Raw genomic sequence first — 57,671 nt, forward strand, 5'->3', positions numbered from 1 at the left:
TTCACCTTGGACATCGGGCCAATCTGGAAAGATTGGGAAGGCGATGGCGGAAACACCTATGTCATCGGAGACGACCCAGAGATGCACCGGGCAAAACGGGACGTTAAGATAATATGGGACGACGTGCAGGACTACTGGAGAGCCACGGGAGCTTCAGGAGATGTGCTATACGATTATGCCGCCAAGAAGTCCGACTCTATGGGTTGGGTTTTCAACCCGATCATGGCCGGACATCGTGTGGCTGATTTTCCTCACCAATACCCTGGGAGTTTAAGCGTCCTCGGTACTGCGCCCTCCACTCATAGGTGGATTCTCGAAGTTTTAATCCGTCACAAGACGCTTCCATTCGGGGCTTATTATGAAGATCTCCTGGTATCGTAGTCATCTCAGGCAGCCCACACCTAAATATACGTAACCGCACGACCAGCCCCCTCTAAGCACTAAGCCTTGTAAGCGTCTGGCGAAGTCACCTATCTGAAAGATGTTCTGACTCGTCTGTGTCGACGCAGCGGGCGAGTGAGATTATGCAGTTGCTTCGGCACAAGTGGGCGTGCGTTTAACTAAGCAAGGCGTGTTCGCCGGACGCCTGCTAAGCCTTAGACTCCAACGCAAATCAACCCCACTAACATACCTCCTGAACAAGTCTTAACAGTCCGAGATGATTTGCTAAGACTTGAACTCAATGACACACAATGATAAGCATCTTTACTTCGATGAGCCCGCCGTGGTTTTTTTAGGACATTCCACCTACGCGATGTGGGGTTTGTTGCGATTGAACCTTCATATACTACTTACGGTTCCGTTTACTTTAGGTGATGGCAAATCGGATATTATAGGGTGTGGCCTTAAGCATCAGCGCGCTGCTAATTAGGAAAAGCAAAGGTTGTTTAACCGTGCTGATTGCAAATACATCGCGCTAGGCAACGCTTGCGCTGAGCGAAACCCTGATAGGCTCGCCCCTCCTGCCAGGGGTTTCAGCATATAGGCTAATATTTGGCGGGAACGGAAAAAAGGCTTGGGCGAAAACCTCAAGCCTTTAATCCAGCACGGTTTTTGCGCAAAACTAGATCTGTTAATCGAACGAAGTGACTCGGTTGAGATTATCCAACGCCTCAAGGTATTCGTTCAGCATCCTTTCAATTTCAGACTTGACCGTTGTGTGCCCCTTCATATCACCAACAACCTGGCCTACTGAATGAGTCCAATAGTCGAGCTTATGAGCACGCTCGGCCGCCTTAAACGGGTAGCCGCAGAGAATGGACTGCATTGGCCAGTCAAGCGGTTTCAATGCACCAGGCTTACTCCACGCTTGCACGTACTCAGTATTCAGCATGCGTCCCTGCTTGCCTGTCATCGCTTTGCTTAGTCGAGCGTCAGTTGATTCGGCTTGGAATAACTTTTCCCGCATCTCTAGCGACAGATCACTTTCAGCAGTACCAAGCCACAAAGAACCAAGCCAAAAGCCTTGGCAACCCGTTGCGAGAGCTGCGAGCATCTGTGAGCCTCGGCTTATTCCACCGGCTGCCAGTACCGGCAAACCCCCAGCGGCTTCAACGACCTGAGGCCACAGAACCATAGAAGAGATATCGCCTACGCTGCCTCCTGCTTCAGTACCTTGAGCAATAAAGATGTCTACCCCAGCATTCTTTTGCTTGATGGTGTGCTTTGCACTACCAACAAGCGCACCGACCTGGATTCCTCGCGCATGCGCGTCTTTAACTACCCACTCGGGAGTCACCCCCAGCGCGCCAACAATCAAATTCACATTCTTACTCAGTGAAATATCTAGCTGCTCGCGGCTTTTCTTATTGGTCATTGCCATCTTGTGGGCATACTCGACCATGTAATTTTCGTAGTACTCCGGACTCAAATCAGCTACACCGGAATCGTTCAGCATCTTGCGAACGAAGGCTATATGCTCTGAAGGAATCATCTTCAGGTATTCTTCTGGTGTTTTTTCAGGCCCGCCCCCGCTGCCGGCACTGGTGTCAGGGAACACCAGGTCAACACCGAAAGGTTTTCCACCAACCTCTCGGGTAATCCAGTCGATCGACATTTCCAGCTCTTCAGGTGTCATCCAAGCGGCGCCCAGAACCCCAAGGCCTCCGGATTTGGTGACGGCAGCGACCACATCGCGACAATGCGAAAACGCAAAGATAGGAAGCTCGATCCCAAGCTGTTTTGCCAATTCTGTTTTCATGTTTCACCTGCCTTTTGATGTATCGACCTCAGCTAGACCAGCGAGGGCTAATCGCCAAACCCACGAATTTATTCCCGTGGGCCATTTTTTAGACCGCTCGGTATGAAAATATCATTACGAGTATACATTTGCAAAGGGAGATCTGCGTCTGAAAATGGTGAGAAAACTCATGACATCACCCGCGCATCACCTAGGATTCAAATTTTTCTGCGGCGAAATCCTATAAGAATGTGAAATAACCACGTTGTCCTAGAGATAAAATAATGAAACGTATCGGTAAACTGACACCCCAGGATTGATTACTGGGCGTCATGAAACCGCCTAATAACTTTTCACCTTATTGACCAACTCGCACACAATAACGGATGATCAGCAGTCCTAGAAACCAAAGAAAGTTTGCAGCAGACAAGTAATATAAAACTGTATAGTCCACCTCACTCCTTCTTAGGGTCGGTAAACCTCTACGATGAGCGGCAAAAGCTCTCAAAGCTCTGAAACTGATAAGGACATAAATTTTCATCTCCTTATCATGCTGAAAATCAGCTCCAACCCCAAAAATTCGAACACACTACCCCATTAAGCTTAAACCCAAGGGAAGTACTCTGGATAAATACTGTTGCCTGTTGCAGGATCAAAGCTTGATTGAGTTTTAGTTTTTTGAGCTCCCACCTCAAGTTTAGATTTATTGCTCACTTTTGCGGAAAGAGTCCTCCCAAGACGCCGAAAGAAGGACAAACCTAACTGTAATTTCATTTTATTCATTTCACATCTCAAGAAAAGGCAACCTACCAACCCTTCCGACGGTGATAGGCGCCAGAAGACAACCTGAAAGACGACATTTAAGCGACCAACGAAAATGCAATCTCCCTCCTTTGAGCCGTCAAACGACAAACCCTAGAGTAGGTATCTAAGACCTAGTACCAACGCTTTTACTTTTTACAATACCTAGTTCGAGCAAAACGCCTCAAGTAGACAATGCAACTCTAGGCGCCAATTTTTTTCCGGAGCAATGTCAACGCGCATTGAGCCAGGCGAACGTCTAAAACTAGGATGTAACTACGTATTGTAGTTACCTGGTAACCATTTACGTAACTCTTGCCAATTAGCAGGAAGATTTTTGAAACGATCCAAACCTAGGCCTTCGATTGGAATTGAAGATCGCCCTTCAAGCACTAGGTCAGCAGCGGCTCGACCTACAGCGGCAGCCATACCAAATCCATGCCCAGAAGTTACTACTAATACCAATCCTTCGGGGGACGTCAGCCGCTCCAGAATTGTCATCTGATCGGGCGTCACATCAACAACTCCCGCCCAACTCCGGAGCACAGCAGTGTTGCTCAAAGAAGGAAACAATTCACTAACGCGCTTCACCATGTTTCGCAAAAGTGGTGTGTTCGGTTTTGCAGGTTCTCTATCAATATCCACCCCTACCCATTCGTATGGCCCACCATTAAAATGAATATTTCCGCGTTTGGTCTGGCGAACAGACATACCATGACCAACCAAAGCAATATCAAATAACGGAGGTAACGGCGCAGTAACTGCGGCCTCCAGCCTTACAGCTGCTACTGGCACATTTACGCCGATCATTTGACCAATGAGAGCTGATTGAGGCCCTGCGCTGCTTACCACATGATCGGCGTAAATAATGCCATCTGGAGTTCGAACGCCCTTGACCTTACCGCTCTCCACGACAATACCAAGTGCTGGCGTCTGCTCTAGAACAACGCCTCCCCTATCCATAAACGCCCACCCAAATGCCTGAGAAGTGCGCTGTGGGTTAGCGTGACCAGAGTGTTTGGTATAGAGACCGCCAATTACTGAAGGTGAAAGCGAAGGAATCAACCTTCGACATTCGGCACTATCCAATATCTCGCAAGACAAATTAGTTCTGCGAAAGCTTTCGCGAAGCTCGAGGGTTTCCTTCCAATCTTGCTCGGTTATCGACACCCAGATACGACCTTTGGGTGTCCACTCGGTGGGATAACCCAATTCCTCGTCTAGAGTCGACCACATTTTCTCTGCGGCCATCGCTAGCGGATTCTCCTCAGGCTGGTCTGCTCTGAGGGACAGATAACCTGTGGCACGTGAGGAGGCCTCGTTAGCCATCCGACCTTTCTCAACAATTACGACTTTCATGCCTGCTTTAGCGAGCCAATAACCAGTCGACAAGCCTGAGATCCCGGCACCGATAATTACTACATCTGCATTTTGCATCGGGAATTACCTCAACGTTCAGGCTCGCCGTGGGGAGCGATGTCCTCTACAGGGTTTAGCCAATAAGGCCATCGATCACTCATGGATGCAGGTTCATCGTGTGCAGTCATGACAGCGATTGAAAGTGGTCGAACAGGAATTCGATAACTGCCCGGGAGCACCGCAGACAGCGGTAGATTGGAGAATCCTGCGAGCAACATACTCGAGTGCTCCCGACAACGCCGCCCCTGGCAATGCCCCATTCCTACGCGTGTCATACGCTTATGCATATCCTGGTTCGCCGAGCCCTTAACAATTAACTTGCCCAGCGCGTCATCGGGACTGCCTTTTTCAACTTTTAGATACCGGGGAGCATTTACTGAAAGCAGTTGCCTACGTGTAACCTCCTCGCACTGACAGGTGATCACATCAAGACCTGCCGCCTCAACAAGGCTATCTAGCCATAGGGTTGGCGGATAACCTGAGGTAGATGACGTGGTAACTGTTGGGATTGATATTTGAAAATCAGGAGCGATTCCTTGAAGGCTCAAAATCGACGCCACTGCGGAGTATGCCTGCGACATTGCGACTTCGGGGTGAAGCAATGCAGCCTCATCAATTCCCGACGCATCACCGATGACGTAGACACCATCAACGGAAGTCGCTTGCTCTTGCGTCAATTCGGGCACCCAACCACCAAGGTTGTTATCAAACTTGGTGGAGCAACGTGCAACTGCGGCCAACTCAATATTAGGCACTGCACCGTAGGCCATACAGATCGTGTCGCAGGCCAGATCTACCCTTTGCTTATCCCCGCCGATCCCTGCGAGACGAATGCCAGAAACCTGGGTTTTTCCGATAGCCTCAACGACCGTAGTATTGAGGAAAAACTTTACGGCGTGCTCCCTCAGCGAGGACTCGAGAGCTGAGTCTCCTTGGATAGTATCGGAGGGTTCAACGATACCAACGATGTTGACGCCCGCTTCAATTGCTTGCAATGCAAACTGAAGAGCAATATTTCCTGACCCCAAGACAACTAGCTCATTACCACCGAGCGCCTGGTATTTGCCGAGCAGAGTAGTCGCTGCTTTAACACCCAGGACGCCTGGCAGTTCCCAATTTGGGAACGACAACACAAGGTCACGAGCTCCGGTAGCCAGGACAAGGTAATCGAAACCCAACATCCATGATTTTTCAGCATCCGCGAGTCCAACTTGCTTAGAGGACAGATTTTGCGTGTTCTCACCTGGTACAAAAACACCCCAGACGCAGGTGTTCGTGATGACATCTACGCCTGCCTCCAAGCAATCCATCAGCAAATCGTTAGAACCAAGTACACGATCAGCAATGGTAGCTTCGTCAGAAAGCACCGATACCAATCGAGCACCGTAGAAATAAGGAGCATCCAGGCTCATCGAGGCCGTATTCTGCGGATGCTCGTCTACAAGCGTTACGCGCAGACCATTTCTGGCGGCAGCCAACGCCGCGGTACATCCCGCGACACCGGCGCCCACTACAACCACTTGTTCTTGTTGAATGGTCATATTGGAATCACTTGGCTTTGAGTTCGTTAACACGGGCTACAAATGCCGGTAGCACCTGTTTCAGATCACCGACTACCCCGTACTTGGCGATAGAGAAAATGCTCGCCTCAGCGTCCTCGTTGATGGCCACGATATTCTTGACCCTACCGAGTCCCGCCAAGTGGTGGATAGCTCCAGAAATCCCAGCCGCGACATAAAGATCAGCGCTGACTTTCAATCCACTGAAACCGACCTGACGCGTGGATGGCACCCAGCCCATATCAACTGCCGCACGGCTTGCGCCTACAGCAGCTCCCAAGCTAGTGGCGGCATCTTCAATGTAATGCCAATTATCTGCACTGCCTACTCCAATTCCGCCCGCGACCACTACTCGAGCGCTCTTCAGAGCAGGCCCCGTTCCTGAGTCCTCGGTAACGACCTCGAGCACCTCCACACGACGAAGTACTGGATTGAACTGCACAGCCTCGACCGAAACCGCAGCGCCCGTATCAGCTGCCGGTTGGCTGCCGGGACTCAACGTAATCATGCTCAATTTGCGGTTGAGCTGATAGCGAGCTACGAATGCCCCGCCGCAGTTAATTTTTACTGCCACGAGATGACCGTTTTCACGTTGAATACCGGTGCAGCCCGTGACAAGAGCCGCGTCGAGTTTCGCCGCCAGTCGCGGAACCCATTCGCTGGTATCTGCTGATTGCGCAAATATCACAAGTTCAGGTTGCACAATGCCGATAATAGAGGCAGCAGCAGCGACAAACGAATCACCGTTGTAGTCAGCCAGGTCTGGATGATCTGTGACATAAAGTGAGGTCATCCCCTTAGGACTGAACGCTTCAATCACATTACCAAGCTGGTTACCTAAAACTGCGCCATTCACTAGCCCGCCATCATGGACGAGCTGATTCGCAAGCGATGAAAGTTCAAAAGTAGTGGTTTGGAGCTGGCCACTCTGCACATCGCCAAAAACCAAGATATTTCCCATCAGATTAGCCCCTCTTGAACCATCAACTCAGCCAGTGCTCGGCCATCACTCTCTGCAGAACCGGTCGAAATCAGATTGGTCTGTACCTCAGCCTGAGGTTTGACTGAAAGGCCCAGGAGCGTTGTACTCGGAAGGTAATTCACCACCCCCAGCTCTTCAGCAGTCCAGGTAGGAATCGTTGCCTTTTTAGACATCATCACGCCCTTGAGCGCGGGCGAACGAGGTTTGTTAATCTCGTTTGAAACGCCCAGCAAGGCGGGCAAAGAAACCTTCAGCCGCTGTAGTGAATCTTCGCCCAACCGATCTACAAGCGCTGCACCTGAGCCATCAATTGCCACAGCTTTGATAGAATTTACAGCTGGAAAATTGAGCCTTTCTGCGAGCATGAGATGAGTCTGCCCAGCATCTGTATCCGATGACGCTTTACCACACAGAATCAGATCTACTGGCTCCAAGCGCCCAATGGCAGCTGCTAACAGTTCAGAAATCAGAGCACCATCGCACTCAAGGGCTGATGGGCCTTGAATCAAAACCGCTGCGTCAGCACCAATAGCAAGCGCGCGGCGTAGCTGATTGATGGCCTGATCGTCCCCTACGCTCAGCACGGTTACTTTAGCTCCGAACTTTTCTTTGAGACGAATGGCCTCCTCCACGGCGTTAGCGTCATACCCATTAAGAACTGGACTACCCGAACGCACTTCGACAGATTTACCATCGACTCCAACCTGGAGTAAGGCTGGAGGTGTGTTAGGGTCGTATACCTGCTTCACAGTTACCACGATATGCATGTGACGCTCCTCTTTCGCCGGTTTTCTTGTAACGCGGCTGACTACTGTTGATCACCGACAAGGGGCCAGATCACTGTACGTTTAGCCGCCTTGAATCAGCACGCCCCTCTGTAGTTGAGTAACTCAGAGACGGCTCTACCCACATCGGGCCCATCGCATTAAGCAAAAACACAACCAGCGACCTATTGGTACACAAAAAAGACTGACCGGTCTATCTTTTTTTCAGTCATTCTTAAGATTGCAGCTGCGGCGCACATAAGCCACTGAAAATTAACGTTAAGTTTTGAGCGGAACTCATGCATGACCTCACGTCATGACTCCCAAAAAAGGAATCATGATTCGAATCTGCATGCAGGAGTCAGAAATGAGTTTGTTCGACGAATGATGGGATCGACGGTTCGACAGACTAAAATTGCTTGCAGAAGCAAAGACCGCATGGATTTACATCAGCTTAGATTGACGTAATTCCAAGTGTCGATTGCCCGATCCCTCTTTGTCGATTACTTCAATAAGTCAGAATACATATCAGCACGTCGGTCGCGCAGTTGTCTAACCTCAGCTCGTTCGCGAGAGAGACGCAAGGTAGAAAGATCCAGGTTGACATCAAGCAATCCTTCAATTTCGTTTTCTTTTACAGCGTAAGTACCGTCTTTAATTTTGAATTTATTATCGATCGGGCACGCAACAAACGCACGACCTGAACATTTAGCGGGATAGTCATAAGGGATACCCAAATCCCCAACCAAGGTTGAGATACAAACAAACATCTGGTTTTCTAACGCACGAGCATGTCCGCTGTGCCACTCACGCCAAGTGCCCAGCTCATCCGTTAAGGTTGGAACAAACAATACTTCCACTCCTTGACTGGCGTAATGCCGTGTCAATTCTGGATACTGTAAGTCATAGCAGATAACCATACCGCAACGTACGCCATCGATTTCGAAGACATTAAGCTCTGCGCCGCCCTCAGTTTGAATCGCGCGCTCGCCCCTTGTCATATGAACTTTATGTTGACGTATATGAGTCCCATCAGGATTGAACACAAAGCCACTGTTATATCCTTTGCCCTCTTCCTCATGCCAAAAGCTACCGCCAATAATATAAAGCTCGTATTTTTTAGCGAGCAAACTCATGAGCTCTACATGGCGCGGTAAAAGTGGAGTTAACACTCGACGATAAAACTCCGCAACCTTAGAGTTATCGACGCGTTCTGCTTCGCTGTCCGTCCAAAGCAGGCCCATTGGCAAGAATTCAGGGAACAGAACAGCTCGACTATCAGCCGCCTTAGCCTTAGCAACAAATGACTCCACATGCTCAGCATATTCGTCGAAATCGCTATAGCGGCGAATTTCGAACACTGCAACAGAGACTTTCAAATTATCGACCACGAGCTACTCCAGATCACAATTCTTAACTTGTGCGAAGCCGCTAAGCTGCAGCAGTCCATAGCGCACTGATTTAATATTTTTACCCAAACCGCGCGACATCTTAAATTTGCTTACGTTAACTTTATAATTAATATCGCGCGGTATTGGTTTACACCGCTCGGCTATGCATCATTACTTTCCACTCACCCTCTTGCACGACCTCGCCACGCTGGTTAACAAGTGATACGTAAAAATTAACAATCCCAACAGCAGGCTTCTTGGTAGGACGTAAAGAGTCAACCTTCTGGTGAACATGAATGGTGTCACCAATCAAAATCGGCCCGCGCAGATCCCAAGTCATCCCGAGAAACGCAATTGCTGTACCTTCTTTAATACCGAGTCGGCTTTCAAGACCGGTCGCAATCGCAAACCCAGCAGGGCCGTGCAGAATTCGTCCACCAAAAGGCGTGGTCTTAGCAAACTCTTCATCAGTGTGGACAGGGTTGTGATCACCTGTAAGAGCAGCAAACATAACAATGTCTGTCTCAGTGATCGTTCGACGTGGAGAATTCCACTCTTGACCGACATAGAACTGCTCATAATAAAGTGCATTTTGACCGATGCCAGTCAATTGAGGTTGATTTTTTACTTCTTCGATGCTGCTCATAGGCTAGCTCCTTTACTTTTTGGGTTTGCTCGAAGGGTTGTGGCGACGTGACCCATCGTACTGAACACAACATTCTGATGCTTTTGCATGTACTTTATCAGTTGCTCCAACATCTTAATGCGCGGCCCACGCCCAATGATTTCCGGGTGGCACGTAAGTGTGAAAACGCCGGATTCCGAATGTGCACAGTCGAACTCCGCACTCCACGCTTTGTAAACGTCCTCAGGCAATCGCAACCCCTGATAAAGTGGACGAGGGGTGAATTGGAAATACGGATAATCATCTAATTCCCAAGCCACTGGAAACTCAAGAATTGTACTTTCGTAGCCAGGAGTGAAGCGCTCCTCAGTTACTACGTCACCGACTCGCGCATAATAGGTCTTGTAGTCATAAGCCATTAAACTACTGTCGTAAATCAAGCCATGCTCTTCTAGGACTTTGATTGTGTCTTGACTCAGATCCCAGGCTGGTGAACGGTAGCCAACTGGACGTATTCCAGTTATTTCAGTTAGCGCTTCTATACTTGCTGCTAACGATTGACGCTCCTCCTCTAGTGCAAGTCCGACTGGCGACTCATGCACCAGTCCATGACAAGCCACCTCATGGCCCTGCTCAACAATCAGCCGAGTCAGGTCGGGAAAGCTCCGCGCGGTGTGTGCTGGCACAAAAAAGGTCGCGACCACCTCACAACGCTGCAATACCTCAAGTACCCGAGGCAGACCTACGTTGGCTGCAAATTCTCCTCGAGAAAATGGGGTTGGCGACGTCTGCTTGAACGTACTCAACCAAATGGACAGCGCATCGAAGTCAAACGTCAGACATACCGTGGTCATAAACCCTACCTATTAACGTGACATCACCCAGTCATGACCCAGCGATCCTTGACTTAGGTGATCTAGCTACCCACGGCACCGATTAGAACGACCGGACTGCCACTCATACCTGCCGTATGGTTTTTTAGACTGCCGGGTCAGTATGATTGAATAATCAGTCGTGTCAATACGGTCGCGAGCAAAATAGTGTGGCTTCATCTGAAGCGCTTGAAGCCCCACAGGCAAGCGCCTGCAGGCCGAAATAGCTTGCAGCTGTTGGATACGTAACATAGGATTTAGACTCAGCGGTTGTTTTTTGATACCCGCTGATCTTTTATTCTGGCTGGACTGCAGTCATCCGAGGAGAATCCAATGATCGAAGCCGTAAACGTGGGCGAAAGCTGGCCGGGAGTTTCATTAGCGACCATTGCCACCGGTACTAAGACACTATTTCTCACTGGGCATTGCCCGACTGACGCAGCAGGCAACGTCGTCGACGGCGACTTTGAGCATCAGGTGAGAGTGACTTTTGAGAACATCCAGCTGACCCTCAAAGCCGCCGGCGTAGGGTTCGAATCCGTCGCTAAATTCAATGTATTCCTAACAGAGGTGAACCCTGAAATTCTGGCGACCTTCAAAAGGGTTCGTAACAGCTTCGTAAACCTGGAGACGCCTCCAGCATTTACTGTCATTGGTGTTGGCGAGCTGTGGGATCCATCCATCAAGGTCGAAATCGATGGCATTGCCATCATTGATAACAAATAGCTCTGACCTGCAGATTTCTTGCAAGGAAACCTCCGCGGTCGCCGAGTTAGCGTGCAGCGGGGGTTTTCACTTTCTGCGTGCATTGCAAGAAACGCGTCAGGGAATTAATTTTTGACTTTCAGGTACAAAAAAAAGACAATCAATTAGGTTTAGGATCCTGCGCGCTGCTGAAACATAGCATCGAGGGCTCTAAATAGACCGTTCAACAGGTGTCAGGATGGAATTTACATTCAAAGGCGTAGTTTACCCGGCTCAGACCGACGCAATGGGTCATATGACCGTGCAGTTTTATATAGCTGCATTCGACCAGGCTTTTTGGCACCTCGTTGCATCTCTCGGCTATAACCCTGGATGGCGTGATGAACGTCAAGAGGGGTGGGCTGACGTTCGCCACGAAATTGATTACCGTGCGGAATTGAAAGTTGGTGATTTGTTCACCGTCGAAAGCACGGTCAATCGGGTCGGGAGTTCGTCGTTAACGACGCGTCATGTTCTTCGCAATTTCAATAATGAAATTTGTTCAGAAATCATGATGATTAGCGTTTACTACGACCTCCTTAACAGAGTATCCAAACCGATCCCTGGCACCATAAAAAGCGCGGCAAGCGCATTAGTTTCAGCACCTTCCCCCTTATGACTGCTCATTGGTGAAATCCATGAATATCGATTTACGCGACCAACTCAAGCAACGCAAGCAAGCGTATGTACAGGATGAAATCTTGTCCGCTGCTGCGCGATTGTTTGGAGAAAGAGGATTTCGTGCTATCACAATCAATGATATCGCCGCTAGCCTCGGTTACACAAAGTCGGTTGTTTATTACTATTTCACCAACAAAAATGAAATTCTCTGGCAGATCTTCCTGCGGATGTGTGATAGATACATCATTACCGTGAATGAAGTCTTGCAGCAACAAGACTTGTTGCCCCAAGAGAAGCTCAAGCAGATTCTCTACCGTCATTGCTTGAATGTAATGACTCAGAAAGACTGGACAGCAATTTTCTTCCGTGAAGAGAGTGAATTACTCCCTGAACAGTTGGATCATATGCGCAAACATAAACGCGAATATGACTCTCTGATCGAAGAAGTTTTTGAAGATGGTGTAAAAGCCGGTGTATTTAAATCGATACCGTCGCATATTGCTGTCGGTGGATTTCTCGGCATGTGCAATTGGCTTCACACCTGGTATAGCGATAAAGGGCCACTGACAGCGGAAGAAATCGCTACTTATTATTCAGATATGTTAGCTGATGGTTACTTGAAGTAAATTTCAGACAGACCAAGGCGGGTAACCTGCAATTCCCCGCCTACTTAATTGCCATCCTCAAGACAATTCCACAAGTCATTTTAGATAACAGCTCTAAGTGCTCGTGCGCTCACTAGAAAGGTTTTAGATAAAGCCCGTCAGCAAATGACAGCGCTCAATCGTCCTCCCTTTAAGCATAGGACAGATATACAGTAACGATAATGTATAAAAAAGTATCGACATAAGCTATGCCACCATCACTCTCAATCTAAGAAAGTAATAGCCTCATTCAAAGTAGCTCAACTTGTTCGCCCAGCGTTTGCTAAATGCCCGCTATCCGGCCAACCAAATGCAATTCCGCAGACGATGTGGAGTTCATCAGGTAAAGGCATTTCCTTTCAAAATACATCAGCCCGTTGAGCAGTCGATGCTTGGGCTACAGCATCAACCCCAAGAGCTTGAGCTGCTAAAAGAAATGAGGTGAGATATCCGCCACAACTAAAAGCGCGCGAGGGCCTAGAGAAGAGTGGGTAGTGATAAGCGCCAAATGCGGAGCATTAAAGAACTTAAATTCTCCATTGCCTGCTTGGCGCCCCCTTCCCTATCGCCTTTCTGAATGCCAAGTGTGCTGTATAGAGTCGACCCACAAGAACGTGGACGCTCCTGAAAGACTCCCGTATAGACAGGTATAGGCCGTATATCCGCTACAACTCCAGCACCACCGGACGCCCTTCTGAACATCTCCGTATGTATGTGCTCGAGCCGCTCGACGCTGATGATGTAGACTTGCCACGGCTGTATATTGCAATCGGACACTGTACGCTAAGCCGCTTCAAAAATTCGTATGACTAAATTTTTAGGCAGCGGCTCAGGCCTATAAGCACGGCATGAATAGCGCCCTGAGATCAAATTCTCCAGCACACTCATATCATCGCCAGGCCTATATTTCATACTCGAACTCGAAACCCTTGCGTCAGTGTCTAACGTAAACCGTGCAACTACTATTTCGCTGTCCAGCCACCATCGACTACAAAATTCTGGCCCACGCAATAGTCCGCTTTATCCGACAGCAAAAAAAGAATCATGTCAGCGATATCAGCGGATTTGCCTTTACGCTGCATAGGAACGGTACGTTGTAGCCACTCAGGATCTACACCCACGCCACGCATCTTAGGCGCATGTTCGCCCAAAATTCGTGTGGAGTTCGCTCGCATTTCCGTTTGAATGGAGCCAGGGCATACAGTATTGATGCGGATGCCGTCTTTAGCGTAATCACAAGCCATTTGCTTGGACAAACCAATAACAGCGTGTTTCGAGGCCGTGTACGATGCTCCATCAGCGCCACCTACCAAGCCACCTACAGACGCAACGTTCACAATGTTCCCCTTCCCTACGGTCAGGAAATGGCGAATAGCAGCACGGCAAGCATAAAAAGTACCGCGTAGATTAATGTCAATAATCGCTTCCCACAGCTCGTCGCTTGTCTCTACCGCGCCCGCGAATCCATCGAAAATCGCCGCGTTGCAGATCAAACCATCCAACTTACCGTATTTGCGAATTGTGCCAGCGATCAGTTCCTCCACCTGCGCCAAGTTCCGAACATCAGTCTGGACAAAATCAACGTTCCCAACTCCTTTTGCATTGATCGAGTTGGCGGCTTCGGTACCCTTGTCTTCTAAAATTCCGCCTAAAACAACGTTCACGCCGGCGGCTGCAAGGTGCTCAACAGTTGCAAGACCGATACCGGTTTCACCACCTGTAATGATAATTACTTGACCATTTAGATTGAACATCTTTATCTCCTAAAAATTTAGAGTTGGGCAAGCTCATCTGAATCTGAACAACCCATAGGTAGCGGGGTTTCATCTTTGCATTCAAACACCCTATGCCTCTGCTGAGGTAGGCACGGGAGCAATCAGTGGTACGAAACTCTCATGCTGGAGCAGGGTCGTTTTTGGCGCTAGGTCTCTTCGAATTTGGAATCGAAAGAGTCATGTACTGACAATTTTTAACCCATTGCTTTATGTAAGCGACCATAAGCATGTAAGCCTAACCTCTCGGTAAATTCACATACCCGCGGGTATTAATACGTACCGCAAGGTCAGTATGACGAAGCGGCTGGGTTTGTCAATAACTGTTTCCTACCTGTAACCGCTGAGCCTTTACGGGCAGAGATTGGGGGCCGCTCTGATAGACAACCCAGAAATCGCTATGCACGTAGACCCCAAATGACCTGCAATGGGTTCGTCGAAACAGAAATTTTCAAACAGTTATGCCTCTCAACCTAGAGAAGCGCACCTCTTTCTGTAAGACGTCACATACGCCCACAAATCAGATTCAATCCGGTCGCTAATAGGGCTCTCTCACACGAAGGATGGGCTCAGTTACTGAGCGGCAGCTCAAGGCTTCGTACCATTCACAAATACCCCTCACACGCCCGTTTCAATAGCTAACGTCTTCAGTTGCTCAGCTTGTGGGTCGATGTATCTTAAAGCCGGATAGCCTAATCCCGGCTCGCGCTCCCGTTTAGATCTCATTTGGGCGACCAACGACTCGGCAGCCTGGTCTAAGGTCTCAGCGTTTTTTGCAGTTGCAAACGTTTCTCTCAGGAAGCGACCAGCTTGATCGGGAGCAAGAGAATATTCTCCTGCCGCCAACACCGACGTCGCCAAGCCTGCCACCATTGAAGGGTTGCTGGATACACAGAATCTCTGTCGCAACAGTGCCAGGCTTCTTTAATGCGTAATCAAGCACCGAGCACAAGACACCGTTCACCATCCGAGCCTCACCGGTCGTAGGCAAACAGCCTCGGATAAGTAGAAAGGTGGCGGAGGCAAAATCGAGCTTGCCTGTAATGTCACCTAGGTCATAGCCACGAATGTACACAGCATTGTCTTTGATATGGCTAACAGCACTGCTCCAATACGGCTTGTTTGTATCGTTCATCCAGTCGTACTCGGAATTGGTATAAAGCCCCTAATTTTCCTAGGGACAGCCCCAAGCTATGCGACAGGTCTTTTGCCTGGCTAGCACGACAGCACCAAGAAAACCGCCGGTGAATCGGGTTCCATCAGTTGGTTGCCTTTACCCAAAAAGCTGATAGTATACCTCATGGTCGTTTTTCGTACCCGATGGTCAGTTTTCGACTTTCGGCACCCAAGGCGGCCAGATCGACCGTGCCCTCCGCATAAAATGAGCACATAGCCGGGTGCATACGACGAGTTCTGTGAGCTTTCGCTTAGATGTAACCTGCCTTTTACCTACAAAAATTGATACCACCCAACCTCATAGGATTGATCCGGTATGCAGGACACAACTTTTACTTCGACTACTCTCTACAGTGCACTGGCAGACATTGCCCTGCTTACCCCTTCAGCACCCGCAATCGTCTATGAGGGACAGACCATCCAATATAGCGAGTTAATCGAGCGTATTGACGTGGTAGCCGACTATCTGAACAGTCTGGGATTGCGAGGCGGACATGCCATAGCTGCGTTCGGTCAAAACAGCCCAGACTTTGCTATTCACTACTACGCAGCGGCAAAGCTTGGCGTAGTTTTTGTACCCCTGAATTTCAATCTGACACCTGCAGAAATTGCCTACATTTTGAATCACTGTGAGGCCAAGTTTCTTTTTCTGGACGATGACGCCACGGCGCTGATGATTAACAGTTCTGAAACCGCAATGTTCAGGAGCCAGTTCAGGCCTCTTCGCATGCCGGTACGCTCAGAATGGGGGGTCAATCTGATTGCTCCTTCTGTGCCTGAGGCTGATCATGATCTGATCATTGCATACACCTCTGGCACCACGGGCACCCCAAAAGCAGTGGTCATGGATCACAATGCACAACTGGGCGCAGCAAAAGCACTTAAAGAGTTTTGGGGGCTGAATAGTAAAGATTGTACGGTAGTAGCCGCTCCCTTAGGGTTCTTACTGGGGTTGTCAACCGCCACGACCGTTGGTTTGTTAAATGGTATGAAGGTTGTACTCCACCGACGCTTTCACCCGGCAGAAGTGCTTGACTCAATGGTTGAACATAAGGTCACCGTGTACACCGGCGTCCCGACTATGTATTCCATGATGCTGGAGTATAGCGAGCAGCAAGACATCACTTATGACCTATCTAAAGTTCGCTCTCTTATCTGTTGCGGGGCTCCGCTTGCGGATGAGCTCAAAAAACGATTTGAGACACGCTTCTGCCAAAGATTACAAAATTATTACGGCATGACCGAGTGCTATCCACTAATCGGTAAATTTGCCAATGATCCAAACCCTCTACCAGAGGGGTGTGTGGGACGCATCGCACCTAACGCGAGCATCAGGATCGTGGCGTCGGATGGGAAAGAATGTGAACCTGATGTCGCTGGTGAAATGTTAGTAAAAGCAGCGTCCATGCTGAAGAGATATCATAAAGATCCTGCTTTAACAGAAGCATCGCTTGTTGATGGCTGGTTCAAAAGTGGAGATCTTGGCTCAATCGATGCTGCTGGCTACATCTATATTACCGGTAGAATTAAGGACATCATTATTCGTGGGGGAGCGAATATTTCACCAGTCGAAATTGAAAATGCACTGCACCGTCATCCAGAAGTTCAGGATGCTGCAGTAATCGGAGTTTCTGACGAACGTTACGGGGAAGTTCCCGTTGCATTTATTACCCGTCGTCAAGGCTGTGAAGCCCTGGAAAGCAACCTCCTTCAGCATTGTAAAGTTGCTCTCGCTAAATTCAAGGTGCCAGCTTCTATCATTGTATGTGACGCCCTCCCACTGGGTAGTACTGGCAAGGTTGATAAACAAGCATTAAAAAAACAATGGACTAAACTCAATACAGCAGTAACACCGTCATAATTTTCAGATGCAGCCCAAAGTCGAAAAGGATCGGCTTTGGGCTGCATCCGCTGCTGTAAAAGCGCTTATCGTTACTGTTTCAATTGAAATCGCGATCTATCAAGGCGGTAAAACCGTCCCACAAATGAATTTGCAAATTGCCAGTGCTGCGGAAGAGAAAAGTTCAGTTTGCGAGGAGGCCGATCGCAATATGGCCAATATCCGAGATGTCACGGAGTTACTCATCGGCCAATCCGACCGATCTGCAAGGTCAGCAAAAAGCTAAACGTGATTGGAAACACTCAGCAATCGCTGATGAGTAATTTTCGAGTATGACAAAGACCGTCGCATCTAATTAGTCTGCTATGGAAGGAGTATCCGTGATGGATGCTGCCGCAGTAGCACTGCAACCCTTGCGCATGCTCACCTAACAAAGCACCTGTAATCACTACGCCCTTGCCAGTACTTAAGACTGCGGGCCGGATCCTCACCACCTCATGAAGACAATAGACTGAATAGGAGACGGTAATGCTTAGCCATGAGAGTCGGGGTTATTTGTTAGGGCTATTTGCCTACTTAGTTTGGGGGCTTTCGCCGCTCTTCTATAAACAACTGGCAAATATTCCGCCTTTCGAGATTGTAGGACAGAGAATTATTTGGTCTGCTGTTTTTGGTATTGCAGGTTTAATGGTTTGGCGCCAGGGCCATCGCCTCTCGGAATTTCGCGCAAATCCTAGCCGACTTTTCGTAATGGTACTTTGCGGATTACTGGTTAGTTCATCTCAAGTCATCTACATCTGGGCAGTAAACAATCATCAGGTTGTAGAAGCGAGCATGGGTTACTATATTTCACCACTTTTCAATGTGCTGATTGGCTCATTTCTGCTAAGAGAACGCCTTCGCGCGATCCAATGGCTTAGCGTCTTCCTTGCCGCAGTGGGTGTCGGTTCGCAAGTGTGGCATTACGGGGCAGTGCCGTGGATTTCCCTCTCCTTAGCTGGCTGTTTTTCTTTATACGGAGTAATTCGGAAGCAAGCCGGGGTACTCGCCTTGCCAGGCATGGCAATGGAAAACCTCTTGCTATGTCCGTTGGCCATGGCCTGGCTCGTCACCACTCCTGACTCAATCACTGGGAGCGCTCACTTCTGGGGTACCGGCGACGCTTGGTGGGCAGTGGCAGTTGGCCCATTCACGCTAATTCCATTGATATGCTTCCATGCGGCAGCTCAACGCGTGCCCTACGCCACACTAGGATTTCTGCAGTATTTGTCGCCCACCCTCATGCTTGTATTAGCTGTCACTGTCTTCCGCGAACCTCTGCTAAATACCACCTTGGTGGCGCTCAGCTTCATTTGGCTGGGGTTGGGGCTTTATAGCGTTGATCTCTGGTACTCATCACGTAACAAACCCCAACCCCAATCCATAAACAAGAAAGCAAGACTGACCGATTAGTCTTTTTTTTATTCTTTGCGGTATGATGTGTAAGCAGGGCGTGAGTTGAGGTGGTGTCGTACCCTCCTCAGCCCTAAGGTACTGCACACAAATCCGCCGCAGGTTAGCGGCTCACTTCCTGGCGAGGCGCGTCAAGCAGGCTTGTCGAGACAGAGGGTACTTTTTGAAATGTCCAGCGAAGAAGTTGTTTTAGAAGCGGTGAGGATTTCGGCACATAAACCACTTACCAGCGTGAGCCCATGCCCTGACTTTGAGCGAATCACTCGAATAATCAACAGTCGAGTCAGCTCTCTGGACGGACAAGACATCGGAAAGCTTTCGGACGTCTTGATTGACCTTAGGACTGGAAAAATAGCGTACGCAGTTCTTGCAGAAGGTGGTTTTTTTGGACGGTCGAACGTTCTCCACGCTGTCCCGTGGAGCGCACTCAAGTTCGATGGCGATGCAAAACTTTTCCACATAGCTGCCACAGCAGCGAGAGTTAGAGAGGACACAGGATTCCAGCAGGATGCTTGGCCGAATATTGAGGACAGGCAATGGGCACATTCGCTACATCGCTTCTACAACACAGCTCCTTATTGGGAGCCTGATGCTGGACATAGTTAAATGACTTCGCTCATACAAAAGTGAGATACATAAATTAGATTCCCGCAAAGGTGCGCGTTGCTCATCAATTGGGGAAGCTTTGTGTGTGGGCATACGAGAAAACCTCATCATTATCCTAATACAAAATAAATGGGCTATCGATGCAATCCAAAGAGAACGACCTCGTCAAAAAAGCTGCCCAACCACTCCTCACCGATCTGAATACATTGCTCTCTCTTCGAGAAAAACTCAGTGCACAAACTACTGCTGAGATCCGATTTGATGCTGCAACGAAGGCCATATATGCGTCTGAAGCCTCTAATTATCGGCAACTTCCTATCGGTGTAGTGATACCCAAGACTATTGACGACGTCGTTACTACGGTAAAGCTTTGCTCTGCGGCAGATTTACCAATTCTTCCGCGTGGGGCTGGAACGTCCATGTGCGGTCAAGCAGTAAACGCTGCGGTGATAATCGACGCCTCGAAATACCTAAACAGAATTACGTCCATCGATGCGGAACGTCGGTCAGCGGTTGTAGAGCCTGGTGTTATTTGCGACCAGTTAAAAAGTGCAGCTGCAGCCCATGGCTTAACTTTTGGCCCGGATCCAGGCACGCATAGCCGATGCACGTTGGGTGGGATGATCGGTAACAACTCCTGTGGTGCCCACTCCGTAATGGCAGGCAAGACGGTCGAAAACATCGAGAGACTTGAAATTCTGACTTACGATGGGGAACGGTTCTGGGTAGGGCCGACAGACGAAGCCACCTATCAGGAACACATCCGCGCTGGAGGCCGGCGGGCTGAAATCGTCAAATCGCTCAAAGCACTCATTGATCAAAACGAAGCTGAGATTCGCTCCGGCTTCCCTAAATTGAAACGCCGAGTTTCCGGATACAACCTCGATCAGCTCTTACCAGAAAATGGCTTCAACATCGCGAGGGCCCTGGTTGGCGTAGAGGGCACATGTGTAACGATCCTCCAAGCAGAGACTACGTTGATTAAAAACCCGACTCATCGGGTGCTCGTTGTGTATGGTTTCGATGAAATATTCCTAGCGGCAGACGCTGTTCCTCAGTTGTTACCTCTGAATCCAATTGCAATGGAAGGTTTAGATGAGGGAATTATTGGGGGGCTTAAAACCAGGGGGATGAAGCTGGCAGATATTGCAGAGCTTCCTGCTGGTCATGCTTGGCTAATGGTAGAGTTCGGTGCTACTTCTCATGAAGAAGCCATAGCGGCGGCTCAGAAAGCCGTCAACATCGCCGAGCAATTGCCGGGAACACCCCGCGTTCGCCTTATCACTGAAAGCTCGTTGATGAATCGTATCTGGACAATTCGGGAGACCGGTGCGTCCGCTACCTCACTCGGACTAGATCCAAATGAACCTGATCCAGTGGTGGGTTGGGAAGACGCTGCGGTAGAGCCAGAGCAGCTAGGCGCTTATTTGAGAGAGTTCTCGGCGCTGGTGGAAAGCTACGGCTATAAAACAAACCTGTACGGGCACTTTGGTGATGGCTGCATCCACTCTCGAATCACATTCAATCTAAAGACTGCCCAAGGGCTGACTCATTGGCGGGGTTTCCTGGATGAGGCTGCACGACTTGTCGTCAAGTACGGTGGATCCTTGTCTGGAGAGCACGGCGATGGACAAGCAAAAGGTGAATACCTTCACATCATGTATTCGCCGGCAATCATGCAAGCCTTCGGTGTTTTCAAACGGATATGGGATCCGAAAAATCGAATGAATCCGGGCAAGCTCATCGACGCGATGCCTGTTGATTCGAACCTGCGACTGGGCCCCGACTACCAACGAAAAAATGTCACTAGCTTGTTCACATACGATGCTCGCCTGGGCGACCAAGGCTTTGCGCGGGAAACTGAGCGCTGTATTGGCATGGGCAAATGCCGATCCCTAGAAGGGGGCACGATGTGCCCTAGCTATCGAGCAACCCGGGATGAAAGGTATTCCACTCGAGGCAGAGCTCGATTGTTTTTTGAACTTCTTCGCGGCGAAGTCATTCAAGACGGCTGGAGTAACACTCAAGTCAAGGACTCACTAGACCTCTGCTTAGGATGTAAGGGCTGCAAAACTGACTGCCCGACGAACGTGGATATTGCTCGTTATAAATCAGAGTTCCTTTCGAGATATTATGAAACCAACAGACGCCCGATCATGGACTCAATGATCGGGCGAATTTCTGAGTGGCTACCGGCCGCTACAAAGATAGCGCCGATCGCCAACTTTTTCATGGAAAATAGACTATTTCGCAAAATAGCATCAGGATTTGGCCTAGCTCCTGACGTTAATTTTCCTAAGATCGCGACTGGAAGTTTTCAAGCGGGTCACGTCGCTCAGCGGTTACTGGCGCAGCCTCATAAGCCAGAGAATAACGTAATTCTTTGGATTGACAGTTTCAATAATGGATTCACTCCAAAAGTGCTGGAAGCAGGAGTCGTAGTGTTGGAAAAGCTTGGCTTTTCGGTCAGCCTGATAAAGAAACAAACATGCTGCGGGCGTCCCTATTATGATGTGGGCATGCTCGATAAGGCGAAGTCGAATCTTGAGAAAATTCTTGAACAACTAAAAGAGCCTATCGAAAAACAGATACCGATCGTCGTCCTCGAACCAAGCTGCTTATCGGTGTTCAGAGACGAGATGCCTGGATTGTTCCCGAACGATGAACGAGCAACGCGCCTAAAAACTATGATCATGACACTCAGTGAGTTCATAGTAAGTAAAAATATTATATTGCCTGAGATAGAAGAAGATATTCGAATCCACGGGCATTGCCACCAAAAAAGTTGCGGCGGCATGAATGCTGAAGAGGCAGTGCTTAAAAATATCGGGGGCAAAGGCCAGTTAATTTCAGCAGGCTGTTGCGGCGTAGCCGGGGCTTACGGTTACCACGCTAAAAGCGCACCTGTAGCCAAGAAAATCGGGGAAGAAGAATTCAAACCTCATATCGACAAAATCCCCGTCAATGCTCATGTCGTAGCCGATGGATTCAGCTGCCGTGGGCAGATCAAAAACGTTGGCAATAGAGAGGCACTGCATTTTGCTGAACTTCTTGCTAGGGTATTGCCATAGCTAGCTGTTTCAGGGGGGGGGCCAACATCGCAAATGTACGTCAGGCCCCTTATGCCACATTGAAGTATTGCAAGTTACTCTTGCACCCTCTAAGGTTTACGCCTGCACGTAGCCGGTTAGCAGAACGCATTGCGCGCTTGCTGCAAGAACTACTGGAGTACAAGGATCGAAACATGAAATTTTTATTTCCCTTAGGCAAAGTTAGATGGGGCATGTTGAGTTTGATTTTTTGTGCCACGGCACTCAATTATATTGATCGAGCAGCCTTGGGCATAATGCAGCCTATTCTCAGCAAAAGCCTGAACTGGTCGACCATGGATTATGCGAATATAAATTTTTGGTTCCAGGCCGGCTATGCTGCTGGTTATTTTGCTCAGGGTACTTTCATCGACCGCTTCGGTGTAAAGAAGGTTTTTTTCCTAGCTGTATTATTGTGGAGCTTGGCTACAGGCCTTCATGGATTCGTCACAAGTGTTAGCGGCTTCATGATTTGTCGCCTGATTCTTGGCTTCACTGAGGCTGCCAACTACCCAGCGGGAGTCAAGATCTCGAGACTGTGGTTTCCGGCAAAAGAGCGTGCATTAGCAACTGGCTTATTTAATGCCGGAACTCATATTGGCGCCATGATCACCCCAATCCTACTGCCCATTTTACTAATCACTTGGGGATGGCAATCCGTATTTTTCACTCTAGCCGCGGTCGGAATTATTTGGTCGATTGTTTGGCTGAGGTTTTATAAAGACCCCGAAAGCCACCCTCAACTAAGCGCGCTCGAGAAGTCCCATATTCAAAGTGATAATGAACCCGAATTTGAAAGAGTGCCTATGCACAGAATTCTACGCATGCGAGGCACTTGGGCATTCGCAGTAGCATTTACATTAACTGCGCCAGTATTTTGGTTTTACCTCTACTGGCTGCCATCGTTCCTGAATCAGGAATACGCACTCGGAATAAGCGTCTCACAGATCGGTCTGCCACTTATCACTATATACTTGTCAGCTGACTTCGGAAGCATCGGCGGAGGCGTTGTATCTTCAAGCCTCATCAAACGAGGCATGCGGCCCGTAAACGCAAGATTACTGACGTTATCGTGTTGCACGATATTGGTTACTTCTATTCTGCTTGCTAACTCCCCGAACCTCTGGACATGTGTCTTTGCTATTGCTGTCGGTATCGCCGCAGGACAAGCATGGATTACAAATATCTACAGTTTAGTAATGGATTACACACCAAAGCATATGATTAGCACGGTCTTCGGGTTTGGGGGAATGTGCGCTGCGATTGGTGGCATGCTGATGACGCAAATAGTCGGGTATTTCTTAACAGAAACCAACAACAATTACCAAGCGCTATTCGCCGTGATACCAGGACTTTATGTGGTCGCTCTCGCCTGGCTATTCATTACTGCGCCAAGAGGCATTCAGACGCAAACTTCAGATAAAAGATGAAACTGACCCACTTCCTTAATACTATGGGGTCAAAGCCACGCGTATCATGGATGCATGAAATTTAAAATGACCCAACTCTATCATCTAACGAATAAGGGCAATCTGTCGATTGCCCTCGTCGTCAATTGTTTTGCTTTCTATTTGCGAACCGCGCACGAACACTATTGAATTCGTGTTCATTTCGATCTTTTAGACTTTGATAATATGCACGGCGACTAATACTGTAAGCTCCCTGTTGTTTAAGCTCCGCTAATGACTGAGCTATTTTCAATGCCATCGTATTGGGGTTTAAGATAGAAAAATCGCGAGGTTGTCCATCCAGGATTGATTTTTCATAAGAAGCTGAGATGATTGTGCAACCTAAAATTGCTAAATCGGCACCTGCCTCTTCCTTAATTTTATTTGCCGCCGCTACAGCATCCCGCGCTACACCTGTTGGATCCTGGATCATGTCGGTAACCCACCAGTCGATGCAATCCACCTTTCGACAGTGCGCATCTTCCCCATATAGCCTTACCAAGTCTCGGAGGTAGGGAACTGCTTTGTGATGATCAGTAACTAAAACGTATTCATGGCCATAGTAGGGTGCTAATTGCATCGCAGCTTCGAGTGGCCCAATCACTGGGATATCTACCAGTTCTCGAGCTACTCGAACACCCGGATCATAGCAACAACCAACAATTACCGCATCAAATCCCTCACGCTCAGCATCAATACAGCTTTCGTAAATAGCTTCCTCAATAAGATGCTTGTTATAGTAGTAGTCAATATTTTCCGGGCAATTTTTTGTATTGGTGACAAACAGTTCTGCCCCAGCGGCCAGATAAGGACTCATCGTTTCCATGATAAGATCATTATAAACATCAGTCCCAAAAGGGTTTATAAAGCAAATCTTTACACCCATGCTGCCACCTCCAAGCTTTATGATAACATGTCGATCTATTGAAAATTATCGTTATCGCTGAGCAACTTTCCAGTCTTTCGATACGTAATAGTTTTTCTGCTCTCTTGGTAGCCGCTGACCTTTGATAAGATCGGCTGCTTTCTCTCCAATCATAATGGTCGGCGCATTGGTATTGGAAGCGGTGACCTCAGGCATAACGGATGCATCAGCAATACGGAGGTTCTTAATGCCTCGGACTTTCAGATCTGAAGTTACAACCGCCATAGGATCATCTTCGCGCCCCATTCGACATGAGCATGATGGGTGATAGGCAGTCGCGACATTTTCACGAATCCAATTATCAAGCGCTTCATCGCTCTGTATTGATGCGCCAGGCTCCAGTTCGTCCGAACGAAGGGCATCAAAAGCGGGTTGGGCAACGATCTCACGCGTGAGTTTTATTGCATTGCGCAGTGCAACGAGATCACTCTCAGCGGATAAATAATTAAATTTTATTATTGGTTTATCCAGGGGGTTATTTGAGCGTATTGCTAACCAGCCTCGACTTTCCACACGCATTAAACTCATGTGAATCTGAAAACTGAAGCCCTTATAGGGGTTCAGCGTGTCGTTTTGAAAAGCTAGGGGCAGTAGCTCCAGCTTCAGATTGGGATATTCCACGCCTTCACTGGTTCGAAGGTAAGCCGCAGCTTCAAATTGATTACTCGCGGCTGCACCTGTCTTATTCAAGAACCATTCGATACCCACTAATTGTTTTTTTGGAAAACCGAGCACGGAGCCCAGTCCAGCAGCAGTTTTGCAGCGCCATTTAATGACCAGATCAGGATGATCCTGTAGATTCGCTCCAACACCTGGAAGCTCATGGAAAAGTTTGACTCCAGCTTTTTCAAGCACATCTGATGGCCCAATGCCTGACAGCTGAAGAAGCTGTGGAGAATTGAACGCGCCACCGCATAAGATGACTTCCCTTTTGGCCGAGACTTCCGTACTGACGTCTTTGCGGCGATACCTGATACCTTTGGCAGTTTTATCTCGTAGGATAATCTGTTCTGCTAAAGCTCCAGTGACGATATGCAGGTTTTTTCTTTTCCGAACTACTTTACTTAGAAATGCTCTAGCAGTGCTCCATCGACTGCCGTGGTAGATAGTGCATTCATTTGGCCCGAACCCTTCCTGTTGAAAGCCGTTTGAGTCAAGCGTTTGAGGGTATCCAGCTTGCTTACCCGCCTCCATGAATGCTCTATTTATTGGATCCGCCATTACATCAGGGCGAGTTACATATAACGGCCCGCTCTGCCCCCGGTAATCGTTGTTCCCACTGATACTGGTCTCAGACTTTTTAAAATACGGAAGGACATCCGTATATCCCCAATCTCGGCAACCATATTTATGCTGCCAATTTTCGTAATCGAGTGCGTGCCCACGCGTGTAAACCATTCCGTTGATCGAAGATGAGCCACCAAGCACCCGACCGCGTGGATGAGAAATTTGACGCCCACCAATTGTTTCATCTGGTGCAGATTCATATGCCCAGTTATAACGTTCACTCGTTATTAACTTCTCGATGGCTAACGGCATATCGATAGTCCAGCTTTTGTCTACTGGGCCAGCTTCTAACAGCAGTACAGATACCGAAGCATCCTCCGAAAGACGTGATGCAACCACGCTTCCGCAGGAACCTGCGCCGACAACGATGTAGTCGTACTCTTGCAGGGTTTTTGTTCTGATTCCCATTTACCTCTCCACCATTGCGCAACCCAGCAAGTATGCGTCTTCATTCGAGTGTCCATGCATCATCGTCTAGCGGTTGGTCGACCAGACGCTCGACTGTCGCCAAGCTCAACGCATCTTTCTCGAATAAATGGACTTCCATACCATCGGGAATTATTAAAAGACCTCTCGGTCAGTATGCCTAAACCGACGGTCAAATCAAGGCATTTATAGCTGTGAACTTCATTGCCGAGAGACCACGCCGCACCTGGAGGTTTAAACCTGTGGAATAGGTGAGATGAATCCTTGCATGCATTGTCGAACCTATCCATTAGCGTTACGCGATAGGAAACGGCCGCACGTGCGCAAGCTATACACAAATCTCGACAGCGTCGGTGTATTGGTTGCTGAAGGCGCCAATTTCGTAGCGTTGACTGGACAGTGCCCACAGGAGAGGTAGGAAGAAAGCATCCTTCCGAATAAATCGTTATAGATATATATATACGACTGCAGTGATCGGCTATCGAGCGGTATAGCCGCCATCGATAGTTAATGCACTCCCCGTGACAAAACTGCTTTCGTCAGAAGCTAAGTAGAGGCACGCAAAAGCTATATCGATAGGCATCGCCATCCGACCCAGTGGGTGCGCAGCCGCTGCGTCTTGTTTGGCTTTCTCCATATCTCCCCCACCTCGCTCGAGTTCATCTTCAGTCATCGGCGTCCATACGAACGCTGGATGAACTGAATTTACACGAATGCGATCGCTGGCTAGATCCATTGCATCATTACGTGTCATTGCTTTCACTGCACCTTTGGCAGCGTGATAAGGTGCTAGGCCGCCGAAGCCGATATCGGCGCAAATTGAACAAATATTCACAATACTTCCACCACCAGCGGCGCGCATGTGAGGGATGGAGTGTTTAGTCCCGAAAAGCACGCCTTTAGCATTGATAGACATTACTTTGTCCCAGTCCTCCTCTGTGACGTTCTCAGTACCGCTAAACGTATGAGTAATACCAGCATTATTAACTAAGACATCCAATCGACCAAATTTGGATATCACTTCACCGATAGCGCTGGAGACTGCTGATTGACAAGATACGTCTACTGGAAGAAAAAAGCAGCTTTGTCCTGCTATAGACAACTCCTCGGTGAGTTTAATTCCACCAGTGACATCCACATCGAACACCGCAACTTTCGCGCCCTCTTTTGCAAATAGCTGCACACATGCTTTTCCGATACCAGACGCACCGCCAGTTACGATACACACCTTTCCAGACAACCTAGCCATGTCAACGTTCCTCAAGATTTTTTAAATGCACAGTTGCTATTACGTGAAAAGTCGAACATGTCGATTGAGCAAATTTGACTCAAGTAACCAGCGCCGACAACTAAACCCGCTCCGAGTTATTAAACCACCACTCAACAGGTATGCCCTGTTGAGTGGTGAGTCATTAACTAAAGCTAGCGATAGCTTTACCCAACAGATCCTCGTTTGGCTCCACACCTAGACCAGGGAGATTTGGAGGTGTCATGAAACCATTTGACGCTCTAGCTCCTCTACCTGGCGCAGGGTCTACTGTGATAAGCTCCTGACAGCTCCAAGTGCCGATTAGTCGATTGCTTGGAATAGACTGTGCGAAATGAGCGGAAGCAGTATCATTAACTACAGTACCTGCCATGCACATGATAAGCATCTTTACATCGTAGCTCAGGCACAAATCCCGAATCGCTCGTGCTTTGGTTATACCACCGACGCGTGCGAGTTTGATGTTAACAATTTCGCAGCTACGATCAGTAAAAGCTCTTGCGAAGTCCTTCAAATCAACCAAGCATTCGTCTAAGCATAACGCCTGCCTTGTTTGGCTCCTAACATTCATGCACTGATCATAAGACATGCAAGGTTGTTCAAAGCACGCATCAACGTCACTCACGGAGTTCATAACACGAATGGCATCCATAGGCGCCCAACCCGTATTTGCATCGTAAATGAACGTCTCGTGCGGTAACCGCTTACCAGCAAACGCCCGAACAATGGACACATCAGTTTCATAATCATTGCCGACTTTGACAGAAAACCGCGTAACCCCTTGCGAACGCTTCCTTTCAAGATCTGCAAGCATTATCTCTAATGGGTTTACGTGAATTGCATAAGATAATGGAACATTGTGATCCTCTTTGCCGCCGAGCAATTCATACACTGGGAGATTACAAGCCTTACCAATGATATCCCACAGCGCATAGTCAATACCGGCCTTGGCGTAGATGTGGCCTGTCAGGACGGTGTCCATAAAACGATTGATCACCTCCGGACGCCGTGGATCCATGCCAATTAACTGCGGGGCTAACTCGGCTATAGCTGTCTGAACTCCACCGGGGAATGCTGGAAGATATGATGCGCCCCACGGGCATACTTCCCCCCACCCAGTAATGTTTTCATCAGTCTCAATTTTTATGAAAGTTGATTGAAACTGTCGAAACTCTCTACCGCGCGAAAGATGCTGAACTTGTGCCAAAGGCAAATCCAATGAGTACAAAGAAATACTTTTAATACGCATGACACTTCCCGCTATATTGGACGTTCATTAGTATAAAACTTACTGCTTTTCAACTTTGAAAATTTTTCCTGTAGCAATCGACGCAGATGAATCATCTACCGCGGTGATGAACATGGTCTTGTTGTCATCGGAGAACGCAATGTTAGTAGTGCCGCTCGAACCTGGCACTTCAATGACTTTCAACAATTCACCAGTGGAGGAGATTTTTAGAATTTTTCCACCGCCCCATTGAGCAACATATACATTGCCGTCCCGGTCGACTTCAATGCCATCCGGCCCAGTCCATGGATCAGTGTATTGCGTCGGGCTCAGAGCGCCTAGAACAGCGAAATTTTCCATATCTCCAAGCGTGCCGTCCTTGTTAACGGGGAATTTATACACAACATTACCAACTTCCGCACTTACATAGAGCGTTTTGTTATCGGGGGATAGACCAATACCGTTCGCGTAATTAATATGCTCGGCGACAACGCTCCAAGTTTTACTTTCAGGAGAAAACATGATGATTTTGCCGCTTACTTTCGACGGTAGTTTTGTGGCTTGCCCCCATAAAGTGGCATATACAGCGCCTGAATGCGCGGTAACCATGTCATTCACACCACCTGCTAATTTGTCCCCCTTCTTATCAGCATCCCATTGCCCAATTTTGTTCCCTTTAAGGTCAATCTCCATGATCGTCCCAGGATCGGCAGAACACGCAACAAACAGAGTCTTTGACGGTGTCAGAGTCAATCCTGTAGGGCCGCAGCCAGGGAATTCTTTAACGACTGAATTGTTTTTGCCGTCCCATTTATTAACCGTTTCCTTTGCCCAGGACACGTAATAGAGATCGTTTCCTACAATCTGTGGGCCTTCAACACCAATTACATCAGTTGCAACTACCTGCATATCTGCAGAAGCAATCCCACTAGCCAAGACCATAGCAGCAGACAACAAAGACAAACGCTTCATAGGTAACCTCAAAGTTCAAATAAATTGAAGAGACTAAATTACTCGACCCAGCGTGGCTCGCCAACTTCAGCAGACGCTGGGTTTCCGCCGTAGTTTTCTAAAGTTTTGGTAATGAATTTCTCGTCATGTAGGTCGAGGATTACTTTATCTACGGATTTTGCGAGTTGCTCATTATCTTTGGCCCATACAAATCCGACTTGGGCAGGCGATGCGGTGGACTTCATACGATCATCATACTCAACGACCTTAAACTGAAAATCTTTATACATACCGTTCTTTTGCGCATAGGCACCTACCGCATAACTGTCCATACCCACATCAAGTCTTCCGGAAGCCAGATCTTGAGCCAAGGCAACTGGCGTTGGATAAAGTGATAGTTTCTCACCAAAGATCTTCTTCAAATCCCCAACTTCGTTATAACCTTGAACCGTCCCTATTTTCAGCCCTTTCAGTTGATCAAGCTTGCTATACCCTTGTTTCGAAATAATCGCGAACTCGTCTAAATACAAAGGAGCAGACATTCCCACCGTTTGCGAACGTTTAACCGTACGGTACCATTGGGCAGAAGACAGATCCGCCTTATTGGAAACTACATACTGGATCGCTGCTGAAAAGTCAGTAATCTTGACATCTAACTTGAGACACTCGCGCTTCGCTACTTCAGTCAAAATATCCCCTTCAACGCCACTCGCAGAACCATCTTGGTGAGGCACTACGAAAGGTGGGAAATTTGGCATAGCAACGGTAAGCACTCCTGGCACCACAGTCTTGATTTTCTGTGCAGGTGTGCATTCAGCTTGCACATTGGCTGCAGCTGACAACAGCACAGTAATAAGTGCGACTGAACAGCTGAGTTGGCTTGAGTTTTTCATTTGCATTTTCCTATTATGAGAGTTGAAAAAAAGCAGCAGCTATTTTTCGTGCCTAGACAACATTTGTTCGAGCTTACCCACTAAGAGAGAAGCCGGCGCACATATAGCGATATATATTAGCGCTGCCAAGCTCAAAGCAGACATATACTTGAACGTCACGCTTCCTACCTCACTTGCCTTTGTTGCCAGTTCAGGTAACGCAATAGTGAAACATAGTGACGTTGACTGCAGCATAACTACACCGAACCCTAATAGCGAAGGCAACGCCACCTTCAATGCTTGGGGTAAAATCACAATCAATAGAGAATCTAAACGGCTCAACCCGAGTACATGAGTTGCTTCCTGCTGCCCTGCATGTACTGAATTTATTCCTGCCCTGATATATTCACTTGTGTACGCAGCCGTACACCAGGCAAATGCTACGGTTGAAGCAGAGAAAGATGTCAACATTACTTTCATTGCAGGAAGACCGTAGTAAATAAGTTGGAGCAAAATCAGTAACGGGGCTCCCCTGCCCAGCTCGACAAATAGAACGCTAATACCTCTCAATGTACGAGTCTTAGCTGAAAGCCCTAGCGCAGCCAGCAATCCTCCTGGAATGCCAACAAGTAAACTTATGACAGTCACTTCAACGCTAACTAAGAAACCGGAACTAAACTCAGGAAACCATTCAGCCCAATTCTGGAATATCTCGTTCATCGTGAAATCCTCCGGCGCAGATAGTTGTCCACAGCTCTAGTAATTATTCCGATAGTAAGACTTACCCCAAAATACACCAGGCCGAATACTGCGAAGACCTCCAACCCTTTAAATGTCTGCTGCGAAATACGGTGCGCTCCCTCCGCCAAATCTTGAACGCCAATAGTTGAAGCGATCGCTGTATCTTTCAGCAGCCCAATGGCATAGGCGCCCACTGATGGTAGAATTATTCTAGTAAGCTGAGGCACGAGCACGTCGAAAAACGTGCTAACGGGAGACAAGCCTAAAGTCCTACACGCCTCCCATTGCCCCGCTGGAATTGCCTTCAGCGCCCCGCGATAAATTTCAGAGAAGTTCGCAGCGGTGATTAGAGCAAGCCCGAGTGCCGCTGCTGAAAAAGGTGAGAAATTTATTGATAGACTTCCAAAACCAAAGAAAAGGATAAACAACCACACAATCGGTGGTATAGAACGGACAATGATCACCACAAAAGCGGCTGATATCCTCAAGCTTTTAGACTTACTTAGCTGTGCAGCGCAAATCGGAACACCGGCTACAGCGCCAAAGAATAGTGCTGTGGTTGTGAGGGCTAGGGAGACTGGCAACCCTTGTAGAATAGCGCCCCAAATCAGCTCGGCGGTAGTGGCCATTACCGATCCCTCACAGCTGAAAGAAACCGTTGAACGCGCTCATTTTCCGAATGACGCATAACACGCGAACTCGTGCCTTCTTCAATAATTCTGCCATCGGCCATGACAATCACGCGATTCGAAACATCCTCGGCGAAGCTCATTTCGTGAGTTACGATCATCATCGTCATTCCGTCTTGAGCCAGCTCTCGCATTACCGCCAAAACTTCCAAACCAACTTCTGGGTCGAGCGCTGATGTGGGCTCATCGAATAACATAATTTTTGGATCGAGAGCGAGCGCTCTGCAAATGGCTATTCGTTGTTGCTGACCACCTGAACAACGGGCGGGATATTGGCTCGCTTTTTGTTCCAGCCCTACTCGTTTTAGTAACGAAATTGCCCGCTCATTTGCTACTTCACTCGATCGCCCCAGAACTCTACGCTGGGCGAGTGTGATGTTCTCCAAAACAGTCAAATGGGGAAATAAATTGAATGACTGAAAAACCATCCCAAGATTGCTTTTAAAATGCTGCAAGGTCGCACGATTGGGGTCGATACCCCCTTTGATAGTCAATCCAGCTACTGTGACAGTTCCGGCTTCAGCAGGCTCAAGCTGATTTATACAGCGCAGAAGCGTACTTTTACCTGATCCGCTCGGCCCAATTACCGCAACTACCTCGCCAGGCTGGATAGACAGATTAACGTCCTTTAGAACCTGAACGGAGCCATAGTACTTGCTAAGCCCTACCGTTTCTATGACTGGGCTTGCCTTATAAATTTCCGGCTTCAATAGCTTGTCCAAGAACAATGTATTCTGCATTTCGCATTCCACCTGTTGAACTTCTTTCTCACGATGAATTCAAGGCACAACTTAAATATAACAGCAGGTATAAATACTGCCGTTAAATTCTATCCACGGCTCAACGTCTTCTGGCACACCAGCGTAAGTGGATATTCATGACCTAATGTAAACTCAGATCAATTTGTCATAAATCAATCCAGCTCTGAATAATGCTGCAAGAACCAGCGCGACGAAGGCTTTTAGCCGATCATCACTTTGATACATAACTATCGATGCAACGTCTGATCCTGGACACTATTTCGAAGGAAACGGAAAGAGTCGGCCAAGGAGCTACACAAGTCTTCCCAAGGGCGAAACACGGCGAGTAACGTACATCCGACACGATGGGAGCAGTTCTGGAGATGGGCAAACGCGTTCTTCAAGAGTTGGGGTGTAACTCTTGGGCGTTTGACGGCGACTAAGGCCGCTATATTTCTGTATTTGCGCATGATTCGTCCGTTCGTAGTTCTGCATTAGCAGGCATTTCTTATTTTTTATTCAGCTCCTGATCTAGACGGATGGCCGGCAGGCCTGATCAGCAGCAAGTGACTACGGTTAGGTACGTACAAAGCCTGGATGGCCTATTGGATCGACCTACAGGTCTTTTTTACATACCGCAGGGTCAGCATAACTGATTGGCCGATCAGATCAACACTTTTTCTACCTTTTTTTACAATTTTTCCGCTTGTCAAAATGACTCGCAGCACGACTCAAGGCTGAGCGAACTCTGGGGGAAGGTCAGAGAGATATCGAACACGCCGTTCATGCGAAGGCGAGATTTGATCCAAAGGGTCGTTGGGGGCATTTCCCCAACCTAGGTAGGTTGTGGCCGTTCTGGCTCGCGCCCCTAAGGACGAAATTGCTTTTCCACGAACGAGAGATCGATTCTGTTTTTATCGATCCTCGGCTATCCCGCTGCTTCTCGGAGGACATCACAGGTCTTTCTCCGTAAGCGAATTTTACTTCTCGATACAACGGTACAAACTATCTTTAAAAGAAGGGTTACAAGGCTGTCTGAATCTGTGGCCCGATGACTTCAGTCTGTCTTTCGCCAGATCGATGCCACGCTTTTCCGTGTTTTGAGTGCTCTCCTTGAACGCGTGCAAAAGGGAAGAGATCGTATGCGCTGCGCAAACTGCGGATTCGAGAATCCCTCCGGGGCCAGCTTCTGTGAAGCGTGCGGCGTTAGGTTGTCTCGCAGCTGTCCGCGCTGTGGCCACGAGGCGAGCTTTTCCGCCAAATTTTGCAGTGAATGCGGCGCGCCACTGACCGATGCGCCCACTGCGCCATCACCGCGCCCCAAGCCTGTTTCAGAGCCTTCTCCCGCGCCCATTCATTACACGCCCCACCACCTTGCCGAGCGCATCCGCGCCGAACAGGCGGCCATGGAAGCCCGGGGCGAGACCGCCGGTGAGCGAAAGACCGTCACGGCACTGTTTGCCGACATGGCCGGCTCCACGGCATTGATTCACGACCTTGATCCGGAAGAGGCACACCGCCTAATCGAGCCAATCGTCGCGCTGATGATGGAAGCCGTCCACCACTACGAAGGCTACGTCGCCAAAACGCTGGGCGATGGCATACTCGCGCTGTTCGGAGCCCCCATCGCCCATGAAGATCATCCGCAGCGGGCACTGTTTGCGGCACTGCGCATGCAGCAGGCGATGCGCCGACATAGCGATCGCATTCGGCTGGAGAAAGGTATTTCGCTGCAAATCCGCGTCGGCATCCATACCGGAGAGGTCGTCGTACGTTCGATCCGCACGGACAATTTGCACACTGATTACGATCCGGTTGGGAACACGATCCACATTGCCTCCCGGATGGAGGGCATCGCCGCACCCTCGTCGATCCTGGTGAGCGAGCCCACCTACAAGCTGGCGGAGGGTTATTTCGAATTCAAGGCCCTGGGGGCCGCCCAGGTCAAAGGCATTCCCCTGCCCCTCGTTGTGTACGAGCTGCAGGGGCTCGGTGCGTTGCGCACGCGCCTGCAACTTTCGGCACATCGCGGGCTGGCTAGGTTCGTCGGTCGCCAGATCGAGCTTGACCACCTGCATCAGGCGCTCGAGCAGTCCAAAGCGGGCCACAGTAAGGTCGTCGCGGTGGTAGGCGAGGCCGGAGTCGGGAAGTCACGGCTATTTCATGAGTTCAAGGAGCGCTCGCGGCGCGGCTGTTTGGTGCTGGAGACGTTCTCGGTGTCGCACGGCAAGGCCTTTGCCTATTTCCCGCTCATCGAGCTTCTGAACAACTATTTTCAGATCACCGCCCAGGACGACGAGCGGCGGTGCCGGGAAAAGGTCATGGGCAAGACGCTTACGCTTGAGCGCAGCTTCGAGGATCTCGTGCCCTACCTGCTCTATCTGCTGGGTATCGGCGAACGCAGTTCAGTGCTCGCGGAAATGGATCCGCAGATCCGACGCGATCGCACCTTCGACGCGATCACTCAACTGCTGGCACGCGAGAGCCGCAATCAGCCGATCGAGCTACTGTTCGAGGATTTGCAATGGCTGGACTGCGAGACCGAAGCATTCCTTGCGTACTTGATCAACCACTTGGCGAGCACCCCGATCCTGCTCCTCGTGAACTACCGGCCCGAGTATCAGCCCGTTTGGATGCGCGCGGGCCATTGCAGCCAACTGCGGCTCGAACCGCTGGGCCCGGTGGAAGCACAGGCGCTGCTCGCGACCCTGCTTGGGGACGATCCCTCCCTCACTCCCCTCAAACAGCTTGTCATGGATAAGACGGAGGGCAACCCGTTCTTCATGGAGGAAGTGGTGCAAACGCTGGTCGAGGAGAAACTGCTGCTTGGTGAGCCCGGTCAATATCGGATCGAGCAAACTCCGGCTGCGCTGCATATTCCCACCACCGTGCAGGGGGTACTCGCCGCCCGTATCGACCGGCTCCCCGTTGCGGAGAAGGAATTGCTGCAGACCCTCGCCGTTATCGGCAAGGAGTTTCCGTTCAGTCTCATCCAGTGCATCTGTGATGGGCAGGACGTTCGGATGGACAACGATTTGTGCAATCTGCTGGCCCGACTGGAGGCCGCAGACTTCATTTACCAACGGCCCGCATTTCCGGAGGTGGAGTATTCGTTCAAGCATGCGCTGACCCAAGAGGTCGCGGGACACTCGCTATTAACGGAGCGGCGTAGCGCGCTCCACGAGCGCACGGCGCAGGCCATCGAGGCACTGTTCCCCACTCGCATCGCGGATTACTGCAGCGAACTGGCGCATCACTACAGGCTGAGCGGCAATGTCCTGAAGGCCGTGGAATACCTGCACCGTACCGGGCAACAGGCCCTGCAGCATTCCGCCCATCTCGATGCAATGCGTCACCTCGGCGCGGCGCTGGAATTGCTCAAGCATTTGCCCGATACACCCGAACGTGCTCATCAGGAACTGACGTTGCTACTCGCTCAGGGGCCGGCCTTGATGGCGGTGCGAGGCTATGGTGCGCCCGAGGTAGCGACCACTTACACCCGCGCACTGGCGCTGTGCGCGCAAGTAGGTGACGACTCGCTTTTCCCTACGCTGCTGGGACTGTGGAGTTACTACGAGTTGCGTGCGGAATACTCCACTGCATGCGAACTGGCTGAACGATTACTCAGTATTGCGCAAACTGCGCAGGATCCGGATTTGCTCGTGGATGCCCATGCGTCACTCGGAGAGACATTGTTCTTCCAAGGTGATCTGCGCAATGCCCATGACCATCAGGAGCAGGCGCGTGCCCTCTACATCCCAGACCGGCATCGCATACATGCCATTACGTACGGTGTGGATCCGGGCTACGCCCTGTCATTTTCGGCCTGGAGTCTTTGGTACTTGGGTTTTCCCGATCAAGCAAGCACGCGCAGTCGGGATACCCTTGCTCTGGACAAGTTGTCCCACCCGATTAGTTTGGCCTTCACCCTATCCGCTACGTCGATACTCGCGCAGTTTCGCCACGACGTACAACTCGCCGAAGAGTGTGCAGATGCCGCCATCAAGCTTTCACTCGAACGAGGGTTTCCGTTCTATTTGGCATGGGGGAATATGCTTCAAGGTTGGGCTCGCACCGAGCAAGGAAACATTGACGAGGGCATCGCTCAGATAACCCAAGGTATCGCCACTTACCAGGCAGCCGGAGCAGGAGTTGGATGTTCATATTTTCTGGCCCTGCTGGCCACAGCTCAAGGGCGCGCCGGGGAACCCCAGGCAGGATTGGATGCCGTGACCGACGCTCTGACTATGGTGAACAGAACAGGCGAACACTTTTACGAAGCAGAGTTGTACCGCCTCAAGGGCGCTCTTACCCTGCAATGTCCGGGAGAAGATCGACAGGATTCTTCCGTGCGGCAAAAAGCGGAAGCATGCTTTCACAAGGCGATCTCAATCGCTCGACAACAAGGGGCAAAGTCACTCGAGCTACGCGCCACAGTGAGCCTTGCTCAGTTATGGGCAACGCGAGACAAAGAGGCGGCCAGGCAAATGCTGGCCGACATTCACAGCTTTTTCACCGAAGGCTTCGAAAGCGTCGATTTGCTACAAGCCAAGGCGCTGCTCGATGCATGGGCGTCAAGCGAGGGGTGAGCGATTGATGACTCGGGGCAGTGACGAGCGCAAGTCGGTCGTGCTGGCTTTACAGGGCGGCGGGATGCACGGTGCGTTCACCTGGGGCGTGCTCGATCGGTTGCTCGAGGACGGCAGGCTTGCCATTGAAGGGGTCAGCGCAACCAGTGCCGGCGCGATGAATGCCGCTGTGCTGGCCTACGGCATGCTGCAAGATGGTGACGTCGGCGCACGCCAGGCGCTGCACGATTTCTGGTACGCCGTAGCGAAGTCCGCTGAGCGTTACAACCCATTGCGCTGGATGCCATGGCTGAAAGGGACGCACAGCTTCGGGCTGGACTATTCGCCCATGTATACGTTCGCGGACATGACGCTTCGTATCTTCTCGCCTTACCAGTTCAATCGCCGCAACTTGAGTCCGCTACGGGAGGTGCTGGAGAGGCAGGTAGATTTTGCCGCCTTGCGAAGCCAATGCCCGTTCCACCTCTATCTGTGCGCGACCAATGTCGAGACGGGGAAGATACGCATTTTCACGGGCGAGGACATCTGCGCTGAAGCGGTGCTTGCTTCGGCCTGTGTGCCGACATTGTTCCAGGCGGTCACGATTGACGGGCAGAACTACTGGGATGGCGGCTATATGGGCAACCCGGCCATTTTTCCGTTGATCTACCACTGCAATACGCGCGATGTGGTGATCGTCCACATCAACCCGCTCGTCCGCCCTGGGGTACCCATTACCGCTGCCGACATTCTCAATCGTATCAGTGAAATCAGCTTCAACTCGTCGCTGATGCGCGAACTGCGTACCATCGCTTTTGTCACCGACCTCATTCAGCAAGGTAAGCTCGATCGCAACGAGATGAAGGAGATGCTGATCCACTCCATTAAGTCTGACGAGGCGATGTGCGCGCTCAGTGTGTCCAGCAAGTACAACGCGGACTGGGACTTCCTTTGCGGACTGCGCGACAACGGACGCCGCGAGGCCGAGGCGTGGCTCACGGAGAACTACCGGAATATTGGCGAACGGTCGACTATCGACATCCGAAAAGAATTCCTTTGAATGCCGCCATAGGACAGGAAAGGTGATTGGCGTTGGCATGAACGCTCGCTCTATGGGTGCGGTGTAGCACGCATGAGTGCTGCACGGTGTGACCGCCCACTACGGCAACGCCAGATCCAATGTCCCTCAATCTGCTACAAAAAAAAGGCCCCTGCGTCCGATCATCAGGAAGACTACCTCGGGCAATAATCCAGGCCTAAGCTCTACTCGACGGCGATACGCAAGATAGGACAGCAAAAGCTTCTTTGCCGGTACCGGTTTCGCCCTGCAAAAACACCGGAACGTCACGCTCCAAAACACGTAATGCGCGAGCAAAGCCGCGTTGCAGGCGTGGGTCTTCCAGGCACACACGCATGTCGTTGATTTTGGGAGTCGCGGGAATGACCAAGGGCGCCCGGTGCACGGGTTCTCGCAACTGCCCGTAGAACTGTCGTCCGTCCAGCAGCCGCACGGGCCAACAGACACTCGGTTGGGCGCTGGCCTGGCTCATCAGCTGCTCAATAGGTGTTTCCAACAGCATTGTTAGAGACTGGCCGATCACTTGATCAGGGCTGAGGCCCAACAGATCCAGCGCAGCATGGTTGACTGAGCAAATACGGGCACTCTCGTCAAAACTGAGCAGACCTTCACCCAGCAGTCCAACGAAGCCTGCCTCAGGGTGGAAGCGCAGCAAATATCGCTGCGGATCATGCCCCAGGAAAAAACATCTCTCTATTAACTTGGCTGACAGGTTGGTCAATGCCATGGCCTGGAAGTGTTGCTGAAGGCTGTGGTCATCCCTTACGGAAGAGAGATTGAGCACGGCCAGCAACTCTCCACTCGCATCGAATATCGGGCTCGCCGAACAGCTCAGACCGACGTGCTTGCCACGGAAATGTTCATCACGACGGATGGTTACGTGCTTTCGCTCGACCAGGCAGGTGCCGACACCGTTGGTGTCTTCGCAATCTTCACTCCATACCGAGCCGAGCCACAGTCCGGAACGCTGAAATTCGGCTCGTTCGGATTCGTTAAACACACTGTCGATCGCCACACCGCGAGCATCGGTGAGTAGCACCACGTGGCCATCCCGTCCGAGCTGTTGGTGCAGGTTGCTCATCTGCTAGTGCGCCACAGCGATGATGTGTTCCAGTGGCGCGCGGTGATCCTGCAAGCGTGGATGCTCAACCACGTTAGGTGCGCGGCGACTGGCAGGATCGAGCTGATACTGATCCAGGCACCGGCGCCAGGATCGTGTGATGGCACGGTCAGTAACAGGGCCGTGGTTGGCGTCAGTACCCTGCACTGCTTGCAGCACTTGTTGTGCATGGGCGTTGATCAAGGCCGGCTTCATTATTCTTGTTCTCCGTTACGGTTAGGACACGGGTCTGTTCACAGCTTATATGAAAAGATCGCAACCAGCGCTTTTTGCACCGAGTGACACTCTGTCATCCACCCTTTCCAGATTCGAGACAGATCTGCCAATCCAAGCCTGAGCGACACCGCAGCAGCCGCTCTGCAATGGGGTTTTCGGGAAGGTGGCCCGAGCCTTGCCCTGGGGCAAGTTGTACAAAAACAACAAGATCGGAGAAGCCCCATGAACATCGCTGTTGAAACACCTCTGCACACGCCAACTGCTCAGCTCGCGGTTTGGGTCGAAAACCTCGGCGAGCGTCTCGCCCAACGTGATGTGGACGGCGTACTGGAACTGTTTGCCGAAGAGTGTCACTGGCGTGACCTACTACTTTTCAGCTGGAACTTAGTGACCTTGGAAGGCAAGCCTGCCATCCGAGACATGCTCGAAACACGCCTCGACCAGACTCGTCCTGAGCGATGGAAACTGGAAGGTGAGGCGACGCTGAATAACGGTGTGCTCGAAGGTTGGATCAGCCTGGAAACCGATACGGCACGAGGTAAAGGCTACGTGCGTCTAAAGGAGGGCCTGTGCTGGACGCTGTTGACGACCATGCGCGAGCTCAAAGGCTTTGAAGAACCCAGCGGCCGCCGTCGTCCAATGGGTGCCAGTCATGGCCAGGCCCACGCCGACAAACGCAACTGGCTGGAGCGCCGTCGCGATGAAGAAGCTTCGCTAGGCATCACCACCCAACCTTACTGCCTGATCGTGGGTGGCGGCCAGGGTGGGCTGGGGCTTGCTGCGCGGCTCAAGCGAATGGGCGTGCCAACTCTGATCGTCGACAAGGCCGAGCGTCCTGGTGATCAGTGGCGCGGTCGCTACAAGTCGCTGTGCCTGCACGACCCTGTCTGGTACGACCATATGCCTTACCTGCCCTTCCCCGATCACTGGCCAGTCTTCACTCCAAAAGACCAGATTGGCGACTGGCTGGAAATGTACACCAAAGTCATGGAGCTCAATTATTAGCCACGTACAGAATGCGTGAGCGCCAGTTTTGACGAGAAAAGTGGCACCTGGAAGGTTGAAGTGCAGCGCGAGGGCGAGCGTGTGACTTTACAGCCTACCCAGTTGATCCTCGCCACCGGAATGTCTGGCGTACCCAATGTTCCCAGTTATCCGGGTGCCGAGGTTTTCAATGGCCAGCAGCATCATTCCAGCCGCCATCCCGGCGGAGACGCCTGGAGCGGCAAGCGCGCGGTGGTCATCGGTGCGAACAATTCAGCTCACGATATCTGCGCCGACTTGGTGGAGAACGGTGCCGAAGTGACCATGGTGCAAAGCTCCAGCACCCACATCGTGCGCTCCGACAGTTTGATGGATCTCGTCTTCGGCGGGCTCTACTCTGAAGACGCCCTGGAGACGGGGTTGACCACAGACAAGGCCGACATGCTGTTCGCCTCGATCCCCTACAAGGTTATGCCAAGCTTTCATCAACCCGTCTTTGACGCGATCAAGCAGCGTGACAAGGACTTTTACGAACGCTTGGCCAAGGCCGGCTTCATGCTCGATTTCGGTGACGACGAGTCTGGCCTTTTTATGAAGTATGTACGTCGTGGTTCTGGTTACTACATCGACGTCGGCGCCTCCGAACTGATCGCTAACGACACGATCAAGCTCAAGAGCGCGCCTGGCCTGGGTGTCGAACGCATCGAAGCAGATGCCGTCGTATTCAACGATGGCAGCTGACTACCGGCAGACCTGATCGTCTACGCCACGGGCTATGGCTCAATGAATGGTTGGGCGGCGAAGCTAATTTCCCAGGAAGTAGCTGACAAGGTCGGCCGCTGCTGGGGCTTGGGTTCTGGAACCACGAATGACCCTGGCCCGTACGAGGGCGAACTGCGGAACATGTGGAAGCCAACACAGCAGAAAAACCTCTGGTTCCACGGTGGCAACCTGCATCAGTCACGGCATTATTCGCTGTATCTGGCGCTGCAGTTAAAAGCGCGCTTCGAAGGCATCGACACATCCGTCTATGGCCTTGCCGAGAGTCCCCACCCTGGCTGAGTCAAATGGCGCCCAGCCGTGGTTGGGCGCCTCTTCACAATGCCCCGGATGCAGCCTACCTGCATCTTCAAATGCCAGCGATTTTCTCTACCAAGCAGGGATAATTCGTCCGGAAAAACGGCACTGTCGGGGCTCTTGAAATCTGGCAGCGCTACGCGGATGGTAGCGGCAGTAACATGAGCAGCCCTCATCACCCCGAACCTCCACCGCCTAGGTCGACGAAATACGAATCCCTCAAACGCCCCACGTACATCGTGCATCTCAAGTAGAAAGGCACCATGCGCTGTCATAAATTGTCTCAGCTCAGTCCTGCATGCTTGTTGAAATCATGGAGTCTTAACGATACTTGTAGGGCACCATTCTTCAGCAGGGAACGCACCATGCACCCAAGATTCAGAGTCATCGAAACCACAGGAATGGAAGATGGCAGTAAGCGATACAGGGTCGTTGATCTTGTCGAGGGAGGCTCAGCTAGCAAGCATGGCGTGTTCAAGATCAGGGCAGAGGCAGATGTTGTTTGTTCGCGCCTGAATGCCGAGCATCCACGTCAGAGGGGTGTAGGTCATGCTTCCGCGAGCTCCTGATCCACTCGTTTCGAAAACCGGGCGCCTGATGACTATGCGGGAGTGAATGCCTATAGCGCAGTCACGGATTCCCGTTCCGAAAGGACGCCTTGAAGCCGCTCAAGGTTAAGCAGCTGACACTCTCCCTCGGCCTCTTCTCGGGTCTGATAGGTAGTCTTCAGCCGAAGCTTCTCCTCATTGTCATAGAGGTTGAAGCCTATAGGTGCAGTCTGACAATAGAAGCGCGATCCGTTTCGCATTGATCCCGTTTCCGTTGGGATTGCAGGGACAACAACAAATCTCGAAATCATCTTCACGCCCTCTCCAAGCACCTCCTCACTATTAGCGGCTATGAGCCACTACAGCAAGCAGTCATCAACAGTTTCCGATGACAAGTACAAGCGGCCCAGGAACGGTTCGCAACATCGCAAAAAGCTGATGTGATGTGCTCTGCCCTACTGGAAAGATCCTCAAGTCCTAAAAATTCTCGTGCTGCTACGCTGATCTCTTCCACGGAGGATTCGCGATGCCAAACTCAGACCTGCTCCCTTCCCTGCTATTCAAGATCAATCAAAACCAGCTCGCCCTTGAGGCCGCCATCATGGAGCTCACGCTATGGGTCGAGCAGCGTGGATCGGGTGAGGTTGGAGGCAATGTGCGTGATGCGCGCTGGAAACAATCAGCAAGAATGAGGAGTTCATCACCATGACTCTAGCTGTGCTAATGGCACCGGAGTGATCTACCCCATGATCCGTATGCCTACCTGAAGGACGTTCTCACTCGCCTACCGCCGCAGCGCGGGAGTGAAATTACCGCGACGACCTCCGAGGAGTGACCATGTACGACTATGCAATCCGCTTCGAGGAAGACAGTGCTCCAGGACTTGCAATGTTCTGCCGCGACTTTCCAGAGCTGAACAGCTATGGCGATGATCGGGAGAGCGCAGTCAGCGAAGCCCTGGACGCGATCGGGACAACCCTATCCATTTACGTCGATCAGCGACGAGTCATACCAGAAGCATCTGCGCCGGAGGCTGGTGAGCATGTAGTCCGCTTGCCAGCGGTAACCGTGGCGAAGATCGCGCTATGGAACGCCATGATGGAGCGAGGTATGCGCAAGGCTGACTTGTGCCGGTTGCTCGGCTTGCACCAGGCCCAGGGTGATCGCCTAGTGGACTTTATACACACCTCAAAAATTGAACAATTAGAAGCAGCTTTGAAGCTTTTGACTTGCGCCTCTCGGTAACCGTGCAGCCGTGCCACATCCGCTACGAGGTCAAATACACCCAGAATGGAGAGCGCCAGAGCTTCGAGTGCTTGAACAACGTCAGGCTCTCTGACGATCACGCGTGGGCCGTTGTGCTGAGCAATCTCAAACTACCAATCCCACAACAGCCAGAAGGTCAGACACCAGAAGAGGTGTGCCGAGCGCATGGGATATCCGAGGCATCGATAAAGGCAGCCTAAACGCGGGCGCTTTCTATGAGGTACCGGGTCAACGCCTATGGCCATTAGCGTGGCTGCTTCAGTTCTTGGCCACAAGCAGCGCGCGCAGCACCTTAGCAATATCAGGGATATAATACCCTCAACCCCCAAATCCGTTGGCTGGTGGTAATTATGTCCCGCTCACTTTTCACTCCCGCTGAACTTGAAGAGATTCACACTCAAATCGCCCAATTGAGGGCTGATACCATGCGTATCAGTGCCCAAGCCAGCAATACTGTCTGCGAACCTCTTTTCGTGCCGCATGTGCATTTCTTGCAAACGATAACAGTGGCGTTCTGCTTAGTAGCCACAGTGGGGACGATCACCGCCGTTGTGATCAAATACCTTCTCTAGCCTTGAGCAGTGCACGAGTGCAATCCAGCCCGGATGCTACCCCTGCATACCATCTGACAACCCCTCGAACCGCCATTCTCCATGACTGGTGCTTCGCTCCTAAATAAGAGTAACAAATTGCTGAATCGTCCCGACAAAGACGCACTGCGTGCGATGCTCGAATCGCAAGTACAAGAAAAGCTACAGCACGACCCTGACGCGGTAACGACTTATGCACCGCAGCCTGAACCCGAACGAAAGCCATACACCAGTAAGCCCACGGTTCAGGACAAGGCATTTTACAAAGAGCTCGAGCAGATGCGTGCAGACGCCGAAGCTGGAGTGATACAGTAAGCGGCTGGGGAAGTCACCTTCCGAACTCCAGCATTAAGGACGATGGTGTCCGCGTATTTCTAAGCGGACGCGATCGCCCTTAACGTCAGGATTTCCATGCGCCAACGAAGCTCTTACCCGAAACCCTTCAAGGCCCAGGTTGTTCAGGAATGCCTGCAACCGGGCGCAACCCTATCCAGCGTCGCCATCAGCCACGGCATCAACGCCAACGTGATCCGCAAGTGGCTACCGCTTTACCGAGATCAGCCGCCAGCGGCGTTGCCGGCTTTCGTTCCGTTGAGAGCTACACCCAAACGGCAGGCAGAAGGGTCGGCGATTATTGAGCTGCCATTTGGCGAGCAATCGATGTCAGTGAAATGGCCAACGTCTGATCCTGAAGGCTGTGCCCGCTTTGTCCGTGGACTCACGCAATGATTCGCATCGACGCCATCTGGCTTGCCACCGAGCCCATGGACATGCGTGCCGGCACTGAAACTGCGCTGGCCAGGGTGATCGCGGTGTTCGGTGCGGCGAAGCCGCACTGCGCTTATCTGTTTGCCAACCGCCGTGCCACTCGTATGAAAGTGCTGGTGCATGACGGGTTTGGAGTCTGGCTGGCTGCTCGCCGATTGAACCAAGGAAAGTTTCACTGGCCCGGCATTCGACAAGGCTGCGAGATAGAGCTAGATACCGAGCAACTTCAAGCGTTGGTGCTCGGCCTACCTTGGCAGCGTGTTGGGGCTGGCGGTGTAATCACACTGCTTTAAAAAGCTGTAATTAGCTCCTTGGCCTACTGCCGCAAACGACCTGCTTTGGTAAAATCCAGGGCATGACTTCCTCGCCCAATCTCGATCAGATGAGCCCCGACCAACTGCGCGCCTTCGCGGCGCAGTTGCTGTCCCAGGTTGATTCGCTCGGACAGCAAGTCGACAGGATGGGCAAGAAGAACGACCGCGACCAAACCATCATCGAGCAACTCACCCACGGAATCGCCTGGTTCAAACGTAACAAGTTTGCTAAGCGCAGTGAGCAATTAAGCCCTGCTCAAGGCAGCCTGCTCGATGACCTGCTCGACACAGACATCGCGGCCATTGAAGCCGAGCTGAAGGCGTTGAATCCGCCGGCTGCGCCGGCCGAGCCACGCAAGCAGCCCAGGCGTGTTCCATTGCCTGCGCAGTTTCCGCGTACCGTGATTTATCACGAACCAGACAACACCCAATGCCCCTGCGGATGCCAGCTCCAGCGGATCGGCGAAGACGTCAGCGAAAAGCTCGATTACACGCCGGGCGTGTTCACCGTGGAGCAGCATGTGCGCGGGAAATGGGTCTGCCGCGAGTGTGAAACGCTGGCTCAGGCACCGGTTCCGGCCCAGGTAATCGACAAGGGCATACCGACCGCAGGGCTGCTGGCTCACGTGATGGTGGCCAAATTCGCCGACCATTTGCCCCTGTATCGCCAAGAGAAAATCTTTGGCCGCGCCGGCCTGGCTATCGCCCGCTCGACACTGGCGCAATGGGTCGGCCAAACCGGCGTGCAACTCCAGCCCTTGGTCGACGCGCTGCGTGAAACGGTACTTGCCCAAGGCGTGATTCACGCAGACGAAACCCCAGTGCAGATGCTCGCGCCGGGCGAAAAGAAAACCCATCGTGCTTATGTCTGGGTCTACTGCACAACGCCGTTTTCGGCACTTAAAGCAGTGGTTTACGACTTCAGCCCGAGCCGTGCGGGTGAGCATGCACGCAACTTCCTTGGGCAATGGAACGGCAAGCTGGTTTGCGATGATTTCGCCGGCTACAAAGCAAGCTTTCAGCAAGGCATCACCGAAATCGGCTGCATGGCCCATGCCCGCCGCAAGTTCTTCGATCTGCATGCGACGAACAAAAGCCAACTGGCCGAACAGGCGCTGCACTCAATTGGCGGGTTGTATGAAATCGAACGGCAAGCGCGGGAAATGACCGACGAGGATCGCTGGCGAATACGTCAGGAAAAAGCGGCGCCCCTTATCGACGCACTGCATACCTGGATGCTGGCCCAGCGCGACCTTGTGCCCGAAGGCTCGGCTATCGCCAAAGCTCTGGATTACAGCCTCAAGCGCTGGGGCGCACTGGCTCGATATATCGAGGACGGTGCTGTGCCCATAGATAATAATCCAGTGGAAAACCAGATACGGCCGTGGGCACTCGGCCGCTCCAACTGGTTGTTCGCCGGTTCACTGCGTAGCGGCAAACGAGCAGCGGCGATCATGAGTTTGATCCAGTCGGCGCGCATGAATGGGCATGATCCATATGCCTATCTCAAAGATGTGCTGACGCGGCTGCCAACGCAGCGTGCCAGTGAGATTGATCAACTGCTGCCGCATCAGTGGGTGCCGGCCTGAGTCACGCAAGGTGACTTCGGCGGACGCTTACGTGATACATACGCCTAAGCGCGAGCCAGAGGACGGCAATGCTCCTAGCCTTAGGCTTGATGATTATCCGGATCTGTAAAAGCGTCGCCGAGAACCTACGGACGTTGAACGGCTTGCCGACTTAGAAGCAAAGGAGACCACATGTGAGCATGCTACCTAGGAAAATCATCATTGAAGAATGGGATGGTGACGGCGCGATTCGAATTCCGGACGAAGCGCTACAGGAGCTCGAACTTGATGTCGGCGACGCGGTGTACCTGATAGAAGAGTTTGTCGGCAATACGCGTAGCCTTGTCCTATCAAAAAAGCCTCAAATCGCGAATCGAATAGGCTAGCTCACTGTAGCCGGATATAGCAGACAGCTTGGCAACACCGAGGTGAATAAGGCAGTCGCAATGCGCGTCCCAGAAGCAGTCAAGGAAGGCCAAGGGAACAGCAATGTTGCCGCTGACCGAAAACTGCTCCAGTAAATACTGTTCTGCATACAGAAAACTGACGCAATTGTTCAATTGCTTCTGCTCAATTTTCGAGCAGAAGACCACAGGATATCAACCGACTCATTCCGAGAGCACCGGTGATGGCCCGCGCTCTAGGTGAGGCGTTAATACGATGTAGCTGCGAGTTCCGGTGAATCCATCAATCGAATGAATTACCTCTAGCAACCCTTCCAGCGATCGCGTGTCCTGAGTTCTGACCTTAAGCAGCATGGCGCTGTCGCCAGCCACGGTGTGGATCTCCTCGATGTCAGGTAATGCCTTTAGCGAAAGGATGGAGCGCGTCACCGCCCAACTAGACGTGTTGACGTGGATGAAAGCCAGCAATGGACGTCCAATCTTGCTGCTATCGAGCTTGGCAAAAGTACCGGTGATGACGCCATCATTCTTAAGTCGCTTCACTCGTTCGTGTACAGCTGGCGCAGACAGGTTCAGTTTTTCACCCAGCGCTGCGTAGCTCTGCGAAGCATCCTCGGCTAGGAAGGCTAATAATTTTCGGTCTCTAGCATCCAGCTTGAGCTGCTTACTGGGCTTTCCTTGAACGTCATTCGAACTTTCGACCATTCTGCAAGCCTCCATATAAATTCAGTTTATGTAAGGCTACCATCGTCTTTCGGTTAATTAAATAAACAGAACTTCGGATTCGACGTGGATTTACCAAATGCAGCGTGCCGTAGGTGCAGGATGGAAGTGGAAGACCGGACGAAGATCGTTACGCAGCACGGAGAGAATCGATGAACTTCACCGCACAACAACTGACTTCATTTATGGCGCTGGCAACGGTTATGTCGGTCACTCCAGGGCCCAACAACCTGATGGTACTGTTCTCTAGCGTCCGCTTTGGCGCAACGAGAACTGTTGGCCATATCGCCGGTGCAAGTTTCGGCAGCGCGCTCATGTTTCTGATCGTGGGGCTGGGACTTCATGGTGTTTTCACGTCCCATCTTTTGATCCAAGATGTCATGAAATACACCGGCGCCGGATACATCATTTATCTTTCCTGGAAAATCATGCGCGACTCAGGTGAGATCCTGGAACAAGAAGCACAGCGCCCGATGACTTTTACCGGTGCCGCGTTGTTCCAGTGGATCAATCCCAAGTCATGGGTGATGGCAACTGTCGCGGTCTCTACATGCCTCCCTGTGAATTTTGTTTTTTCGGATATCGCGTTCTACACAGTTCTTTTTTGCGCTGTCAGTTTTCCTTGCGTGGGAATATGGGCGTGGTTTGGTGACTTGCTCAAGCGCTACCTCAGAGAGGCGAAACTGGTCAGGCGCCTTAATCTCAGTTGTGCAATTCTTCTAGTGTTCTCCGCAATTTCTATGACGATATCCTGAACGCTAGAAATGTCTGCGGGCGCGTTAGTTAATTTACTTCACAACGTCACTATCAGTCCTTGCTTGTTCGATGACGAAAAAGGTTGATCCTTGCGCTAAGTGAGGCTCTCCCTCAAGCAGTTGCTAACGGGTCTGAGCGGCCACTTACTCGGTTTGGGACTGCAAAGTGCCCCTAGGCGCTCAAACCTAAAACTAGAGCAAACAACATCCCTGGTTGTCCACCACATGACCGCTCGTATTAAGGCGGACAATTTTGTTTTCAGTCGAGTGCCAGGACTCTTTGCCCTGGCGCCCCCAGGTCTTGCACATTCATGAGATGGGGGGACAACCCGAAGCATAGGTGCATCTCATACACCGCTTGCTCCATCGCCCATCGCTAAAGGAGAACCCATTTGGTAACAGATATGTTGCAGCATGACTTCCAGCAAGCTTGGTTTGCGCCTCCTGTATGAGGAAAACCTTTTAAGAGTGCGGACTCGCTTGCATGGCCAATTTCTGAGCTCGGGATACTTGCAAACTGCATAACCCGATTAGTCGTAACTGTCTCCACTCATAGTTACCAGGCCATGAAGTCGTGTCAGAAAGCCTCGCCAATAATCACCTGTCGTACTTCACGGGCGTCGCGGGCAGGCGATGCACCGAACTGCCGTAGGTATTCGCGGGTGAACTGTGATGCACTTTCATAGCCAACAGCGAACGCCACGTCAGATGCACGATGATCGCCGGCCAGTAAAAGCTGGCGAGCTTCCTGCAATCTAAGCTGCTTCTGATACTGATGACTGACCAGATCGCACTCATCACCGGCGCCAGCCGCGGCCTTGGCCGCCACATGGCGCTTCACCTCGCCAAGCGCGGCGTCCACATCATCGGCACTTATCGCAGCGGCGCGGCAGAAGCCGAATCGTTGAAGCAGGAAATCGAGGCGCAGGGCGGCAAGGCCGCGATGCTGCCGCTCGACATTACCGATACCGCCAGCTATGAGGCTTTTTCAAGCGCATTGACTGAAACGCTGAAGACCGAGTTCGGCCGCGAGCGCTTCGACTTCCTCGTCAACAATGCCGGCAATGGCCTCTTTGCGAACTTTATTGACGCGACCGAAGACCAGTTTGCCTCACTGGTCGCCACGCACCTTCGCGGGCCGATTTTCCTGACGCAGAAGCTGTTGCCGCTCGTGGAAGACGGCGGTCGTATCCTGAACGTTTCGTCCGGCTTCGTACGCTTTACACTGTCGGGGTACAGCATTTACGCGGCGGTAAAAGCGGCAGTCGAAGTGCTGACCCGTTACCTGGCCGTAGAGCTGGGTTCGCGCCAAATTCGGGTGAATGCGATTGCCCCAGGCGCCATCGCAACCGATTTTGGTGGTGGTGCTGTGCGCGACAATAAGGATGTGAACGCCTATGTGGCACAGGGCATCGCGCTGGGCCGTGTCGGTCTGCCGGACGATATCGGCGGTGCGGTTGCCGCCATCCTGTCCAATGACATGGCCTGGGCTAATGGGACTACTTTTGACATCTCGGGCGGGCAATTGCTGTAGCCATAACGATCCAGAACGGCTGATAAATGGGGCATCACGAACGCACTGGCCACCCCAGTGGGGCATCCTGCGCGCAACGTTAGAAAATAGGTAGTTTCTAACTCTACAGCGTCTGGCGCTAATGTTCGTGTGCCCAGTAGCCAGCAACGAACTACGGACAAAACCCGCTAAACCAATTCCCGCTTTCCGCGCGGTAGCTACTTCACCGCGCTTTTCGTAGAGGCCGTGACGGCTTCATTTGCTCCATGAATTGGTGTTGCTTGGAGCGAATGGGAATGGGAATGGGAAAGGGATAGCTGAATTGCCTGCATCGGCTTTATGTCACCCGAATGTTTCGTGTTAATAACGAAGCCAGAAAAAGCGGCATGCTGGATATGCAGGCTCAAGCATGATCCATTTTCATTAACGGCTGAGAATGCTACTATATGTACAATTGTACATATAGTGGTAAGTCGAGGTTACGCATTTTGGTGGAGGGCGAATCGAAAAGGCAGCGGCGGCATGACCCGGAACGGAAAGAGCGGATAATCAGCAAGGCTTTCGGGGCTATCGCGCAATACGGGGTGGCGGGCGTCACGCATCGCAATATAGCCGAATTGGCTGAGGTATCGCTTGGCTCCATGACATATCACTTCAAGGGTATGGATGAGCTGCTGTTCATCGTTTTCTCCCGCTTTGCTGAAGAGGGGGCAGAATTTGTCAGAAGCCGCCTTTCCGGTGCAGCTACGCCTGATGAGGCCATTCACATCTTGGCTGAAGCGCTGACCGACGGAGTGTGGGCAAACAGAGACAACATAGCGGTTCTCTATGAGTTTTATTCCCTGGCAACGCGCAAGCCCTTGTACAGACCCATACTTGCCGCTTGGTCTGAGACAGTACGACAAAGCCTGGAACGCCTATTTACACCTGAAGAGGCCCGCGCATTTGACGTCTGTTTCGAGGGGATTCTGCTGCAGAACTTTCTTAACCCTTCCGGCGGACTAACGTCCAGCGAAATCGTAGCTCTGCTGAAGCGCATCTGCCTCGGCGACGGTTGAACCGCAAAATATTTGGCTTTGATCTGGCCGAGCCAATCAACGTGAACGATTATCAAGGTTAGACTTAAAAAGGTGGTCACGTTTAGATTTTCATTCTCCATCAAATCCTAGATGAGGAAACAATCAATGAACCGTCAACAATTTATTGAATACGTACATAAAAAGTATAAAACAAATCCCGACTATCCATGGGCAAAACTGCCCGACTATGCCGTTTTTCGACATTCAGATAATGAAAAATGGTACGCCTTGGTTATGGATATTCCTTCCGAAAAAATTGGAATCGTTGGTGCGGCGCGGGTGGACGTTCTTGAATTGAAAGTCGCGCCAGAATCGGTTGGCTCCTTGAGAAAAAAGGAGGGCATTTATCCTGCTTACCATATGAATAAGGAACATTGGATTACCGTTCTTCTGAACGGGCCGCTAGACGCAAAGGAAATCCATTGCCTGGTACAAGAAAGCTTCGAGCTCACGCGCTAAAAGAATCCTTTGACCGCCACGGTCGAAGTTGCTCGAACACTTGAACTTGTGGGGTCGCAGGATCGCCAACTTCTCTCAATGGGGACTTTTAACTCTACGCACGCTACAGAAGCGTAGAGTCAATGGTCTTCATGACACTATGGGAACGCACTTCTCAGCGTTTGAGTCTGTAGATTAATCCGCCCATTTGGCCTCAAACACTTTGTGAAATCGAAGTCATCGGTCGGCACTCGCATTCAACTGATTGCCCGCTAAGCAGCGACCCTACAGAGTTGATGGGGTGAGCCATACGTGGCCGCACTACGATTTTAACTTGAATAGGGTGCTTTATAGATTTTTAGCGGGGTGAGACTGCAATCCTATAGACGCCTCAGGAATGAAAACTCCGGGGAGAATGATATAGGCGGGTCCGCGTCAGTTAACTTGTATCACTTTATCTGCTAACACACAGGCATGTTCTTCTGCTTTAGTTTTTAGTTCCTGCCTTACGATTTCATCCTGATTAGGAAGATAAATCAGCCCGCCGGTATAGACCATTCCGCCCCACCGCATGCCGCAGTACCAGGCAAAGTTTTTAAGGAAAGGCAGGAACTCCTCAATCGGATAACGCTGTTCGCCATCATACTGATAGTCAGATTCAGCTCCCCCCGTAGTGAACGATACCAGTAGCGTTTTATCTTTCAGGCAGGTGCCGGTTGAGCCATAAGCGAAGCCGTGTTCGAACACGTCATCAATATATTTTTTCATCAACGCAGGCAACCCATACCAGAACATCGGGAACTGAAACACGATGACGTCTGCTTTTTTCAGGCGCTCCTGCTCCTGCTTTATATCAAATTCATAGTGGTTATGCGCCCTATCCAGACGCAAAATATCTGCCTTTGGTAAAAGACCGGTCAGGCGTTCAAGGATGATGCGGTTTGAAAACGACTCTTCGTCCAGATGGGGGTGTCCTGATACAATCAATACTTCTTTCATTACGGTATCCTTTAGGTCTGGTCTGACGGTGAAAACTTACCGATCCGGCACAGGGCCCTGACTGCCGTCAGACCCCTTTCCTTATTATCAGATAGCGATGTGACTCTTAGGCCTGACCTCTTCACTGCACTGATGCGTGGTCGCCGTTTAACGACATTCAAAACTTTGCGCTTTGTTCTTGTCGCCGCCTTTATACATCGCCACTTTCGGGTAGGCGCAGACTGGCTGAGTTTTTTCGGCGAAGAATTTTGAGCCTTTCGCCAGCATAAACTCTGGCACTTCGCCTTTCTCCCGCCAGTTCTCCAGAGTGGTCAGCGGGTCAAAGTCATCAAGCGCGTTTCCGCCCGAGCAATGAGCGAGTCCCGGTACAGTAAACAAACGGGCGAACTCCTGCGCGTTACCCATGATTTGATCCATCTCAATGAACCAGTCACGCTGGTCAAAGGCTGAAAAAAACGGATCCGCAGTGCCTTCGAAAATCACCATTTTGCCGCCGTTTGCTCTGAAGGTGCTTAAGTCTGGGCTGTCAGCGTCAGTCAGGCTTCGCGTGCTCTGCGTCCTAGTCACATCCCTGTCAAAATCAAACGCCGCCAGTTCGGCAATAGCGGGCTGGGAAAAGTAACTAAGCAGGAATGGCACCATGAGAGTGGCGTTCATGGACGAAGATGCCCCGAAGTCCTTGCCAAACCATGACTCAATCCATTCCGGATCCGTTAGCGATGAGTGGTAAGGGAATGCAGAATAAAGCGCTTCACCACGGTTGTTCCTGGCACCGGAGAAAATGGTTTTGACCAGCTCAGCCTTTTCTTTACCAAGTTCTTTTTCAACCATATCCGGCCGGAAATCACACTGCTCCCAAGCATTGATTATGTCGTCTTCCAGACCGTCTTTGGCGTCACACTGCTTCAGGATGCCCTTTTGCAGGACACGTAAATCGTCCGCAGTAAGCAGATTCGCAGTATTTTTTTGGCCGTCTGTATCTGCTGGCGTGGCGATGACCAGAGCCCGCTGAATAAAGGCAGAATTTATCGATGCGCGTGAGAGACGGAAGGCCGCGTTGCCAACCACCACACCGTCAAATTCGTTCGGATAGCGCTGCGCGGCAATCATGGCTTCACGCCCCCCGTTGGAGCAGCCCATGAAGTAACTGTGTATGGGTTTCTTCTGATAAAGCGCGTTTATCAGCGTTTTGGCCTGCTGAGTCACCTTGCCTATGGCGGCGTAGGCGTAATCGAGCCGGGCCTGCTGGTCTCCGGCGAACGCCATGTCCGATCCTACCGCTATGCCGGGCGTGTAGGTGGCGTGCCCGCTGTCCATGGAGACAACGGCATAGCCCCGCTCAATAGCCGATTTGGCAGAACTGTTTGAGCTCGGAATACTCCCCACGGCTGCGGCAACGAAGCCATTAGCTCCTCCACCGCCCTGAAACAGAAATTTTCCGTTCCATTGCTGCGGCAGGCGAAACTCATAATTGATGCCGTAGTGAAGACCGTTTGCGCCGGTACGGGGCTCAATTTCAGCCTTCACGACGCAGTGTGCGCCGGTTTTTACGTCCCGGACAGTCGAGCCGGTTATGGCTGAGTTCGGATCGGCTGGAATAACGCCGTTTTCAACATAATCGGCTGACTTTAGCTGAGTATGATACAAATCCGCGTTTTTCAGATCCGCACATCGCCTGGAGAAATCGCCCTCAGAACTGTAGGCCAGAGGCGCCCCTGTAAGTGCGGCGCAAAGCAGAGCTACTTTGGTCGGTTGCACAGTCTATCTCCAGATATGTGGTAAGCCGTTCATTTCTACTATGAGAGTGCACCAGACCTACTGGGCCACGACTTACGCCGCCGCAGTGAGTCGTCCCGTTCTGAGGGAAAGCTCACGCGGATGCCAGCACGCAGGCGAAAAGCACATGACGCCGCCTGATAAAATGCGGCAGAGCTTTCCGTAAAAGCGGTAGGTTTAAACAAAAGTGTGTCTGCATAACACCCTCCCAGTGTACAAATGTACAAATAAGATTGCCAGTCCTCCGGCTGCCGGGATTACGATGATATCTAGAGCCGGGGTGGCAGATGCCGGGGGAGTGAGTCACATCCCTAGTCCTGTATCCAAGCGCGGAATACCGGTCAGTTGCCTGCCAGTAACGCGTCTTGACAGTCAGACAGCGGAAACATTTTTGCCCACGGCAGGTGCGGAGAAACGCAGCCCTGTGCGTCCCTCCGAACATCGCCCGCTGCGGCACTTGACCGCGATGTAGCGGTAAATCAATAGTGAAGCTGCCCCAGATCGAGATCAAAAACGGGTGTCTGTAGGAGACCCCCTATGACTGAGTCGACGATTGCCGCACGCTGATCTGACCCAAAAGGTGATCGAGAGCCGAACTCCCTGAAATAACGATTAGCCCTTCCCTTCCCCATCGCCAGCGCCGCATTTGGGCGAACTGAAGTTCTTGAGCCCTAATCGCCTGTGTTGTGAGCACCACTGCTTCAACTGAACAAAGTATGCCCGAATCATTGATTAATGATTGCTGCACCTAGTTCATTACAGCCATGCACAAGAGTGTGTTGTCTGTGGACGTGAATGAAATTAGGGTCTGTATATATTCCTTGAGAGGTAACGAGCATGCCCATAGCAGTGATAATTGAACAAAACGGTGGCCCTGAGGTTTTGGAGCTTCGTGAAATCGAACGCCGGAAGCCCAATAAAGGCGAGGTTTGGATCGAACAAAAATCCATAGGCGTCAATTACCTGGACATAAACCATCGGGATGGCTCGGTACCCGTTTCCTTACCTAGCGGAATAGGTATTGAAGGCGCTGGGCGAGTCGTCGAGGTGGGGCCTGAAGTTCAGGGCATCACTGCTGGGGATCGCGTAGCCTACGCCCTCGGCGAACTGGGCAGCTACGCGAGCGAGCGGATGATCAGCGCTGACCGTCTCCTTCCCTTGCCAGATTGGGTAAGTTACGACGACGCCGCCGCCATTACGCTCAAAGGACTCACCGCCCACTATCTTCTTCATTCCACCTATGAAGTGAAACCTGGCACTAGGGTGTTGATGTACGGTGTTGCTGGGGCTCTGGGTCAGACGCTTGCGACCTGGGCAAAGAGTTTGGGAGCTATCGTGATTGGTGTGGTGGCTGATCAGCAAAGCATCGAACTCGCCAAACAGGTAGGGTGCGACTCGGTGCTAATCTGGGATGAAAATCAACTGCCTGTCCAAGTGGCAGAGTTGACAGATGGGAAAATGGTCGACGTGGTATATGACGGTATAGGTAAGGACTCATTTGATACGTCACTTGCCTGCCTACGCACCCGAGGCACGCTGGTTTCCATCGGGGCGATTTCCGGCCTGCCGGATCCAATTGATATCGTAAAGATCAACAAAAAATCGCTTTATCTGACCCGTCCTAGCTTAGTTGCCTACACTACCGATCCGCAGGAGTACAAGGCACGAGGCGAGGCAGTGTTCAACGCGGTAGAAAAGGGCATCCTTAAACCGACAGTGTGGAAAACGTATCCACTTTCCCAGGTTCGCGAAGCCCACCAGGCACTCCAGTCTGGACAATCACGAGGAACGATTCTTTTGAAGCCATAGCCCAAGTCAGTTTCGATACTATTACCAAACCATGTTTTGGAGCACTTGCTTTGTTTCCAAGTAAACAAGGCAAGTAACCCGATAGAAACTTCCTGCACCACCAATCATCCACCGGATGACTCGCTCTCACATCCCTCTCCCCCCTTACCAGTTTGAATCCAAATACGCACCCGCTTAGCCCACTCTAGCGTGGGTGCGCGCGCAGTCTTATGATTGCCCTACGTTATCGTCCTGGACACTCTCGACATGAACCCATTTCAAAGCCAGTACATCGATCAGCTTTCTGCTTTCCTAGAGGTTCATGACCAAGGCTCGTTCGCCGCCGCTGCAAAGTCGCTAAATCGTCATGCGACGATAGTATCCAAGCGGATAGGAGAGCTGGAGGCACGTCTAGGCGTGCGTTTAATCGAACGTACCACGCGGCAGTTGCGATTTACCGAAGCAGGATTGTCCTACGTGCAGAGACTGAAGGCAGTCCGGGATGCTCTGGAAGACGCAGAGCGGGAAGTCAACGACAATGCTAAGCAGCTGAATGGAACTTTGCATGTCTCCGTGCCAGGTGCGTTTGGCCGTTTATGGCTGGCCAAGCTGATCGCGCAGTTCGCCCAAAAACATCCAACACTAAAGGTGCACGTAGAATATTCAGAACGATTTGTCGACATCATTCACGAACGCTTTGATGCCGCGATACGAATTGGAGAGCTCCCCGACAGCCGACTACGAGCAAAACGTTTAGCTGATAACTTCAGGATATTATGTGCTGCCCCGTCGTATCTAGCGGAGCATGGGACACCGAAATCTCCATCAGATTTGATCTCTCACCACTGCTTCGGTTTTACAGAGCTGGCGAGCTATCCTAGTCTTATATTGAATGACGGAAATCAACGGGTATCGACCCAAATTGATTCGAAGTACCTAAGCAATGATGGGGAAGCGCTCTTGGTGGCAGCGAAAGAGGGCCTTGGGAT

Annotated in this window: 48 protein-coding genes and 4 pseudogenes (2 of these 52 cut by a window edge); 26 read left to right on the forward strand and 26 right to left on the reverse strand. The window is 51.1% G+C overall.

Features of this window, described 5'->3' with window-relative positions; all coding sequences use genetic code 11:
• On the forward strand, positions 1-381 hold the 3' portion of the coding sequence (locus tag ACN1C3_RS16575) for a M24 family metallopeptidase (protein ID WP_419116850.1). It extends 282 nt beyond the left edge of the window; 381 of the gene's 663 nt are visible here — the last part of the coding sequence; its start codon lies off the left edge, out of view; the stop codon is at positions 379-381.
• Between the two features lie 691 nt (positions 382-1,072).
• Here ACN1C3_RS16575 and ACN1C3_RS16580 read toward each other — a convergent pair.
• From ACN1C3_RS16580 to ACN1C3_RS16620, 9 genes are all read right to left on the reverse strand, one after another.
• Positions 1,073-2,200: a nitronate monooxygenase gene (locus ACN1C3_RS16580; protein WP_419116851.1), complete on the reverse strand. Its 1,128-nt coding sequence runs from the start codon at positions 2,198-2,200 to the stop codon at positions 1,073-1,075.
• A gap of 582 nt (positions 2,201-2,782) precedes the next feature.
• Entirely contained in the window at positions 2,783-2,962 is a 180-nt protein-coding gene (locus ACN1C3_RS16585; RefSeq protein ID WP_419116852.1) for a hypothetical protein, read from the reverse strand.
• Positions 2,963-3,256: 294 nt separating this feature from the next.
• Positions 3,257-4,417: an NAD(P)/FAD-dependent oxidoreductase gene (locus tag ACN1C3_RS16590; protein WP_419116853.1), complete on the reverse strand. Its 1,161-nt coding sequence runs from the start codon at positions 4,415-4,417 to the stop codon at positions 3,257-3,259.
• 11 nt (positions 4,418-4,428) lie between these two features.
• Positions 4,429-5,940 carry an FAD-dependent oxidoreductase gene (locus ACN1C3_RS16595; RefSeq protein ID WP_419116854.1) on the reverse strand — a complete coding sequence of 504 codons (1,512 nt, stop codon included), beginning with the start codon at positions 5,938-5,940 and terminating at the stop codon, positions 4,429-4,431.
• A 7-nt stretch (positions 5,941-5,947) separates the two neighbouring features.
• A complete protein-coding gene (locus tag ACN1C3_RS16600) occupies positions 5,948-6,919 on the reverse strand; it encodes an electron transfer flavoprotein subunit alpha/FixB family protein (protein WP_419116855.1) in 972 nt (323 codons plus the stop codon).
• The gene (locus ACN1C3_RS16605) at positions 6,919-7,707 is read right to left on the reverse strand and encodes an electron transfer flavoprotein subunit beta/FixA family protein (RefSeq protein ID WP_419116856.1); all 789 of its coding nucleotides are present in this window, start codon (positions 7,705-7,707) and stop codon (positions 6,919-6,921) included. The genes ACN1C3_RS16600 and ACN1C3_RS16605 overlap by 1 nt, the downstream gene beginning before the upstream one ends.
• A gap of 500 nt (positions 7,708-8,207) precedes the next feature.
• The gene (locus ACN1C3_RS16610; RefSeq protein WP_419116857.1) at positions 8,208-9,095 is read right to left on the reverse strand and encodes a nitrilase-related carbon-nitrogen hydrolase; all 888 of its coding nucleotides are present in this window, start codon (positions 9,093-9,095) and stop codon (positions 8,208-8,210) included.
• Positions 9,096-9,243: 148 nt separating this feature from the next.
• Positions 9,244-9,741, reverse strand: coding sequence for a MaoC/PaaZ C-terminal domain-containing protein (locus ACN1C3_RS16615; protein ID WP_155002497.1), 498 nt, complete (start codon positions 9,739-9,741; stop codon positions 9,244-9,246).
• Entirely contained in the window at positions 9,738-10,574 is an 837-nt protein-coding gene (locus tag ACN1C3_RS16620) for a polysaccharide deacetylase family protein (RefSeq protein ID WP_419116858.1), read from the reverse strand. Before ACN1C3_RS16620 ends, ACN1C3_RS16615 begins: the two co-directional genes overlap by 4 nt.
• 351 nt (positions 10,575-10,925) lie before the next feature.
• On the opposite strand from ACN1C3_RS16620, the gene ACN1C3_RS16625 reads away from it, so the two are divergent.
• From ACN1C3_RS16625 to ACN1C3_RS16635, 3 genes are all read left to right on the forward strand, one after another.
• Positions 10,926-11,318: a RidA family protein gene (locus ACN1C3_RS16625; protein ID WP_419116859.1), complete on the forward strand. Its 393-nt coding sequence runs from the start codon at positions 10,926-10,928 to the stop codon at positions 11,316-11,318.
• A gap of 217 nt (positions 11,319-11,535) precedes the next feature.
• The gene (locus ACN1C3_RS16630; protein WP_419116860.1) at positions 11,536-11,955 is read left to right on the forward strand and encodes an acyl-CoA thioesterase; all 420 of its coding nucleotides are present in this window, start codon (positions 11,536-11,538) and stop codon (positions 11,953-11,955) included.
• A gap of 19 nt (positions 11,956-11,974) precedes the next feature.
• A complete protein-coding gene (locus tag ACN1C3_RS16635) occupies positions 11,975-12,583 on the forward strand; it encodes a TetR/AcrR family transcriptional regulator (RefSeq protein WP_419116861.1) in 609 nt (202 codons plus the stop codon).
• A 980-nt stretch (positions 12,584-13,563) separates the two neighbouring features.
• Here the strand turns inward: ACN1C3_RS16635 and ACN1C3_RS16640 are convergent.
• On the reverse strand, positions 13,564-14,355 hold the full coding sequence (locus ACN1C3_RS16640) for an SDR family NAD(P)-dependent oxidoreductase (protein WP_419116862.1): 792 nt from the start codon (positions 14,353-14,355) through the stop codon (positions 13,564-13,566).
• A 636-nt stretch (positions 14,356-14,991) separates the two neighbouring features.
• Positions 14,992-15,234: a hypothetical protein gene (locus ACN1C3_RS16645; RefSeq protein ID WP_419116863.1), complete on the reverse strand. Its 243-nt coding sequence runs from the start codon at positions 15,232-15,234 to the stop codon at positions 14,992-14,994.
• Positions 15,235-15,865: 631 nt separating this feature from the next.
• Here ACN1C3_RS16645 and ACN1C3_RS16650 point away from each other — a divergent pair.
• The 6 genes and pseudogenes from ACN1C3_RS16650 (at position 15,866) to ACN1C3_RS16675 (ending at position 23,966) form a co-directional block, all read left to right on the forward strand.
• Entirely contained in the window at positions 15,866-17,410 is a 1,545-nt protein-coding gene (locus ACN1C3_RS16650) for a class I adenylate-forming enzyme family protein (protein ID WP_419116864.1), read from the forward strand.
• A 115-nt stretch (positions 17,411-17,525) separates the two neighbouring features.
• Positions 17,526-17,725 (forward strand): annotated as a pseudogene (locus ACN1C3_RS16655) (hypothetical protein); the annotation flags it as partial.
• Between the two features lie 192 nt (positions 17,726-17,917).
• Positions 17,918-18,841 (forward strand): EamA family transporter RarD, encoded by a 924-nt coding sequence (gene rarD / locus ACN1C3_RS16660; RefSeq protein WP_419116865.1) that lies wholly within the window; start codon positions 17,918-17,920, stop codon positions 18,839-18,841.
• Positions 18,842-19,009: 168 nt separating this feature from the next.
• A complete protein-coding gene (locus ACN1C3_RS16665; protein WP_419116866.1) occupies positions 19,010-19,447 on the forward strand; it encodes a PRC-barrel domain-containing protein in 438 nt (145 codons plus the stop codon).
• A 140-nt stretch (positions 19,448-19,587) separates the two neighbouring features.
• Positions 19,588-22,518, forward strand: coding sequence for an FAD-binding and (Fe-S)-binding domain-containing protein (locus ACN1C3_RS16670; protein ID WP_419116867.1), 2,931 nt, complete (start codon positions 19,588-19,590; stop codon positions 22,516-22,518).
• 173 nt (positions 22,519-22,691) lie between these two features.
• The gene (locus ACN1C3_RS16675) at positions 22,692-23,966 is read left to right on the forward strand and encodes an MFS transporter (RefSeq protein ID WP_419116868.1); all 1,275 of its coding nucleotides are present in this window, start codon (positions 22,692-22,694) and stop codon (positions 23,964-23,966) included.
• A gap of 121 nt (positions 23,967-24,087) precedes the next feature.
• Here the strand turns inward: ACN1C3_RS16675 and ACN1C3_RS16680 are convergent, their stop codons facing one another.
• The 9 genes from ACN1C3_RS16680 to ACN1C3_RS16720 all read right to left on the reverse strand — a co-directional run bounded on the left by ACN1C3_RS16680 (position 24,088) and on the right by ACN1C3_RS16720 (position 33,110).
• Entirely contained in the window at positions 24,088-24,870 is a 783-nt protein-coding gene (locus ACN1C3_RS16680) for an aspartate/glutamate racemase family protein (RefSeq protein WP_419116869.1), read from the reverse strand.
• Between the two features lie 51 nt (positions 24,871-24,921).
• The gene (locus ACN1C3_RS16685; protein WP_419116870.1) at positions 24,922-26,604 is read right to left on the reverse strand and encodes a choline dehydrogenase; all 1,683 of its coding nucleotides are present in this window, start codon (positions 26,602-26,604) and stop codon (positions 24,922-24,924) included.
• Between the two features lie 496 nt (positions 26,605-27,100).
• Positions 27,101-27,871, reverse strand: coding sequence for an SDR family NAD(P)-dependent oxidoreductase (locus tag ACN1C3_RS16690; protein WP_419116871.1), 771 nt, complete (start codon positions 27,869-27,871; stop codon positions 27,101-27,103).
• Between the two features lie 163 nt (positions 27,872-28,034).
• Positions 28,035-29,138 carry a mandelate racemase/muconate lactonizing enzyme family protein gene (locus ACN1C3_RS16695; RefSeq protein WP_419116872.1) on the reverse strand — a complete coding sequence of 368 codons (1,104 nt, stop codon included), beginning with the start codon at positions 29,136-29,138 and terminating at the stop codon, positions 28,035-28,037.
• Positions 29,139-29,177: 39 nt separating this feature from the next.
• The gene (locus ACN1C3_RS16700) at positions 29,178-30,089 is read right to left on the reverse strand and encodes an SMP-30/gluconolactonase/LRE family protein (protein ID WP_419116873.1); all 912 of its coding nucleotides are present in this window, start codon (positions 30,087-30,089) and stop codon (positions 29,178-29,180) included.
• A 38-nt stretch (positions 30,090-30,127) separates the two neighbouring features.
• Positions 30,128-30,961: a substrate-binding periplasmic protein gene (locus ACN1C3_RS16705; RefSeq protein WP_419116874.1), complete on the reverse strand. Its 834-nt coding sequence runs from the start codon at positions 30,959-30,961 to the stop codon at positions 30,128-30,130.
• A 39-nt stretch (positions 30,962-31,000) separates the two neighbouring features.
• Positions 31,001-31,660, reverse strand: coding sequence for an amino acid ABC transporter permease (locus ACN1C3_RS16710; RefSeq protein ID WP_419116875.1), 660 nt, complete (start codon positions 31,658-31,660; stop codon positions 31,001-31,003).
• Positions 31,657-32,310, reverse strand: a complete 654-nt coding sequence (locus ACN1C3_RS16715; RefSeq protein WP_419116876.1) for an amino acid ABC transporter permease — start codon at positions 32,308-32,310, stop codon at positions 31,657-31,659. Before ACN1C3_RS16715 ends, ACN1C3_RS16710 begins: the two co-directional genes overlap by 4 nt.
• Positions 32,310-33,110 (reverse strand): amino acid ABC transporter ATP-binding protein, encoded by an 801-nt coding sequence (locus tag ACN1C3_RS16720; protein WP_419116877.1) that lies wholly within the window; start codon positions 33,108-33,110, stop codon positions 32,310-32,312. Before ACN1C3_RS16720 ends, ACN1C3_RS16715 begins: the two co-directional genes overlap by 1 nt.
• Before the next feature lie 1,142 nt (positions 33,111-34,252).
• Between ACN1C3_RS16720 and ACN1C3_RS16725 the strand changes: the two genes are divergently transcribed.
• Positions 34,253-37,699: an adenylate/guanylate cyclase domain-containing protein gene (locus ACN1C3_RS16725; protein WP_419116878.1), complete on the forward strand. Its 3,447-nt coding sequence runs from the start codon at positions 34,253-34,255 to the stop codon at positions 37,697-37,699.
• A 7-nt stretch (positions 37,700-37,706) separates the two neighbouring features.
• Positions 37,707-38,738 carry a patatin-like phospholipase family protein gene (locus ACN1C3_RS16730; RefSeq protein ID WP_419116879.1) on the forward strand — a complete coding sequence of 344 codons (1,032 nt, stop codon included), beginning with the start codon at positions 37,707-37,709 and terminating at the stop codon, positions 38,736-38,738.
• A 196-nt stretch (positions 38,739-38,934) separates the two neighbouring features.
• On the opposite strand, the gene ACN1C3_RS16735 is transcribed toward ACN1C3_RS16730, so the two are convergent.
• Positions 38,935-39,837: a sigma-54-dependent Fis family transcriptional regulator gene (locus ACN1C3_RS16735; protein WP_419116880.1), complete on the reverse strand. Its 903-nt coding sequence runs from the start codon at positions 39,835-39,837 to the stop codon at positions 38,935-38,937.
• A gap of 3 nt (positions 39,838-39,840) precedes the next feature.
• Positions 39,841-40,071 carry a hypothetical protein gene (locus ACN1C3_RS16740; protein WP_419116881.1) on the reverse strand — a complete coding sequence of 77 codons (231 nt, stop codon included), beginning with the start codon at positions 40,069-40,071 and terminating at the stop codon, positions 39,841-39,843.
• A gap of 243 nt (positions 40,072-40,314) precedes the next feature.
• On the opposite strand from ACN1C3_RS16740, the pseudogene ACN1C3_RS16745 reads away from it, so the two are divergent.
• From ACN1C3_RS16745 to ACN1C3_RS16780, 8 genes and pseudogenes are all read left to right on the forward strand, one after another.
• Positions 40,315-42,138, forward strand: a pseudogene (locus ACN1C3_RS16745) (NAD(P)-binding domain-containing protein).
• A 1,089-nt stretch (positions 42,139-43,227) separates the two neighbouring features.
• Positions 43,228-43,439 (forward strand): annotated as a pseudogene (locus tag ACN1C3_RS16750) (hypothetical protein).
• A 99-nt stretch (positions 43,440-43,538) separates the two neighbouring features.
• Entirely contained in the window at positions 43,539-43,946 is a 408-nt protein-coding gene (locus tag ACN1C3_RS16755) for a type II toxin-antitoxin system HicB family antitoxin (RefSeq protein ID WP_419116882.1), read from the forward strand.
• Between the two features lie 710 nt (positions 43,947-44,656).
• Positions 44,657-44,872 carry a hypothetical protein gene (locus ACN1C3_RS16760; protein WP_419116883.1) on the forward strand — a complete coding sequence of 72 codons (216 nt, stop codon included), beginning with the start codon at positions 44,657-44,659 and terminating at the stop codon, positions 44,870-44,872.
• A 96-nt stretch (positions 44,873-44,968) separates the two neighbouring features.
• Positions 44,969-45,286, forward strand: a complete 318-nt coding sequence (gene tnpA, locus ACN1C3_RS16765) for an IS66-like element accessory protein TnpA (protein WP_178115400.1) — start codon at positions 44,969-44,971, stop codon at positions 45,284-45,286.
• A complete protein-coding gene (gene tnpB / locus ACN1C3_RS16770) occupies positions 45,283-45,618 on the forward strand; it encodes an IS66 family insertion sequence element accessory protein TnpB (protein WP_146218524.1) in 336 nt (111 codons plus the stop codon). The genes tnpA and tnpB overlap by 4 nt, the downstream gene beginning before the upstream one ends.
• A 62-nt stretch (positions 45,619-45,680) precedes the next feature.
• On the forward strand, positions 45,681-47,228 hold the full coding sequence (gene tnpC, locus ACN1C3_RS16775) for an IS66 family transposase (RefSeq protein ID WP_419116884.1): 1,548 nt from the start codon (positions 45,681-45,683) through the stop codon (positions 47,226-47,228).
• A 179-nt stretch (positions 47,229-47,407) separates the two neighbouring features.
• On the forward strand, positions 47,408-47,593 hold the full coding sequence (locus ACN1C3_RS16780) for an AbrB/MazE/SpoVT family DNA-binding domain-containing protein (RefSeq protein WP_419116959.1): 186 nt from the start codon (positions 47,408-47,410) through the stop codon (positions 47,591-47,593).
• Positions 47,594-47,815: 222 nt separating this feature from the next.
• Here the strand turns inward: ACN1C3_RS16780 and ACN1C3_RS16785 are convergent, their stop codons facing one another.
• Positions 47,816-48,316 carry an Lrp/AsnC family transcriptional regulator gene (locus tag ACN1C3_RS16785; RefSeq protein WP_419116885.1) on the reverse strand — a complete coding sequence of 167 codons (501 nt, stop codon included), beginning with the start codon at positions 48,314-48,316 and terminating at the stop codon, positions 47,816-47,818.
• Positions 48,317-48,486: 170 nt separating this feature from the next.
• Here ACN1C3_RS16785 and ACN1C3_RS16790 point away from each other — a divergent pair, with 170 nt between their 5' ends.
• The gene (locus ACN1C3_RS16790) at positions 48,487-49,089 is read left to right on the forward strand and encodes a LysE family translocator (protein WP_419116886.1); all 603 of its coding nucleotides are present in this window, start codon (positions 48,487-48,489) and stop codon (positions 49,087-49,089) included.
• 577 nt (positions 49,090-49,666) lie between these two features.
• Here ACN1C3_RS16790 and ACN1C3_RS16795 read toward each other — a convergent pair.
• Positions 49,667-49,864, reverse strand: a pseudogene (locus ACN1C3_RS16795) (helix-turn-helix domain-containing protein); the annotation flags it as partial.
• Here ACN1C3_RS16795 and ACN1C3_RS16800 point away from each other — a divergent pair.
• The 3 genes from ACN1C3_RS16800 (at position 49,865) to ACN1C3_RS16810 (ending at position 52,140) form a co-directional block, all read left to right on the forward strand.
• Complete coding sequence (locus ACN1C3_RS16800; RefSeq protein ID WP_419116887.1) at positions 49,865-50,623, forward strand: SDR family NAD(P)-dependent oxidoreductase; 759 nt, start codon at positions 49,865-49,867, stop codon at positions 50,621-50,623.
• Between the two features lie 470 nt (positions 50,624-51,093).
• Complete coding sequence (locus ACN1C3_RS16805) at positions 51,094-51,660, forward strand: TetR/AcrR family transcriptional regulator (RefSeq protein WP_419116888.1); 567 nt, start codon at positions 51,094-51,096, stop codon at positions 51,658-51,660.
• 126 nt (positions 51,661-51,786) lie between these two features.
• A complete protein-coding gene (locus ACN1C3_RS16810; protein ID WP_419116889.1) occupies positions 51,787-52,140 on the forward strand; it encodes an MmcQ/YjbR family DNA-binding protein in 354 nt (117 codons plus the stop codon).
• A 414-nt stretch (positions 52,141-52,554) separates the two neighbouring features.
• On the opposite strand, the gene ACN1C3_RS16815 is transcribed toward ACN1C3_RS16810, so the two are convergent.
• Complete coding sequence (locus tag ACN1C3_RS16815) at positions 52,555-53,118, reverse strand: NAD(P)H-dependent oxidoreductase (RefSeq protein WP_419116890.1); 564 nt, start codon at positions 53,116-53,118, stop codon at positions 52,555-52,557.
• Positions 53,119-53,265: 147 nt separating this feature from the next.
• Positions 53,266-54,876, reverse strand: coding sequence for a tannase/feruloyl esterase family alpha/beta hydrolase (locus ACN1C3_RS16820; RefSeq protein WP_419116891.1), 1,611 nt, complete (start codon positions 54,874-54,876; stop codon positions 53,266-53,268).
• A gap of 855 nt (positions 54,877-55,731) precedes the next feature.
• Between ACN1C3_RS16820 and ACN1C3_RS16825 the strand changes: the two genes are divergently transcribed.
• Both ACN1C3_RS16825 and ACN1C3_RS16830 read left to right on the forward strand, forming a co-directional pair.
• Positions 55,732-56,703 carry a quinone oxidoreductase family protein gene (locus ACN1C3_RS16825; protein WP_419116892.1) on the forward strand — a complete coding sequence of 324 codons (972 nt, stop codon included), beginning with the start codon at positions 55,732-55,734 and terminating at the stop codon, positions 56,701-56,703.
• Between the two features lie 246 nt (positions 56,704-56,949).
• Positions 56,950-57,671: the 5' portion of a LysR family transcriptional regulator gene (locus ACN1C3_RS16830; RefSeq protein WP_419116893.1), read on the forward strand. The gene runs 196 nt beyond the window's last position; only the first 722 of its 918 coding nucleotides appear in the window; the start codon lies at positions 56,950-56,952; the stop codon falls past the right edge of the window.

Origin of the sequence: Pseudomonas sp. H11T01 (genome assembly GCF_048515765.1) — a bacterium.
Classification (GTDB): Bacteria; Pseudomonadota; Gammaproteobacteria; order Pseudomonadales; family Pseudomonadaceae; genus Aquipseudomonas.

What these genes read in the sequence shown, in the direction of transcription:
- ACN1C3_RS16580 (WP_419116851.1), bottom strand. Translation starts at nt 2,200, where the DNA reads ATGAAAACAGAATTGGCAAAACAGCTTGGGATCGAGCTTCCTATCTTT.
- ACN1C3_RS16585 (WP_419116852.1), bottom strand. Translation starts at nt 2,962, where the DNA reads ATGAATAAAATGAAATTACAGTTAGGTTTGTCCTTCTTTCGGCGTCTT.
- ACN1C3_RS16590 (WP_419116853.1), bottom strand. Translation starts at nt 4,417, where the DNA reads ATGCAAAATGCAGATGTAGTAATTATCGGTGCCGGGATCTCAGGCTTG.
- ACN1C3_RS16595 (WP_419116854.1), bottom strand. Translation starts at nt 5,940, where the DNA reads ATGACCATTCAACAAGAACAAGTGGTTGTAGTGGGCGCCGGTGTCGCG.
- ACN1C3_RS16600 (WP_419116855.1), bottom strand. Translation starts at nt 6,919, where the DNA reads ATGGGAAATATCTTGGTTTTTGGCGATGTGCAGAGTGGCCAGCTCCAA.
- ACN1C3_RS16605 (WP_419116856.1), bottom strand. Translation starts at nt 7,707, where the DNA reads ATGCATATCGTGGTAACTGTGAAGCAGGTATACGACCCTAACACACCT.
- ACN1C3_RS16615 (WP_155002497.1), bottom strand. Translation starts at nt 9,741, where the DNA reads ATGAGCAGCATCGAAGAAGTAAAAAATCAACCTCAATTGACTGGCATC.
- ACN1C3_RS16620 (WP_419116858.1), bottom strand. Translation starts at nt 10,574, where the DNA reads ATGACCACGGTATGTCTGACGTTTGACTTCGATGCGCTGTCCATTTGG.
- ACN1C3_RS16625 (WP_419116859.1), top strand. Translation starts at nt 10,926, where the DNA reads ATGATCGAAGCCGTAAACGTGGGCGAAAGCTGGCCGGGAGTTTCATTA.
- ACN1C3_RS16630 (WP_419116860.1), top strand. Translation starts at nt 11,536, where the DNA reads ATGGAATTTACATTCAAAGGCGTAGTTTACCCGGCTCAGACCGACGCA.
- ACN1C3_RS16635 (WP_419116861.1), top strand. Translation starts at nt 11,975, where the DNA reads ATGAATATCGATTTACGCGACCAACTCAAGCAACGCAAGCAAGCGTAT.
- ACN1C3_RS16640 (WP_419116862.1), bottom strand. Translation starts at nt 14,355, where the DNA reads ATGTTCAATCTAAATGGTCAAGTAATTATCATTACAGGTGGTGAAACC.
- ACN1C3_RS16650 (WP_419116864.1), top strand. Translation starts at nt 15,866, where the DNA reads ATGCAGGACACAACTTTTACTTCGACTACTCTCTACAGTGCACTGGCA.
- rarD (WP_419116865.1), top strand. Translation starts at nt 17,918, where the DNA reads ATGCTTAGCCATGAGAGTCGGGGTTATTTGTTAGGGCTATTTGCCTAC.
- ACN1C3_RS16665 (WP_419116866.1), top strand. Translation starts at nt 19,010, where the DNA reads ATGTCCAGCGAAGAAGTTGTTTTAGAAGCGGTGAGGATTTCGGCACAT.
- ACN1C3_RS16670 (WP_419116867.1), top strand. Translation starts at nt 19,588, where the DNA reads ATGCAATCCAAAGAGAACGACCTCGTCAAAAAAGCTGCCCAACCACTC.
- ACN1C3_RS16675 (WP_419116868.1), top strand. Translation starts at nt 22,692, where the DNA reads ATGAAATTTTTATTTCCCTTAGGCAAAGTTAGATGGGGCATGTTGAGT.
- ACN1C3_RS16680 (WP_419116869.1), bottom strand. Translation starts at nt 24,870, where the DNA reads ATGGGTGTAAAGATTTGCTTTATAAACCCTTTTGGGACTGATGTTTAT.
- ACN1C3_RS16685 (WP_419116870.1), bottom strand. Translation starts at nt 26,604, where the DNA reads ATGGGAATCAGAACAAAAACCCTGCAAGAGTACGACTACATCGTTGTC.
- ACN1C3_RS16690 (WP_419116871.1), bottom strand. Translation starts at nt 27,871, where the DNA reads ATGGCTAGGTTGTCTGGAAAGGTGTGTATCGTAACTGGCGGTGCGTCT.
- ACN1C3_RS16695 (WP_419116872.1), bottom strand. Translation starts at nt 29,138, where the DNA reads ATGCGTATTAAAAGTATTTCTTTGTACTCATTGGATTTGCCTTTGGCA.
- ACN1C3_RS16700 (WP_419116873.1), bottom strand. Translation starts at nt 30,089, where the DNA reads ATGAAGCGTTTGTCTTTGTTGTCTGCTGCTATGGTCTTGGCTAGTGGG.
- ACN1C3_RS16705 (WP_419116874.1), bottom strand. Translation starts at nt 30,961, where the DNA reads ATGAAAAACTCAAGCCAACTCAGCTGTTCAGTCGCACTTATTACTGTG.
- ACN1C3_RS16710 (WP_419116875.1), bottom strand. Translation starts at nt 31,660, where the DNA reads ATGAACGAGATATTCCAGAATTGGGCTGAATGGTTTCCTGAGTTTAGT.
- ACN1C3_RS16715 (WP_419116876.1), bottom strand. Translation starts at nt 32,310, where the DNA reads ATGGCCACTACCGCCGAGCTGATTTGGGGCGCTATTCTACAAGGGTTG.
- ACN1C3_RS16720 (WP_419116877.1), bottom strand. Translation starts at nt 33,110, where the DNA reads ATGCAGAATACATTGTTCTTGGACAAGCTATTGAAGCCGGAAATTTAT.
- ACN1C3_RS16725 (WP_419116878.1), top strand. Translation starts at nt 34,253, where the DNA reads ATGCGCTGCGCAAACTGCGGATTCGAGAATCCCTCCGGGGCCAGCTTC.
- ACN1C3_RS16730 (WP_419116879.1), top strand. Translation starts at nt 37,707, where the DNA reads ATGACTCGGGGCAGTGACGAGCGCAAGTCGGTCGTGCTGGCTTTACAG.
- ACN1C3_RS16735 (WP_419116880.1), bottom strand. Translation starts at nt 39,837, where the DNA reads ATGAGCAACCTGCACCAACAGCTCGGACGGGATGGCCACGTGGTGCTA.
- ACN1C3_RS16740 (WP_419116881.1), bottom strand. Translation starts at nt 40,071, where the DNA reads ATGAAGCCGGCCTTGATCAACGCCCATGCACAACAAGTGCTGCAAGCA.
- ACN1C3_RS16755 (WP_419116882.1), top strand. Translation starts at nt 43,539, where the DNA reads ATGTACGACTATGCAATCCGCTTCGAGGAAGACAGTGCTCCAGGACTT.
- tnpA (WP_178115400.1), top strand. Translation starts at nt 44,969, where the DNA reads ATGCGCCAACGAAGCTCTTACCCGAAACCCTTCAAGGCCCAGGTTGTT.
- tnpB (WP_146218524.1), top strand. Translation starts at nt 45,283, where the DNA reads ATGATTCGCATCGACGCCATCTGGCTTGCCACCGAGCCCATGGACATG.
- tnpC (WP_419116884.1), top strand. Translation starts at nt 45,681, where the DNA reads ATGACTTCCTCGCCCAATCTCGATCAGATGAGCCCCGACCAACTGCGC.
- ACN1C3_RS16780 (WP_419116959.1), top strand. Translation starts at nt 47,408, where the DNA reads ATGCTACCTAGGAAAATCATCATTGAAGAATGGGATGGTGACGGCGCG.
- ACN1C3_RS16785 (WP_419116885.1), bottom strand. Translation starts at nt 48,316, where the DNA reads ATGGTCGAAAGTTCGAATGACGTTCAAGGAAAGCCCAGTAAGCAGCTC.
- ACN1C3_RS16790 (WP_419116886.1), top strand. Translation starts at nt 48,487, where the DNA reads ATGAACTTCACCGCACAACAACTGACTTCATTTATGGCGCTGGCAACG.
- ACN1C3_RS16800 (WP_419116887.1), top strand. Translation starts at nt 49,865, where the DNA reads ATGACTGACCAGATCGCACTCATCACCGGCGCCAGCCGCGGCCTTGGC.
- ACN1C3_RS16810 (WP_419116889.1), top strand. Translation starts at nt 51,787, where the DNA reads ATGAACCGTCAACAATTTATTGAATACGTACATAAAAAGTATAAAACA.
- ACN1C3_RS16815 (WP_419116890.1), bottom strand. Translation starts at nt 53,118, where the DNA reads ATGAAAGAAGTATTGATTGTATCAGGACACCCCCATCTGGACGAAGAG.
- ACN1C3_RS16825 (WP_419116892.1), top strand. Translation starts at nt 55,732, where the DNA reads ATGCCCATAGCAGTGATAATTGAACAAAACGGTGGCCCTGAGGTTTTG.